Source organism: Gallibacterium melopsittaci, from assembly GCF_042433085.1.
Classification (GTDB): Bacteria; Pseudomonadota; Gammaproteobacteria; order Enterobacterales; family Pasteurellaceae; genus Gallibacterium; species Gallibacterium melopsittaci.
Map to the genome: position 1 here is coordinate 1 of NZ_JBHLWA010000024.1, position 57671 is coordinate 57671.

Annotated in this window: 53 protein-coding genes; 27 read left to right on the forward strand and 26 right to left on the reverse strand. The window is 36.2% G+C overall.

Going from position 1 to position 57671, the window contains the following annotated elements; genetic code table 11:
- Positions 1–336: 336 nt before the first annotated feature.
- From ACFFHT_RS05195 to modF, 3 genes are all read right to left on the reverse strand, one after another.
- On the reverse strand, positions 337–1479 hold the full coding sequence (locus ACFFHT_RS05195; protein ID WP_382374114.1) for a 5-methyltetrahydropteroyltriglutamate--homocysteine S-methyltransferase: 1143 nt from the start codon (positions 1477–1479) through the stop codon (positions 337–339).
- 136 nt (positions 1480–1615) lie between these two features.
- On the reverse strand, positions 1616–4246 hold the full coding sequence (gyrA, locus tag ACFFHT_RS05200; protein ID WP_382374116.1) for a DNA topoisomerase (ATP-hydrolyzing) subunit A: 2631 nt from the start codon (positions 4244–4246) through the stop codon (positions 1616–1618).
- An 86-nt stretch (positions 4247–4332) separates the two neighbouring features.
- Entirely contained in the window at positions 4333–5799 is a 1467-nt protein-coding gene (gene modF / locus ACFFHT_RS05205) for a molybdate ABC transporter ATP-binding protein ModF (protein WP_382374118.1), read from the reverse strand.
- Positions 5800–5980: 181 nt separating this feature from the next.
- Between modF and ACFFHT_RS05210 the strand changes: the two genes are divergently transcribed.
- Entirely contained in the window at positions 5981–6436 is a 456-nt protein-coding gene (locus tag ACFFHT_RS05210; RefSeq protein ID WP_382374120.1) for a LexA family protein, read from the forward strand.
- A gap of 154 nt (positions 6437–6590) precedes the next feature.
- On the opposite strand, the gene ACFFHT_RS05215 is transcribed toward ACFFHT_RS05210, so the two are convergent.
- The 4 genes from ACFFHT_RS05215 to ACFFHT_RS05230 all read right to left on the reverse strand — a co-directional run bounded on the left by ACFFHT_RS05215 (position 6591) and on the right by ACFFHT_RS05230 (position 10616).
- On the reverse strand, positions 6591–8108 hold the full coding sequence (locus ACFFHT_RS05215; RefSeq protein WP_382374122.1) for a DHA2 family efflux MFS transporter permease subunit: 1518 nt from the start codon (positions 8106–8108) through the stop codon (positions 6591–6593).
- A gap of 15 nt (positions 8109–8123) precedes the next feature.
- A complete protein-coding gene (locus ACFFHT_RS05220) occupies positions 8124–9290 on the reverse strand; it encodes an EmrA/EmrK family multidrug efflux transporter periplasmic adaptor subunit (RefSeq protein WP_382374124.1) in 1167 nt (388 codons plus the stop codon).
- Between the two features lie 23 nt (positions 9291–9313).
- A complete protein-coding gene (gene mprA, locus ACFFHT_RS05225; protein WP_382374126.1) occupies positions 9314–9829 on the reverse strand; it encodes a transcriptional repressor MprA in 516 nt (171 codons plus the stop codon).
- Between the two features lie 205 nt (positions 9830–10034).
- Positions 10035–10616, reverse strand: a complete 582-nt coding sequence (locus ACFFHT_RS05230) for an NAD(P)H-dependent oxidoreductase (protein ID WP_382374128.1) — start codon at positions 10614–10616, stop codon at positions 10035–10037.
- A 164-nt stretch (positions 10617–10780) separates the two neighbouring features.
- Between ACFFHT_RS05230 and hpt the strand changes: the two genes are divergently transcribed.
- Positions 10781–11320 (forward strand): hypoxanthine phosphoribosyltransferase, encoded by a 540-nt coding sequence (hpt, locus tag ACFFHT_RS05235; protein WP_382374130.1) that lies wholly within the window; start codon positions 10781–10783, stop codon positions 11318–11320.
- A gap of 23 nt (positions 11321–11343) precedes the next feature.
- Here the strand turns inward: hpt and metX are convergent, their stop codons facing one another.
- Positions 11344–12429 (reverse strand): homoserine O-acetyltransferase MetX, encoded by a 1086-nt coding sequence (gene metX / locus ACFFHT_RS05240; protein WP_382374132.1) that lies wholly within the window; start codon positions 12427–12429, stop codon positions 11344–11346.
- A gap of 308 nt (positions 12430–12737) precedes the next feature.
- Here metX and fumC point away from each other — a divergent pair, with 308 nt between their 5' ends.
- Together fumC and der are read left to right on the forward strand one after the other, a co-directional pair.
- Positions 12738–14132 (forward strand): class II fumarate hydratase, encoded by a 1395-nt coding sequence (gene fumC / locus ACFFHT_RS05245; protein ID WP_382374134.1) that lies wholly within the window; start codon positions 12738–12740, stop codon positions 14130–14132.
- Between the two features lie 155 nt (positions 14133–14287).
- A complete protein-coding gene (gene der, locus ACFFHT_RS05250; protein ID WP_382374136.1) occupies positions 14288–15787 on the forward strand; it encodes a ribosome biogenesis GTPase Der in 1500 nt (499 codons plus the stop codon).
- A gap of 38 nt (positions 15788–15825) precedes the next feature.
- On the opposite strand, the gene ACFFHT_RS05255 is transcribed toward der, so the two are convergent.
- Entirely contained in the window at positions 15826–16695 is an 870-nt protein-coding gene (locus ACFFHT_RS05255; protein WP_382374138.1) for an EamA/RhaT family transporter, read from the reverse strand.
- A 98-nt stretch (positions 16696–16793) separates the two neighbouring features.
- Here ACFFHT_RS05255 and folC point away from each other — a divergent pair, with 98 nt between their 5' ends.
- Entirely contained in the window at positions 16794–18116 is a 1323-nt protein-coding gene (gene folC / locus ACFFHT_RS05260; RefSeq protein WP_382374140.1) for a bifunctional tetrahydrofolate synthase/dihydrofolate synthase, read from the forward strand.
- A 47-nt stretch (positions 18117–18163) separates the two neighbouring features.
- Here folC and ACFFHT_RS05265 read toward each other — a convergent pair whose 3' ends face one another.
- The 4 genes from ACFFHT_RS05265 to grpE form a co-directional block, all read right to left on the reverse strand.
- On the reverse strand, positions 18164–19111 hold the full coding sequence (locus ACFFHT_RS05265; protein ID WP_382374142.1) for a ribose-phosphate pyrophosphokinase: 948 nt from the start codon (positions 19109–19111) through the stop codon (positions 18164–18166).
- Between the two features lie 49 nt (positions 19112–19160).
- Positions 19161–20039, reverse strand: coding sequence for a 4-(cytidine 5'-diphospho)-2-C-methyl-D-erythritol kinase (gene ispE, locus ACFFHT_RS05270; protein ID WP_382374144.1), 879 nt, complete (start codon positions 20037–20039; stop codon positions 19161–19163).
- Entirely contained in the window at positions 20039–20668 is a 630-nt protein-coding gene (lolB, locus tag ACFFHT_RS05275; protein ID WP_382374146.1) for a lipoprotein insertase outer membrane protein LolB, read from the reverse strand. Before lolB ends, ispE begins: the two co-directional genes overlap by 1 nt.
- A 120-nt stretch (positions 20669–20788) precedes the next feature.
- Positions 20789–21379, reverse strand: a complete 591-nt coding sequence (grpE, locus tag ACFFHT_RS05280) for a nucleotide exchange factor GrpE (RefSeq protein WP_382374148.1) — start codon at positions 21377–21379, stop codon at positions 20789–20791.
- 180 nt (positions 21380–21559) lie between these two features.
- Here grpE and ACFFHT_RS05285 point away from each other — a divergent pair, with 180 nt between their 5' ends.
- Positions 21560–22480 carry an NAD(+) kinase gene (locus ACFFHT_RS05285; protein WP_382374150.1) on the forward strand — a complete coding sequence of 307 codons (921 nt, stop codon included), beginning with the start codon at positions 21560–21562 and terminating at the stop codon, positions 22478–22480.
- Between the two features lie 73 nt (positions 22481–22553).
- Positions 22554–24230: a DNA repair protein RecN gene (gene recN, locus ACFFHT_RS05290; protein ID WP_382374152.1), complete on the forward strand. Its 1677-nt coding sequence runs from the start codon at positions 22554–22556 to the stop codon at positions 24228–24230.
- A 112-nt stretch (positions 24231–24342) separates the two neighbouring features.
- Here the strand turns inward: recN and ACFFHT_RS05295 are convergent, their stop codons facing one another.
- Positions 24343–25554 carry an aromatic amino acid transport family protein gene (locus tag ACFFHT_RS05295; protein ID WP_382374154.1) on the reverse strand — a complete coding sequence of 404 codons (1212 nt, stop codon included), beginning with the start codon at positions 25552–25554 and terminating at the stop codon, positions 24343–24345.
- 366 nt (positions 25555–25920) lie between these two features.
- On the opposite strand from ACFFHT_RS05295, the gene prfA reads away from it, so the two are divergent.
- From prfA to hslU, 11 genes are all read left to right on the forward strand, one after another.
- Positions 25921–27003, forward strand: a complete 1083-nt coding sequence (gene prfA, locus ACFFHT_RS05300; RefSeq protein WP_382374300.1) for a peptide chain release factor 1 — start codon at positions 25921–25923, stop codon at positions 27001–27003.
- Positions 26996–27883 (forward strand): peptide chain release factor N(5)-glutamine methyltransferase, encoded by an 888-nt coding sequence (prmC, locus tag ACFFHT_RS05305; protein ID WP_382374156.1) that lies wholly within the window; start codon positions 26996–26998, stop codon positions 27881–27883. The genes prfA and prmC overlap by 8 nt, the downstream gene beginning before the upstream one ends.
- An 8-nt stretch (positions 27884–27891) precedes the next feature.
- Entirely contained in the window at positions 27892–28743 is an 852-nt protein-coding gene (locus ACFFHT_RS05310; RefSeq protein ID WP_382374158.1) for a SirB1 family protein, read from the forward strand.
- Between the two features lie 15 nt (positions 28744–28758).
- Positions 28759–29613: a 3-deoxy-8-phosphooctulonate synthase gene (gene kdsA / locus ACFFHT_RS05315; protein ID WP_382374160.1), complete on the forward strand. Its 855-nt coding sequence runs from the start codon at positions 28759–28761 to the stop codon at positions 29611–29613.
- Positions 29614–29750: 137 nt separating this feature from the next.
- Complete coding sequence (locus ACFFHT_RS05320; RefSeq protein ID WP_382374162.1) at positions 29751–30692, forward strand: 2-hydroxyacid dehydrogenase; 942 nt, start codon at positions 29751–29753, stop codon at positions 30690–30692.
- Positions 30693–30786: 94 nt separating this feature from the next.
- Positions 30787–31971, forward strand: a complete 1185-nt coding sequence (locus ACFFHT_RS05325; protein ID WP_382374164.1) for a lipoprotein-releasing ABC transporter permease subunit — start codon at positions 30787–30789, stop codon at positions 31969–31971.
- Positions 31964–32677: a lipoprotein-releasing ABC transporter ATP-binding protein LolD gene (gene lolD, locus ACFFHT_RS05330; protein WP_382374166.1), complete on the forward strand. Its 714-nt coding sequence runs from the start codon at positions 31964–31966 to the stop codon at positions 32675–32677. The genes ACFFHT_RS05325 and lolD overlap by 8 nt, the downstream gene beginning before the upstream one ends.
- Positions 32674–33924 (forward strand): lipoprotein-releasing ABC transporter permease subunit LolE, encoded by a 1251-nt coding sequence (gene lolE, locus ACFFHT_RS05335; RefSeq protein WP_382374168.1) that lies wholly within the window; start codon positions 32674–32676, stop codon positions 33922–33924. The genes lolD and lolE overlap by 4 nt, the downstream gene beginning before the upstream one ends.
- Before the next feature lie 126 nt (positions 33925–34050).
- Positions 34051–35136, forward strand: a complete 1086-nt coding sequence (gene aroG, locus ACFFHT_RS05340; RefSeq protein ID WP_382374170.1) for a 3-deoxy-7-phosphoheptulonate synthase AroG — start codon at positions 34051–34053, stop codon at positions 35134–35136.
- 130 nt (positions 35137–35266) lie between these two features.
- Positions 35267–35791, forward strand: a complete 525-nt coding sequence (gene hslV / locus ACFFHT_RS05345; RefSeq protein ID WP_065233529.1) for an ATP-dependent protease subunit HslV — start codon at positions 35267–35269, stop codon at positions 35789–35791.
- 87 nt (positions 35792–35878) lie between these two features.
- Positions 35879–37213 carry an ATP-dependent protease ATPase subunit HslU gene (gene hslU / locus ACFFHT_RS05350; RefSeq protein ID WP_382374172.1) on the forward strand — a complete coding sequence of 445 codons (1335 nt, stop codon included), beginning with the start codon at positions 35879–35881 and terminating at the stop codon, positions 37211–37213.
- 69 nt (positions 37214–37282) lie between these two features.
- Here hslU and ACFFHT_RS05355 read toward each other — a convergent pair whose 3' ends face one another.
- The 4 genes from ACFFHT_RS05355 to ACFFHT_RS05370 all read right to left on the reverse strand — a co-directional run bounded on the left by ACFFHT_RS05355 (position 37283) and on the right by ACFFHT_RS05370 (position 40071).
- The gene (locus tag ACFFHT_RS05355; protein WP_382374174.1) at positions 37283–37675 is read right to left on the reverse strand and encodes a cytochrome b562; all 393 of its coding nucleotides are present in this window, start codon (positions 37673–37675) and stop codon (positions 37283–37285) included.
- Between the two features lie 90 nt (positions 37676–37765).
- Positions 37766–38167, reverse strand: coding sequence for a SufE family protein (locus tag ACFFHT_RS05360; protein ID WP_382374176.1), 402 nt, complete (start codon positions 38165–38167; stop codon positions 37766–37768).
- Entirely contained in the window at positions 38168–39373 is a 1206-nt protein-coding gene (locus tag ACFFHT_RS05365; protein ID WP_382374178.1) for an aminotransferase class V-fold PLP-dependent enzyme, read from the reverse strand. It abuts the gene before it with no gap.
- Positions 39374–39381: 8 nt separating this feature from the next.
- The gene (locus ACFFHT_RS05370; RefSeq protein ID WP_382374180.1) at positions 39382–40071 is read right to left on the reverse strand and encodes a thermonuclease family protein; all 690 of its coding nucleotides are present in this window, start codon (positions 40069–40071) and stop codon (positions 39382–39384) included.
- 87 nt (positions 40072–40158) lie between these two features.
- Between ACFFHT_RS05370 and ACFFHT_RS05375 the strand changes: the two genes are divergently transcribed.
- Positions 40159–40572, forward strand: a complete 414-nt coding sequence (locus tag ACFFHT_RS05375) for a CidA/LrgA family protein (RefSeq protein ID WP_382374302.1) — start codon at positions 40159–40161, stop codon at positions 40570–40572.
- Positions 40569–41264: a CidB/LrgB family autolysis modulator gene (locus ACFFHT_RS05380; RefSeq protein ID WP_382374182.1), complete on the forward strand. Its 696-nt coding sequence runs from the start codon at positions 40569–40571 to the stop codon at positions 41262–41264. Before ACFFHT_RS05375 ends, ACFFHT_RS05380 begins: the two co-directional genes overlap by 4 nt.
- On the opposite strand, the gene ACFFHT_RS05385 is transcribed toward ACFFHT_RS05380, so the two are convergent.
- The 4 genes from ACFFHT_RS05385 to ACFFHT_RS05400 form a co-directional block, all read right to left on the reverse strand.
- A complete protein-coding gene (locus ACFFHT_RS05385; RefSeq protein ID WP_382374184.1) occupies positions 41257–41691 on the reverse strand; it encodes a GNAT family N-acetyltransferase in 435 nt (144 codons plus the stop codon). The two genes, ACFFHT_RS05380 and ACFFHT_RS05385, sit on opposite strands and share 8 nt — an antisense overlap.
- Before the next feature lie 15 nt (positions 41692–41706).
- On the reverse strand, positions 41707–43173 hold the full coding sequence (gene cls / locus ACFFHT_RS05390) for a cardiolipin synthase (protein ID WP_382374186.1): 1467 nt from the start codon (positions 43171–43173) through the stop codon (positions 41707–41709).
- 64 nt (positions 43174–43237) lie between these two features.
- The gene (locus tag ACFFHT_RS05395) at positions 43238–44407 is read right to left on the reverse strand and encodes an MFS transporter (RefSeq protein WP_382374188.1); all 1170 of its coding nucleotides are present in this window, start codon (positions 44405–44407) and stop codon (positions 43238–43240) included.
- Between the two features lie 107 nt (positions 44408–44514).
- Positions 44515–45534 (reverse strand): extracellular solute-binding protein, encoded by a 1020-nt coding sequence (locus ACFFHT_RS05400; protein WP_382374304.1) that lies wholly within the window; start codon positions 45532–45534, stop codon positions 44515–44517.
- A 364-nt stretch (positions 45535–45898) separates the two neighbouring features.
- Here ACFFHT_RS05400 and ppk1 point away from each other — a divergent pair, with 364 nt between their 5' ends.
- Both ppk1 and ppx read left to right on the forward strand, forming a co-directional pair.
- On the forward strand, positions 45899–47983 hold the full coding sequence (gene ppk1, locus ACFFHT_RS05405) for a polyphosphate kinase 1 (RefSeq protein WP_382374190.1): 2085 nt from the start codon (positions 45899–45901) through the stop codon (positions 47981–47983).
- A 9-nt stretch (positions 47984–47992) separates the two neighbouring features.
- Positions 47993–49516, forward strand: a complete 1524-nt coding sequence (ppx, locus tag ACFFHT_RS05410; protein ID WP_382374192.1) for an exopolyphosphatase — start codon at positions 47993–47995, stop codon at positions 49514–49516.
- Between the two features lie 455 nt (positions 49517–49971).
- Here the strand turns inward: ppx and potC are convergent, their stop codons facing one another.
- Genes potC through potA form a run of 3 tightly spaced genes read right to left on the reverse strand, consistent with a single transcriptional unit; the run spans position 49972 to position 52704 of the window.
- Entirely contained in the window at positions 49972–50742 is a 771-nt protein-coding gene (potC, locus tag ACFFHT_RS05415; RefSeq protein ID WP_382374194.1) for a spermidine/putrescine ABC transporter permease PotC, read from the reverse strand.
- The gene (gene potB, locus ACFFHT_RS05420) at positions 50742–51602 is read right to left on the reverse strand and encodes a spermidine/putrescine ABC transporter permease PotB (protein WP_382374306.1); all 861 of its coding nucleotides are present in this window, start codon (positions 51600–51602) and stop codon (positions 50742–50744) included. Before potB ends, potC begins: the two co-directional genes overlap by 1 nt.
- Complete coding sequence (gene potA, locus ACFFHT_RS05425; RefSeq protein ID WP_382374196.1) at positions 51583–52704, reverse strand: spermidine/putrescine ABC transporter ATP-binding protein PotA; 1122 nt, start codon at positions 52702–52704, stop codon at positions 51583–51585. Before potA ends, potB begins: the two co-directional genes overlap by 20 nt.
- Before the next feature lie 272 nt (positions 52705–52976).
- On the opposite strand from potA, the gene pepT reads away from it, so the two are divergent.
- The 5 genes from pepT to matP all read left to right on the forward strand — a co-directional run bounded on the left by pepT (position 52977) and on the right by matP (position 57053).
- A complete protein-coding gene (gene pepT / locus ACFFHT_RS05430; RefSeq protein WP_382374198.1) occupies positions 52977–54218 on the forward strand; it encodes a peptidase T in 1242 nt (413 codons plus the stop codon).
- A gap of 244 nt (positions 54219–54462) precedes the next feature.
- Positions 54463–55551, forward strand: coding sequence for a protease SohB (gene sohB / locus ACFFHT_RS05435; RefSeq protein ID WP_382374200.1), 1089 nt, complete (start codon positions 54463–54465; stop codon positions 55549–55551).
- Positions 55552–55572: 21 nt separating this feature from the next.
- A complete protein-coding gene (locus ACFFHT_RS05440; protein ID WP_382374201.1) occupies positions 55573–55746 on the forward strand; it encodes a YoaH family protein in 174 nt (57 codons plus the stop codon).
- Positions 55728–56480 carry a YdcF family protein gene (locus ACFFHT_RS05445; RefSeq protein ID WP_382374203.1) on the forward strand — a complete coding sequence of 251 codons (753 nt, stop codon included), beginning with the start codon at positions 55728–55730 and terminating at the stop codon, positions 56478–56480. The genes ACFFHT_RS05440 and ACFFHT_RS05445 overlap by 19 nt, the downstream gene beginning before the upstream one ends.
- Before the next feature lie 126 nt (positions 56481–56606).
- Positions 56607–57053, forward strand: a complete 447-nt coding sequence (gene matP, locus ACFFHT_RS05450; RefSeq protein ID WP_382374205.1) for a macrodomain Ter protein MatP — start codon at positions 56607–56609, stop codon at positions 57051–57053.
- On the opposite strand, the gene ACFFHT_RS05455 is transcribed toward matP, so the two are convergent.
- Positions 57045–57671 carry a homoserine/threonine efflux transporter gene (locus ACFFHT_RS05455; RefSeq protein WP_382374308.1) on the reverse strand — a complete coding sequence of 209 codons (627 nt, stop codon included), beginning with the start codon at positions 57669–57671 and terminating at the stop codon, positions 57045–57047. The two genes, matP and ACFFHT_RS05455, sit on opposite strands and share 9 nt — an antisense overlap.

Below are 57671 nucleotides of genomic sequence, written 5' to 3' on the forward strand. Positions count from 1 at the left end.
GCTTAAAGCCTTGTACTATAAGGCTTTAAGCCTACTTTTAGCAACAAATTTGTCTATTACACCTTTCTTATTTCTAAGCTGCCTATGCGGCAGGGAACTACATTATTAAAGACCATAATTATAGAATTAGCAAGGGATGATTGAATTAATGACTTGATTAACCTAAATTTTTTAAGCTTATATATTTCCTTATAAATCATTGCATTACAAGATCGTTTAAAAAAAGGGAGAATTAATTATTTTGTTAATAGTAAAGTTGAATAAAAAAGCTACATCTTATAAAAAGATGTAGCCTTAGATTTAATAGAAATTAAAAATTTATTTGCTTAAATAGGGTTATTTTCCCCACACTTCTTCACTGATTTCACGAATAAATTCAAGTTTTTTCCATTGTTGTTCTTCGGTAAGAACATTGCCTTCTTCGGTTGAAGCAAACCCACATTGAGGGCTTAAGCAGAGTTGGTTAATGTCCACATATTGTGTAGCTTCTTTAATCCGTTCAATAATCGCATTTTTATCTTCTAATTCACCACTTTTCGAGGTAATTAGTCCTAATACGACTTGTTGATCTTTAATAAAACGAAGTGGTTTGAAATCACCTGCACGATCACTGTCATATTCCAAGAAGAAACCATCTACTTTACAGTGTCCGAATAATGTTTCAGCGACAGGTTCATAACCACCAGAAGAGAACCAAGTAGAGCGGAAGTTACCACGACAGATATGCATAGTAATTGTCATATCTTCAGGTTTATCTTTGATTGCTTCATTAATTAGGTTGACATAATCTTTGGCTAATTGGTCTAGATCAATACCGCGTTCAGCATATGCAGCTCGTTTTTCTTCTGAACATAACTCTCCCCAACTAGTATCATCTAATTGTAAATTACGACAACCAAGTTCATAGAATTTAGTAATTGCATCACGATAGGCTTGAGCGAGGTCGGCTAAAAGTTGTTGCGGATTATCTTTATAGAGATCAATTGGTTGATATTCTGTTTCACGTACAATGCAGATTAAATGTAACATTGTTGGTGATGGAATCGTAAATTTAACGGGAAAATCACCTGCAATTTGTTGTAATGAACGATAATGTTCTAAGAATGGGTGGTTGCCGAACTGTACTTTACCTGTAATTTTTAATGTTCTTGGACGAACATTATGGTGTTTAAATTGCACTGAGAATTTTTTTGCATCGACTTCTTCTACACCTTCTAATGCTGCTAAGAAATCCATATGCCAGAATGTACGGCGGAATTCACCATCGGTTACTGCGTGTAAACCAACTTGTTTTTGATGTTCAACTAATTTACTAATTTCTTGATCTTCAACTTTTCTTAAATCTGTACAGCTAATATCACCACATTGACATTGGCTACGAGCAAGTTTTAATGTTTCTGGACGAAGAAAACTACCAACAATATCAAAACGGTATGGTGCTTTAGTACGTTGTGTTGCATTTGGGAATAATTTACTCATTTTTATACCTCATAATAAATAATCAATTAGACGTTTAGATGTCTAGACATAAAATACTTCACTTCCAATAAGTAATCAAGGGTAAACACTAGAAAAAAGGCGACTTTCGTCGCCTTATATAAAAATTGTAGATTGTTTATTCAGTTATATCTTCGCTACTGTCATCGTCATCATCACAGATACGTTCCATACTCACAACTTGTTCTGTTTCAGATGTACGAATCAAACGAACACCTTGCGTATTACGTCCAACCAAACTAATTTCTGCAACTCGTGTACGAACTAATGTACCTGCATCCGTAATCAACATAATTTGATCATTTTCTTCAACTTGAGTAGCTGCAACAACTTTACCGTTACGTTCACTCACTTTGATTGAAATTACCCCTTTCGTATTACGTGATTTGGTTGGATATTCTGTTAAATCAGTACGTTTACCATAACCATTTTGTGTTGCAGTAAGGATTGCACCATTTGTTTTTGGTACAACAAGTGAAACAACTTTATCAATTGTGAGATCAAGTGTTTGTTCGTTTTCATCACTGCTGTCTTCCGCATCATTTTCTTCATCAGAAATATCATTGGTTAAAGCAAGTTTAATTCCTCTCACGCCTGCTGCGGTTCTACCCATTGCACGGACTGCATTTTCGTCAAAGCGAACAACACGACCTTGCGCCGAGAAGAGCATAATTTCATTATTTCCTTCGGTAATATCTACGCCGATTAATTCATCATCTTCACGCAAATTCACCGCAATAATACCGCTAGCACGAGGACGGCTAAATTCAGTAAGCGTGGTTTTCTTCACTAATCCACCAGCTGTTGCCATCACAATAAATTTATCTTCTGCGTATTCTTTCACAGGTAAGATAGCAGTAATGCGTTCATTCTCTTCAAGTGGTAATAGATTAACGATTGGGCGACCTCTTGCACCACGGCTTGCTTGCGGTAATTGGTAAACTTTCAACCAATATAAACGACCACGGCTTGAGAAACAGAGGATAGTATCATGTGTATTGGCAACTAACAGCTTCTCAATGAAATCTTCTTCTTTCATCTTGGTAGCTGATTTACCTTTACCACCACGGCGTTGGGCTTCATAGTCGGAAAGTGGTTGATATTTCACATAACCTTCGTGTGATAAAGTGACGACAACATCTTCAGGATTAATTAAATCTTCTAGATTAATATCACCGCTGCTTGCAGTAATTTCTGTTAGACGATCATCATTATATTGAGCTTTGATTTTTTCTAGCTCTTCACGAATGACTTCCATTAAACGTTCTGGACTATGTAAGATGTGCAATAATTCTGCAATCACATCAAGTAAAGATTTATATTCATCTAAGATTTTTTCATGTTCTAAGCCAGTAAGTTTTTGTAGGCGTAAATCTAAAATTGCCTGTGCCTGAGCTTCACTTAGATGATAAACACCATCACGAATACCTAAATGCTCTTCGAGATCTTCAGGACGAGCTGCATCAACGCCTGTAGCTGCTAACATCGCTTCCACATTCCCTAATTGCCAAGGTTGAGCCAATAAAGCTTCTTTTGCTGCTGCTGGAGTTGGTGCAGTGCGGATTAATTCAATGATTGGATCAATATTGGTTAAGGCAATAGCTAAGCCTTCTAAAATATGAGCACGTTCACGTGCTTTACGGAGTTCGAATACGGTACGGCGAGTCACGACTTCACGACGATGAAGAACAAAGGCTTCGATTAATTCTTTAAGATTTAATAATTTAGGTTGCCCGTGATCTAAAGCGACAATATTAATCCCAAATGTTACTTGTAATTGGGTTAAAGCATATAAGTTATTCAGAACAATTTCACCGACTGCATCACGCTTAATTTCAATCACGATACGCATACCGTCTTTATCAGACTCATCACGTAATCCACTGATGCCTTCAACTTTTTTCTCTTTGACTAATTCGGCAATTTTCTCAATTAAACGTGCTTTATTTACTTGATAAGGAATTTCATGAACGATAATGGTTTCACGTCCTTTGTCATCTGTTTCTATTTCTGCTTTAGCACGAATATAAATCTTACCACGTCCTGTTTTATAGGCTTCTTCAATCCCTTTTTTACCATTAATGATTGCTGCAGTTGGAAAGTCAGGACCAGGAATATAGGTCATTAACTCATCAATCGAAATTTGATCATTTTCGATATATGCTAAACAGCCATCAATCACTTCACCTAAATTGTGTGGTGGAATATTGGTTGCCATCCCAACTGCAATTCCGCTTGAACCATTCACCAATAAAGCAGGAATTTTTGTTGGTAAGACTTCAGGAATCATTTCCGAACCATCATAGTTCGGTTGATAATCTACGGTTTCTTTGTCTAAATCAGCAAGTAATTCATGAGCGATTTGAGTCATCCGAGCTTCGGTATAACGCATTGCAGCAGGGGAGTCGCCATCGATTGAGCCAAAATTTCCTTGACCATCGACTAATGGATAGCGTAATGAAAACGGTTGAGCCATACGCACTAACGTATCATAGACCGCAGAATCACCATGTGGGTGATATTTACCGATAACGTCCCCAACAATACGGGCTGATTTACGGTAAGGTTTATTGTAGTCATTACCCCCTACAGCCATGGCAAAAAGCACACGACGATGTACAGGTTTTAAGCCATCTCTTACATCTGGCAACGCACGACCAACAATGACAGACATTGCGTAGTCAAGATAAGAGGACTTCATTTCCTCTTCGATATTAACGGGAATAATATCTTTTGCTAAATCGCTCATTTAGACATTTCCTATAGTTTGAATTTCGTCAAAAACAGTCGCGGATTATAGCACGAAAAGCGTGTTATCCATAGGAAAAACCTGTATTAATTATGATTTGTTACTTCTTGGCAAAAATAATGATAGCCTTCTGCTGCAGGACGAAATTCGAAAATACGATTAATACAATTTGGCTGATCTTCTAAATGATGTGAAACAAAAAATAGTTGAGTGTCACTATTACTGATCAGTTGATCGATAAAGGTCAATACAAGATGACGATTCAACGCATCAAGTCCCATTAAAGGCTCATCGAGAATTAGAATTGGAGGATGTTTCACTAATGCACGAGCAATTAATAATAAACGTTGTTGTCCCCAAGAAAGTGAGCGAAAAGGCGTATTCGCAAATTTTTCCATATTGATGCGCTGTAACCATTGGAGTGCATTGAGGCGAGTGTTTTCATCAATATGTTGATACACGCCAATAGAATCAAAATAACCCGAAATAATCACCATCAAGGCTGAACAATTTACCCGATAATCAAGATGAAAATGATTACTTAAAAAGCCAATATATTGTTTGATTTCCCAAACCGTTTCACCGCTGCCACGTTGTTTGCCAAATAATTTTACTTTGTTATTGAATGCTTGGGGATGATCACCATTGATTAATGATAAAAGCGTTGATTTGCCACATCCATTCGGTCCTTTAATCCACCAATGTTCACCAATTTTTACTTGCCAATTTAATTTATTTAAGATGATTTTATCGCCATATTTTACGGTGACATCAGATAAATCAAAAATTGTTTCTAGATTTTGGGGCAACGTCACAACTGGATTAGCCGCACATGGAATAGGAATATGGATAGATTTTTCGGCATAACATAATTGATTAAAAATATCGCTTTCTAACATTTGCTGAGCTGACTGCTGTGTGATTAATTGGCATTGATGTAGTAAGACAATAGAATCTGCCCAAGCAGGGACATCAGTTAAACGATTAATGACTAAGACAATGGTAAGATGTTGTTTAAGTTGAGCTAATAAAGTTAGCCATTGTTGTTGCGAATTAAAATCTAAACCTTCAAAAGGCTCATCAAGGATTAATAGATCAGGTTCTTCAATTAATGCTTTAACCAGTAAAACTTTGCGTGCTTCGCCTGTTGATAATAATTTGAATGGGCTATTCAATAAATGCTCAATGCCAACACGTTTCGCAGTCGCATATAATAACGCATCGGATCTTGGTGAATCGCTTAAGATAATTTGTTGTGTTGTCTTACCTTGATCATCAGGACTTACACTATCATTATTTAAATCACGATAAATTTGTTCTAATAATAGTTGTTGCTGTGCGAGGGAAACCAAAGAAATTTTTTGGAAATTATTAGTATATTGACCTGAATAAGGAGGTTGATATTGGCTAATAAATTTGCTTAAGGTGCTTTTACCACTACCATTATGTCCAACAATAACAGTAAAACTTTTTTCTTGTAGTTTGAATTGGTCAACATATAACCATTGTTGCGAGGTAATTTTAATTTTTGCTTGTTGTAGTTGAATTTGCATTTTACATCACTCTTCTATTTGATAATCCTTAGTAGTTTAATCAACTTTTATTGCTAAGCAAATAACGCTATAAATTTGATCGCTATTTCAACAAAAAAAGAGTAAAAAATAGTTGAATACTGTATTAATATACAGTAAATTATACTGTATAAATTAACAGTATTAATGGTGGAGATGATTTATGCAAATGCAAGTTAATTCAATGTTGAATACAGAACAACAAAAATACTCTTATCTTCCTTTGCCGTTATATGACGATCACCCGCAAAAGGAGTACTTTAATAAAAAAAGTAATGTTCATTATCGTATGGATCTCAATTTATATTGTATTAAAAAACCGCAAGAAACTTTTTTCTTACGGGTAAAAAATGAGAATTTAGCAGCTTGGGGGATTGATGTAGGAGATATGTTGATTATTGAAAAGACAACCAATTTACATCTTGGTGATTTAGTTGTGATTGAACAGCAGCAAGGTTTACAGTTATATGAATTTTTTGCAGAACAAGATGGTAAATTTGTCTTTTTTTCATTAGATGATCGTTATCCTAATATCTCAGTTAAGCAAATAACAGAATTAAATCTACAAGGTGTTGTGGTAAGTACAATTCATCGTTTGCAAAAACGGCGTGTAGCTTAATAAAAATCATCTCCGCCGTAGTAAACAACAAGAATCTACAAATTATAAATAAAAACCTCTTTTATCAATATAGTAAGATAAAAGAGGTTTTTCATAACTAAGTCATCTCATCGAAAGAAATGACTTAACTTGTCTGGTGAAGTAACGAGTAGTACTAATGCCGTGAACCAAACGGTGGTTTCGCTAACCAAATCACGACAAACAACAACATAAAAGCAATGGCAGAAATATAGAATATTTCGTTAGCGCCAATGATTAAACCTTGCTGTGTAATCTGATTGGCTAAATAGGCGGCTGCTTGAGTATCATTTAATCCCTTATCTGCCATAGATTGAAAATATTGTTGTGCCATTGGATTATAAGGCGTAATACTTTCAACCATCTGCCCATGATGTAACGCTTCACGGTTATACCACATAAATGTAGTAAGGGAAGTTCCCACTGAACCTGCTAAGGTACGCAAAAAGTTAAATAAACTTGATGCTGATGCAGTTTGTTCAGGTTTTAATCCTGACAAGGTAATAGTGGTTAATGGCATAAAGAAACAAGCCACAGCAATCCCTTGAATAAATTGCGGTAATGCTACCACAGTAAAATTCATTTCAGGTTCAAATGTTACCGCACGCCAATGGAAAGTAAATGCATAGACAAAGAAACTAATTGTCACTAATAAACGCATATCTACTTTATAACCAAAACGCCCAATAATTGGTGACAACAATAATGGGAATAAACCTATTGGTGCAGTTGCTAGACCAGCCCAAGTAGCGGTATAACCATAGACCTGTTGTAATAATAATGGAATTAATACGACTGATCCTAGATAGATTAAGAAAGCGAGGGAAGTACATAAACAGCCTACAGTAAAATTACGCTTTTTAAATAATGAAATATCGACAATTGGATGTTCTTCACCTAATTCCCAGATAATTAACGTAATCAAACCAATAACAGCTACAATGGCTAAAACAACAATTTCTGTTGAATTAAACCAGTCTTCTTCGCGACCTCTATCAAGCATTAATTGTAATGCTCCTACCCCAAGAACCAATAAAATTAAGCCAATACTATCAATTGGTTGTTGATAAGTTTTTGTTTCCTTATCGCCTAAGGTGACTTTAGTGAAGATCATCACTAAAATTCCCACTGGAATATTAATAAAGAAAATCCAACCCCAATGAAAATCATCACTTAACCAACCACCTAAAATAGGTCCACAAATTGGGGCAACAACAACAGTCATTGACCAGAATGCTAATGCCATAGCACGCCGTTGTGGCGGATAATTATTTAACAGTAGGCTTTGTGATAATGGAACAATTGGACCAGCAGCTAATCCTTGTACGATACGGCATGCAATTAACATATTTAATGAATGTGAAATACCACATAACCAAGAAGCGATAACAAAGATTAGAACTGAGGTGAGGAACAATTTTACTTCGCCAAAACGACGGGCTAACCAACCTGTAATAGGAATTGCAATAGCATTTGCAACCCCAAAAGAAGTAATCACCCAAGTTCCTTGCGTACTTGATGCACCTAAATCACCAGCGATAGTCGGAATGGCAACGTTCGCAATAGTTGAATCAAGGACTTGCATAAAGGTTGCTAAAGCAAGTCCTAATGTCATCATGACTAATGCGCCGCCTTTAATCGGCGTTGAATTCATTTTGCGCCTCCTTAATCAGTGACTATTTTGTTGAATAATTTCAATAATCTCTTGATTAATTGGAGCTAGATCATAGTGCAACGTATCAGTTTCATAACGTGTTTCATTACGAGCTTCATTATGCAATACGCCACCATCTTTATTAGAAGTATTTACTTCAACAGTAGCGGAAAGACCAATACGTAAAGGATGTTCTTTGACCTGTTCAGGATCTAATGCAATACGCACAGGTAAACGTTGTACAACTTTAATCCAGTTACCAGTAGCATTTTGTGCAGGTAATAATGAGAAAGCACTACCTGTTCCTGCATCAATACCCACGACTTTTCCGTCAAACTCTACATTATCACCATAAAGGTCAAATACTACACTCACAGGCTGACCTAAACGGATATTAGCCAGTTGTGTTTCTTTAAAGTTTGCATCTAACCAAATTTGGTCGAGTGGTACGACAGACAATAATGGAGAACCTGCTTTGATACTTTCGCCTACTTGTACACTACGTTTAGCAACATAACCTGTGACAGGACTAACTACTTTAGTACGTTGTAGATTCAACCAGGCTTGACGAACATTATCGGCAGCTTGTACTACGTTCGGTTGTTGTTCAATCGGTGTATTTAACAATAACGCTTTTGTTGCATTGAGCTGTTCTTGAGTAGCATCTAAATCGCTTTGTGCCATCGTCACAGCATCAACCGCATGTTGATAATCTTCTTTTGATACAGCACCAGTCTTATTTAAAGATTGACGGCGAGCAAGATCTTCTTCTGCTTGTTTTAAAGCAATCTTTTTAGCTGCTAAAAGAGAACTTAGTTGTTTTTCAGTGAAAACAAGCTGGCTTGTTTTACGAACAACATCGGCTAATGTATGTTTAGCTTGAGAAAGTGCAAGTTTTGCATCTGTATCATCAAGTTGTACTAAAACATCACCTTTTTTCACTAAATCGGTACTTTCGGTGTTAAGTTTAGAAACACTACCTGATACTTGAGATGAAACTTGAATAATATTGCCTGCTACATAAGCATCGTCAGTTTCTGTGAAATTTTTCACGAAAAAAAGCCAATAAACGAAACTAACTATTGAAATAAGAAGCAATAAAACAACGAAGGAAACAAGATGTTTCCTTCTGGTTTTATTACGAACAGCATTTTTTTTGTCTTGTTCGGAAATCTCTGACATATTACGACCTTAAATTTGAAGAATCATACTCTATGAAGATTATACTCTTCCAAACGTCTAGAAAGTTTGAGTAATAAACGACGTAGAGTCTGAATTTCTTTATCAGTTAAAACACTAAAAATAGAACCCATTAATTCCCATTGATGTGGAAAAATTTCTTTTAAAAATTGATGACCCTTTTCATTAATGCGTAAACTAAAACAACGACGATCTTCAGGGACACTAATACGATCAATCCATCCCTTACTAACCAATTCATCTGAAATACGAGTTGCATTAGTACGTGATGAACCTAGGATCTCGCTAAGACGAGAAGGTTGAATCTCGTGATTAGGTTGAAGATAGGTCACAATTAATGCTTCAAATAGGGTGTGATTAAGACCAACTTCTTTGAGAAGATGGTTGCGATGTTCAAGATAATTGCTATTTACATTAAACAACAAACGTACCAAGATGATCTGATCTAATGGCATATTAGGAAAGTCTTCAGAATACATCTTGATGACGTTATCGGTGTCTGATAACAATTGATTAACCATAAATTACCTCAGCTAATAGTATTAAGTAGAACAATAAACCGTGCAATAATAACTTGTAAAATTATATTTGGTCAAGTATATAGTAGGGTTGTCAGAGAATTACTGCTAATAATAATGAATGTCAGAAAATAAAACAAATACCTATAAATAAGTATTTGCTTGTATGAATGTTATTCAGTTTATAATGTTAAGAAAGAGGGGAAAATTAAGTATATTTTGAGATAACTTGTTGAATTTTTGTCAAAATTTCTTTTCTGGCTTGATTATCAATGATATGTATATCTCCAAAGAAGAAATGTTCTATGTCAGTAATACCACAATAATTAAATAATCCGTTAATCAGAGTCGCATCTAAAGCAGATAAAAAACCTCTTTTTTGGTATTCTTTTTCATTATTGCCTAGTGTAATAAACTGCACCATTTTTTTATTATGTAATAAACCACGACTACCTGCTTCATCTGTTTCATAAGCAAAACCATGACTTAAAACACGATCTAAATAACCTTTCAAAATGGCTGGAAATCCCATCCACCATAATGGATAAACTAATGTGATTAAATCAGCTTGTGTGATGAGATGCTGCTCTTGCTGAATATCTTTTGGAATATTACCTTGATTTATTTGACAAAATTCTGACCAAGTTAAGATAGGATTAAATCCCATCTGATATAGATTACGCACGGTAACATCCATATTTTGTGCTTTAGCAGTTTCAACAATCGTATCTAAAATTGCATGATTAAAACTTTGTTCATTAGGATGAGCATAAATGATGAGATTTTGCACAATATTTCCATCTTGATTAAAAATAAGGGCAAGAATCTTATTGCAATGTGTGATGAAGTGCAAGTTTTGATTTCTTGGAAAGAATAGTGTGAAGCTATTTTTTATTGTGCCGATTTTCGGTATAGTAGCGCAGCTTATTACCGTAATGAGATGAGGAGAGCGCAATGAAAAAACATCATATTGAAACGTTAATTTCTGAAGAAGAAGTCTGTTCTAGAATCAAAGAATTAGGACAAGAAATTACCCAATATTATCAACATAATCAAAGTAAAGGATTATATGTAGTTGGTTTATTGCGTGGTTCATTTATGTTTATGGCTGATTTAGTCAGAGAAATTAAGTTGCCATTAGAAATTGATTTTATGACAACATCGAGTTATGGCAGTGGTATGACCACTAATCACGATGTAAAAATTGCTAAAGATTTGGAAGGCGATATTAAGGGAAAGGACGTTTTAATCGTTGAGGATATTATAGATACTGGTTATACCTTAGATAAAGTTCATCAGATCCTATCATTGCGTGAACCTAATTCATTAACTATTTGTACTTTATTAGACAAACCTTCACGTCGTGAAGTAGAAGTGAATGTTGATTGGGTAGGTTTTACTATTCCAGATGAGTTTGTGGTTGGTTATGGAATTGATTACGCACAACAATATCGTCAACTTGGTTATATTGCAAAAGTCGTATTAGAAGAATAAACATTGTTATGGGAGAGATGGCACTATACGACCATTTCTCCTAAACCACGACGGATTTTAGGGGCAAAAAATTCATAATCGACTAAAAAGGCATCATGACCAAAATCAGAAGTAATTTCATCATAGTGCAGATTGATTTCTGCTTTTTCTAATAGTTGCCGACTCTTTTCTAAATCGACTAATTTAAATAATTGATCATTCGTTACCGCAATTAATGTGTATTTGGCTTTAATCCGTTTTAGTGCGTCTAGTGCATTTTGATAACCAATAGCCGGATCATAGAGATCCAACGCACGCATCAGTTGCAAATAACTATTTGCATCAAAACGTTCTAAAAACTTTTTGCCTTGATAACTTAAATAGGATTCCACCTGAAAATAGTCACCTAAAAAATTGCCTTCCTGTTTAATAGCACGTCCAAAGGCCTTAGTTAATTGCGTGTGTGTACGATAGGTCAACATCCCCAACATTCTCGCTGTAGCTAAACCTTGATCAGGAGGATTACCTTGATAGTAGTGGCCTTGATTAAAATTAGGATCTTGTACAATGGCTTGACGCATAACATGGTTAAAGCCAATCGCTTCTGCACTCATATAGAGCGAAGAACATAAATTAACCACATAATCCATAAAATCAGGATAACTAATTGCCCATTGTGTTGCTTGCATACCACCAAATGATCCACCAATCACGGCGTGCAAATGCGTGATACCTAATTGATCCAGTAGTGCTTTTTGTACTTTAACAATATCTTGAATGGTAATTTGTGGAAAATCACCACCATAAGGTAAGCCTGTTGCAGGATTAATACTCGTTGGGCCAGTTGTTCCTTTACAGCCACCTAAAACATTAGAGCAGATAAAAAAATATTTATCGGTATCTAAAGCCATCCCTGGCCCCATAAAATTTTGCCACCAACCTTTTTGTTGATTGTCGGCAAAATAGGGTTCAGCATCACCAGTTAAGGCATGACAAATCAAAATAATATTATTTTTCGCAGAATTTAATTTGCCATAAGTCTGATAGCACACCGTAATATCTTTTAGTGAACCACCAAGGGTAAGAGTAAGCGCGGAATCAGTGAATAGTGTAAGTTGTTGCGCAGACATATTACTTCCTAAAACAGCATTATTATTATTGTTGACAGGGTGATAAATTAGCGAGCGAAGGAAACAATGTCAAGAAATTTTAGATGTCTAAACATCTAGAAAGTTAAACATCTAAACGTCTAAGAGAAAATGGTAGCAAAGCAGAGAGAAAAGCTGTACATAAAATACTCATTAATATTATTGGCAGGTTTTATTTTTATGATCTGCGTCATAAAAGAAAAAATTTCATTATGTTGGAAATTTAATTTGTACCTCTTGAGTGTTACAATTTTTCCCACTTTTTACATTTGCAATTAGAGGTCAAACTTATGGAATTTAGAATTGAACATGACACTATGGGTGAAGTGAAAGTGCCTGCGGATAAATATTGGGCAGCGCAAACTGAACGTTCACGCAATAACTTTAAAATTGGGCCAGCAGCTTCTATGCCACATGAAATTATTGAAGCATTTGGTTACTTAAAAAAAGCAGCGGCATATGCCAACTATGATTTAGGCGTACTTCCAGTTGAAAAAAGAGATTTAATTGCTCAAGCTTGTGATGAAATCTTAGCAAACAAATTGGATGATCAATTCCCACTTGTTATTTGGCAAACTGGTTCAGGTACCCAATCAAATATGAATGTGAATGAAGTGGTAGCGAATCGTGCACATGTATTAAACGGCGGGAAATTAGGTGAAAAGAGTGTGATTCACCCAAATGATGACGTGAATAAATCCCAATCTTCTAATGATACTTACCCAACCGCAATGCACATTGCAGCCTATAAAAAAGTGGTTGAAACCACCATTCCAGCAGTAGAACGTTTACAAAAAACCTTTGCCGAAAAATCAGCGAAGTTTGCCGATGTGGTAAAAATTGGTCGCACACACTTAATGGATGCAACACCATTAACATTAGGGCAAGAGTTTTCTGCTTATGCGGCACAACTTGATTTTGGCTTGAAAGCATTAAAACATACATTACCGCATTTAAGACAACTTGCTTTAGGGGGTACCGCAGTAGGTACAGGATTAAATACACCAAAAGGTTATGATGTTAAAGTGGCAGAGTATATTGCGAAATTTACAGGTCTGCCATTTGTTACTGCAGAAAATAAATTTGAAGCATTAGCAACCCATGATGCTGTTGTTGAAACTCACGGTGCATTAAAACAATTAGCCGTTTCACTTTATAAAATTGCTAATGACATTCGTTTATTGGCTTCTGGCCCACGTTCAGGTATTGGCGAAATCTTAATTCCTGAAAATGAACCAGGTTCATCTATTATGCCAGGAAAAGTAAACCCAACCCAATGTGAAGCGATGACTATGGTATGTGCGCAAGTATTAGGAAATGACACCACAATTTCTTTTGCTGGCTCGCAAGGTCATTTCCAATTAAATGTATTTAAACCAGTAATGGCTTATAACTTCTTACAATCTGCACAATTATTAGCAGATGCGTGCATTTCATTTGATGAACACTGTGCAGTTGGTATTGAGCCAAACTATCCACGCATTAAGATGCAATTAGAAAATTCATTAATGTTGGTTACTGCATTAAATACTCATATCGGTTATGAAAAAGCAGCAAAAATTGCGAAAACTGCACATAAAAATGGTACAACCTTACGCGAAGAAGCGATTAATTTAGGATTTGTAACCGCAGAGCAATTTGATGAATGGGTTCGTCCTGAAGATATGGTAGGTAGTTTGAAATAAAATTGCTTTATCAATTTATATTAATTAAATATGAGGGTACTTAGAAATAAGTACCCTTTTTTGATCAGAGAAATCTTGATAAAAGGTTAGGATTCATCAAGAAATCGGCTATAATGTGCGACATTTTTTGAAAATCGAAAAGGTTTGAGGTGATTATGACTCCTGTCATTGCGCTTGTAGGGCGTCCAAATGTTGGTAAATCGACATTATTTAACCGTTTAACTCGTAGTCGTGATGCACTTGTCGCAAATTTCCCTGGATTGACTCGTGATCGCAAGTATGGTCAAGGTCAGATGAATGGAATGGAATTTATTGTGATCGATACTGGTGGGATTGACGGTTCAGAAGAGGGAATTGAAGAAAAAATGGCAGAACAATCGCTATTAGCGATTGATGAAGCTGATATTGTGTTGTTTTTAGTTGATGCTCGTGCAGGCTTAACACCAGCAGATGTTGGCATTGCACAATATTTACGCCGTCGTGAGAAACCAACCATTGTCGTTGCAAATAAGATTGATGGCATTGATGCAGATTCACACGTTGCTGAATTCTATCAACTAGGGTTAGGAGAAATTGCACAAATTGCAGCATCACAAGGGCGTGGTGTAACGCAATTAATTCAAGACGTATTAGCACCTTATCAAACAGAAGAAGATTTAGCTGAAGATGGTGTTGATGAAGATTGGCAGGATGATTTTGCATTTGAGCAAGATGAAGATATGTCGTTATCTTTAGCAGAAGCTGAAGAGAATATAGAGGAAGAAGATGAACAACAAGATAAGCCAATTAAAATTGCGATTGTTGGTCGTCCGAATGTCGGAAAATCAACGCTGACGAATCGTATTTTAGGGGAAGATCGGGTCGTGGTATATGATATGCCAGGTACGACGCGGGATAGCATCTATATTCCTATGGAGCGAGATGGGCAGCAATATACGATCATCGATACCGCAGGCGTGCGTAAGCGTGGCAAGGTAACGTTAACCGTTGAAAAGTTTTCGGTGATTAAGACGTTACAAGCGATTCAAGATGCAAATGTGGTGTTATTGACGATTGATGCACGAGAAGGTATTTCTGATCAGGATCTTTCATTATTAGGCTTTATCTTAAATGCAGGACGTGCGTTAGTGATTGTCGTCAATAAGTGGGACGGTCTAAGCCAAGAGATCAAAGATAATATTAAATCTGAATTAGATCGCCGTTTAGATTTTATTGATTTTGCACGAGTGCATTTTATTTCTGCGTTGCATGGTAGTGGTGTGGGGAATTTATTTGAGTCTGTTACTGAGGCATACCAATCGGCAACCAAACGCTATTCTACTTCATTGTTAACTCGAATTTTGCAAATGGCGACAGATGAGCATCAACCGCCAATGATTTCGGGGAGAAGAATTAAATTAAAATATGCACACCCAGGTGGGCATAATCCGCCAATTATTGTGATCCATGGTAATCAAGTTGATAAATTGCCCGATTCTTACAAACGCTATTTATCAAATTATTATCGCCGTAGTTTGCAAATTATTGGTTCGCCAATTCGTCTGTTGTTCCAAGATGGGGAAAATCCTTATGCTGGGAAACGGAATACATTAACGCCGAATCAGTTGCGTAAACGGAGAAGATTGATGAAATTTATTAAGAAATCGAAGAAATAATTAGAAATGGCTTCTCGTGTTGAGAAGCCATTTTTTCTTTATAAAACAGGCACTAACAACAAAATAATCGCCACAATCCCTAAGGCAATACCGAAAAAGTTCACTTTGTTTAATTTTTCTTTAAAGCCAACTAGACCAATTATTGCCCCCAAGATCATTACCCCAATATTCATACCTGCAAACACCAAGGATGGATTTTCGCTTAATTGTTGATGTGCTTTAATATAGAACAAAATATTGAGGAAGTTTAATGCCCCTAAGACTAACCCAGCCAGCATACTTTTCCCTTGCCAGCGTGTTTTGGTAAAAATTAAATAGGCAAAAATAAAACAGCCAGCAATCACAAAAGAAGTAAATAGTGCAAATGGAAAGGCAACACCAAATTTTGCAATTTGTTTAAAGAGAATATCAATCACACCATAACCAAACCAAACGAGAACCAATAATAAGAAACTTTTGATTCCATTGCCGTTATGTTGTTGTTGGTTTGATTTAAATACTAAGGCAAATAAGGCAAGGAAAGCACAAAAAATTGCTAAGCCTTTTTGTGTTGTTAAGGTTTCGTGGAAAAACAAAAATGCAGCCAGAATGGGTAAGAAGAGTGATAAGCGTTGTGCCGCATCTGCACGAGCAATACCACTAATTTCTACCGCTTTTGCCATCACTAAAAAGATAGTTGGTAATAGAAAGCCAAGTAAGAGAAAAATTGCACTATGTTCATTTTGACGAATCGCATCGCTAAATGATAACCCCATAAAATCAGGTTGTAGCACAAAATAGGTTAGGGTACTTGCCATAAGATAATTGCAGGCAATCGCTTGTGAAATCACAATTTGTTGGCTGCGCGCTATTTTTAAAAATACACTCACGGCGACACTGCACAGAATAGCAATCAGTAAAGATGACATAATGGTTTTATCCTTATTCTTCAAGAAATCATAAATGACAGCTGGCGATTTTAGGCAATATTCACTATGATACGCAAGCACAAACTAAGGATAACGGTATGATACAGAAAGATTTAAACATAAATTCGCCATTAGGGGAGTGGTTAAGCTATTTAGAACATTTACATAGCAAAAATATTGATATGGGGTTAACACGCATTAAGCAAGTTGCCCAACAATTAGACTTATTACATCCTAGTGCGTTTGTGATTACGGTAGCAGGAACAAATGGTAAAGGGACAACCTGCCGATTATTAGAAACTATCCTACTTAATGCAGGCTATCGTGTTGGCGTGTATTCCTCACCGCATATTTTACGTTATAACGAACGTGTGCGAATTCAAGGACAAGAACTTGATGATCAGCAACATACTTTGGCATTTGCCACGATTGAGCAACAACGTACCCAATCATTAACTTATTTTGAATTTAGTACCTTAGCGGCACTTTGGCTATTTCAACAGGCACAATTAGATGTGATTATTCTTGAAGTTGGCTTAGGTGGACGCCTTGATGCAACAAATATTATTGATACTGATTTAGCGATTATTACTTCGATTGATATTGATCATGTAGCATTCCTTGGTGATACCCGAGAAAAGATTGGTTTCGAGAAAGCAGGTATTTGTCGCAAAAATACACCGCTGGTGGTGGGCGAACCGGATTGTCCAGAATCGATCAAACAACACGCACAGGGATTAGGTTGTCCAACATTGTACCGAGGGAAAGATTTTAACTATCAGCTAAATCAAGATCGTTGGCATTGGCAATCTCACCAGCAAAGTTGGCAGGATTTACCGCTTTGTCATATTCCACTACAAAATGCCGCTACTGCATTAGCTGCATTGCAATTTTTACCCTTTAATATTGAAGAACAGATAATTCGACAAAGTTTGGCAACAGTAGAATTAGCAGGACGTTTTCAATTTTTGAATACTGTACAACGTGAGCAGTTAGCTAAACGTTTTGGTTTGGATAAACAACAAATGCCACAAATTGTGCTAGATGTTGGACATAATCCACACGCAACACGTTATTTAGCTTCTCAGTTACAACAGCAAAAAGAGAATTACAGCAAAATTTATGCGGTATGTGGTGTATTACAAGATAAAGATGCAGAAGGGGTCTTATTTCCACTGCTACCTCTTATTGCAGATTGGATTTGTATTCCATTAGCGGGAGAACGAGGCCAATCAGCAGAACAACTACAAAGTAAGCTAAATGTGATAGCCGAGAAAAATAACCAAGTTGTGAGTTCTATTGCAGCAGCATCAATGTTACAAGGTGTGGAATATGCGTTAAGTCAGACTGGAAAAACAGACTTAATTTTGTTATTTGGTTCATTCCATACCGTAGCAGATTTTTTGCTGTTGTTGGAATAAGCTAGTAAGAAAAGAACCCTGCTATATAGCAGGGTTTTTACAAGGTATTAATTAAACATTGCAGAAATAGATTCTTCATTACTGATACGACGGATGGCTTCTGCCAACATACCAGATAATGTTAAGACTCTTACTTTGTTTAAGGCAATGATTTCTGGACGAAGAGGGATCGTATCTGTTACTACAATTTCATCTAATGCTGGACTTGCAATATTTTTCGCAGCAGAACCAGAGAATACCGCATGAGTTGCATAAGCAAATACACGTTTTGCACCACGTTCTTTTAAGGCTTCTGCAGCTTTGCATAATGTACCGCCAGTATCGATCATATCATCAACTAAGATACAATCACGACCAGCTACATCACCAATAATATGCATTACTTGAGCAACATTTGCACGAGGACGGCGTTTATCAATAATCGCCATATCGGTATCATTTAATAATTTAGCAACCGCTCTCGCACGCACCACACCGCCAATATCTGGAGAAACAACGATAGGATTTTCTAAATCTTGTTTTTTCAAAATGTCATCAATTAAAACTGGTGAACCGAAAACGTTATCTACTGGAACATCAAAGAACCCTTGAATTTGTTCAGCGTGTAAATCACAGGTTAATACGCGGTCAACACCAACATTAGAGAGAATATCTGCAACAACTTTTGCTGTAATTGGCACACGAGCAGAACGTACACGACGATCTTGGCGAGCATAACCAAAATAAGGAACTACCGCAGTAATACGACCAGCAGAAGCACGACGTAAAGCATCGATCATTACGACTAATTCCATAAGATTGTCGTTGGTTGGGGCACAAGTGGATTGCACGATAAAGACATCGGAACCACGTACATTTTCATTGATTTGAACTTGAATTTCGCCATCGCTAAAACGACCAACGATTGCATCACTAAGAGAAGTATAAAGACGTTCAGAAATTTTCTTTGCTAGTTCTGGTGTTGCGTTACCAGCAAACAGCTTAATGTCAGGCATTGTAAACCTCGGTATTGGTGATTAAATATTCAGATTGTAAAACAATCCACTAAAGTGTTTTCTGTATTTCTTTAAGGGCAAGATATAAAGGCGATTCATTTACCCCTTTAGCAACAAACCCTGTTAAGTTAGCTGGGCGTTGTTGAAATACGGTTAAGGCACGATCTTGCGAATCAAACTCGGCAAAAATGCACGCACCTGTCCCTGTTAAACGGGTCGGTGCATATTGTACCAACCACTGAATAGCTTGTTCAACCTCAGGATAGTGATCTCGCACAACTTTTTCGCAATCGTTTGTATAAACAGAAGAAAGTAAAACCTCCAAAGATCGTTTTGGCGTTGTTCTAGGTAGGTTTGGATCTCGAAAGATTTTCGCAGTAGAGATGGAAACATCTGGTTTTAAAACCACAAAATATTTTTCTGTTGGATGACAATAGCTAATTTTTTCACCAACGCCCTCAGCAAAAGCGGCTTTACCATGGATAAAAATTGGTACATCTGCACCTAACTGTAAGCCAAGAGTAGCTAATTGCTCAATAGAAAGATTGGTTTGCCATAAAAAATTTAAGGCGACTAATGTGGTTGCGGCATCGGATGATCCACCACCAACACCTCCGCCCATAGGTAAATGCTTTTCTAAACGGAGAGTAGCACCTAATTTACATTGTGTGGTTTGTTGTAATAATTTAGCCGCCCGATAGATAAGATTATCTTTCAGTGCAACGCCAGCTAATTGATCTAGCAAGACAATTTCACCAGTTGGATTAATGCTAACAGTTAACCAATCGCCATAATCTAGAAATTGAAATAAGGTTTGTAATTCGTGATAGCCATCAGGACGACGTTGATTAATATATAAGAAAAGATTTAATTTTGCAGGGCAAGGAAAACTAAATTCCTTGCCAAATCGAGAAGTGATATCTGTCATTAAAATTTCCACGTTTTAATTTGAATTTTTAATTTTTTATCAGGCCCACTAATTAACAAATTTTCAGGCAATTTGGGTGATAGACTTTGATTATAATTCATATATTGTGCTTGCCAATTCTCACCTTGCCATTGGTAAGTAAAATGACTAAGTAAGCCTTGTTGATTGATCACATAGTTTTGTGTTCCACCAGGTAAGCCTTTAATCCAATTTGGAAATTCTTCCACAGGGAAATCAAAACCAATTACATCTTGTAATAATTGGTGAATATCTTTGTCAGCGTAGTAATTCCCTTTGTTATCAAAAATCACCGTATTATTTGCTGTTTTTTCAATCGCTAATGTACTGCGACTAAGTAAGGAAGAGAAAAATAGACGGTAATGTTGTTCACCAAGATATTGCCAATTAAATGAGGATGAAAAACGTTTATTGTTGCCAATATAGCCTAATTGACCGTCTGCCGCATAGTGATTGATAGCATTTACTGCTTGTTGATGTTGCTGCCAGACAGGACTGGAATGCGGTAGTGTAACTTCTGGTGCAGTAAATTGCTCATTTGTTGCACAACCAACAAATAATAACGTTAACCCTGAAATTAGTGCAAGGCGTAAAGTTGTTTGATTAATCACGATAGGTTCCCAACTGAGTAAGAAAGAGGTTCTATTCTAAAGGATATTGCATTGCTTGCAAGATAGAAAAAAGCCTCTATGGATTGTTGTAGAGGCTTGAATAACGAGAACAAATTTATATTATGCCGCAATCATCACCATTGCAGGGCGAATAACACGACCATTTAATAAATAGCCTTTTTGTAATACTGTGGTGATTTGATTGGTGGTAAAACCTTCTGCTGGTTGCATTGAAATAGCTTGATGTAAGTCTGGGTTAAAAGTTTCACCAACCACGCCAACAGGTTCAATACCAAATTTAGCAACGGTAGAAAGTAGGTCTTTTAAGGTAAGTTCTACGCCATCAAATAGTGCTTTCACACTTTCATCTTCAGAGGTATTTGGTGTAGAGGCTGCACGTTCTAAGTTGTCGATAACATTTAAAATCTCTTTAGCAAATTTTTCTAAACCAAATTTATGTGCTTTTTCAACATCCACTTCGGTACGACGGCGAATATTATCAATTTCTGCACGCGTTCTTAATAAAATATCTTGTTCTTTTTTAGCAGCTTCTTCTAATTGGCTTTCTAAGTCTTGGATTTTTGCGAGTGCTTCAGTTAATGGATCAATTTCTTCAGCAGTATTTTCTGGTTGAGGATTTTCAGTCGTTGTATCTTGTAATTCTTCGTTTGCCATTACTTTTTCTTCATTTGCTGTTTGTTGTTCAGACATAGTTTTCTCCAAAATCAAATAGATGCTTTAACATCGGCTAGTTTAACAAAAAAACACTATTGCCGCTAATTATTCACGTTCAGATAGTGATTAAGTCAAATTTATCGACAAAAGTTGTGCTAATATATGCCTCATTTGACGCAATTCAAGGATTGAAACGGTATCAACTGGGTAATTGTTATGCAAGAATTTAATACAAAGGAACATCGTCATTTATTGCACCGTTCATTTAGAACAATTGGGGTGGTTGGACAACCACGCCATGACGATCGTTTGCAAATGCATCAAGATTTATTTATCTGGCTTCGTCATCGAGGTTATCACGTTTTAGTTGAGCCAGAAGTGGGACAAGCACTCAAGTTAGATGCGCAACATATTGCAACGTTAGATGAAATCGGTGCCGCGGCGGAGCTTGTGATTGTGATTGGTGGTGATGGCAATATGCTAGGGAAAGCGAGAGTATTATCACGTTATAACACGGCATTGATTGGCATTAATCGAGGTAATCTAGGTTTTCTTACGGATATTGATCCAGACCAAGTCTGTTCACAACTTTCAGCTTGTTTAGATCGAGGAGAATTTTTTGTTGAAGAGCGTTTTTTGTTAGATGTGAATGTGGTACGTAATGGAGAAGTAATTGCAGCAAATCAGGCGATTAATGAAGTTGTTATCCACCCAGCAAAAATTGCACATATGATTGATTTCCAAGTTTATATCAATGATAAATTCTGTTTTTCACAACGTTCAGATGGTCTAATTATTGCTACGCCAACAGGTTCAACAGCCTATTCTCTCTCTGCTGGGGGGCCCATTTTAACGCCATTATTAAATGCAATTACCTTAGTGCCAATGTTTCCTCATACGCTTTCTTCACGTCCATTAGTCGTAGATGGCGATAGTAAGTTACATTTCCGCTTTGCACAATATAATGTGCGACAACTCGAGGTGAGTTGTGATAGCCAAGTCAATATCCCGTTCTGTATTGATGATGTGATTGTGGTAAAGAAAAGTGATCTACGTATGAAGTTATTGCATTTAGAAGATTACAATTATTACAACATCTTAAGTTCTAAATTAGGTTGGCTAAAAAAATTATTCTAAATTAGCAAAGAAATTCTTTACTGTATAAAAAAACAGTATATACTGATATTTATACAGTATTGGAGGGTTTCTTATGCTTACTCAATTACAAATCAATAATTTTGCAATTGTTAATCGGCTTACGCTTGATTTTGCTTGTGGTCTGTCAGTGATTACTGGTGAAACGGGGGCTGGAAAATCTATTGCTTTAGATGCGTTAGAGGTCTGCTTAGGGCAACGAGCTGAGAGTAGTATGCTGCGTTCAGGTGAATCGAGAGCGGATGTTAGTGCTGTTTTTTCCCTCCAAGATAATCCAGCAGCACAGCAATGGTTAAAAGTCCACGAGTTGGATGATGAAGATAATCCAGAGGAGTGCATTTTACGCCGTACTATTAATGCTGATGGACGTTCAAAAGGCTTTATTAATAATCAACCAGTTCCTGTAGCCCAATTACGAGAATTAGGGGATTTATTAGTACAAATTAGTGGGCAACATGCGTCACAGCGATTATTGAAACCAGAATATCAATTACAAATGCTTGATGCGTTTTGTCATAATCGGAATTTGTTACAACAACTATCGGAACAATATCACTACTGGAAAAAACAACAGCGTAATTTAGCGGAGTTTCGGCAACAATGTGCGGAGAATGAGGCAAAGAAACAGTTGTTGCATTATCAAATTGAAGAGTTAAATGAGTTTGGTTTAAAACAAGGTGAGTTTGAAGAACTAGATAATACACAAAAACGTTTAGCAAATAGTGATTTATTGAATCGAGGATCACAAGCTGTATTACAACTACTTTCGGAAAATGAAACAGCCAATATTGAGAATTTATTAAATAAAGCAACTCACTATTTGGAAGAGTTGGTTGAAGCTGATGAGCAGTTTAATAATGCACAACAGTTGCTACAACAAGCACAAATTTATATCCAAGAAGCATTTTCAGAAGTGCAACATTTATCCTATCGCATTGAAGATGATCCTGAGTTATTGGTGCATACTGAAATTCGTATTAAACAAGCATTACAATTAGCTCAAAAACATCGGGTAGTTGTGACTGAATTAGCAACTCACCATCAACAATTAAAACAAGAATATGCTGAATTAACAGATTATATTGAGGGTGAAGATCATTTAATTGAATTAGAACAACAAGCGTATCAAGAAGTATTACAGATTGCACAACAATTATCAGAACGTCGTCAACAAGGTGCAATTTTATTAGCGAAATCAGTTACTCAACAGATTAAGCAGTTAGCAATGGAAAATGCTGAATTTGATATCCAATGTGTAGTAGATAGGGAAAAATTTACGGCAAATGGGTTTGACCAAGTGAATTTTATGCTGATGAGTAATTTAGGTGAAACCGCACAACCATTACATAAAAATGCGTCTGGTGGAGAATTATCTCGTATTGCATTAGTGTTACAAACATTAACTTCGGATAAGAGTGCTGTCCCTACTATTATTTTTGATGAAATTGATGTGGGGATTAGTGGAGCCACTGCAAGTGTTGTTGGTAAGCTATTACGTAATTTAGGAAATTCAGTACAAATTTTATGTATTACACATTTACCACAAGTAGCTTCACATGGACATCAACATTATAAAGTAGAGAAATTCTGCAAAGAGGGTAAGACAGAAACCAAAGTAATATTATTAAATAATGATGAACGAATTAAAGAAATTGGACGTTTATTAGGTGGAAGTCAAGTGACACAAACTTCATTAGCCAATGCAGAAGAATTGCTAGCTTTAGCAAGTTAACAAAAAATAAACCACTTTTTGTCTTAATCCTTAGTTAGGTGAGTAATAGCAAAAAGTGGTTTCTTATTCTCGTTATTTATGACTAAATGCGAAAAATATCGATAGTAATAAATTAAGAGCCTACAACAGGAGGTAAATAACCAGCTGAAATTAGGAATGGTGCATTCATAATGAGTAATCCTAATAATAAGGCAATAAATAGACCAAGGTTACCGCCCATGACACGATAAGGTAAATCAGGATATTTTCTACGTAATACCCAAGCCATACCAACTGGTAACACTAAACCGTAAAAAGTGAACATTTGTCCAGCATAAGTGAGTACAGCTAAAAAATCACGATAGAAAATAGCAAATAACAAGGTTGGTACAAAAGTAAGCAAACTTAGGCTAATACGAGAAGCATTAATATTAATACGTTTTAAAAGATCATCTAAGCAATCAACTAATGCTAAAGAAACCCCTAAGAATGAAGTAATTAAGGCCAATACGGAAAAAGTACGTACAAATGCACTAATAAAGTAGCTGCCGGTTGCTTGGTAAGTTGCATGAACAAGTCCATTTAATGTTGGATCGTTGCGGATAATCTGAATAAATTGAGATTGTTCAAATACACCGTGTGTTGCCATTTGCCATAGGATATATGCCACTAGAGGAATAGCAGTACCGCCAATAATCGCAATGCGTAAACGGCGAATATCACCATCTAAATAGTTATTAATACTTGGGATGACGACATGAAAACCGAAAGAAGTAAAAAATACGGGGCTAGCAGAGATAATCAAAAAATGATGTAACGGCATCGCACCAAGGTTTGCTAAGGTCACTTTAGGTAACATTAAGAAGAGTACAGAGCCAAAAGCAATTAATTTGGCAATAAATAATAGACGGGTAAAACCATCAACAGCCCCCGTTCCAATGGTAACGATAATGGCAAATAAGATCACAAATATAAGAATAGCTAAGGTGTTAGCGTGTTCTCCTGCGAAAGTTAAATAAGGTGTGAATAAATCACCACCACCAAGTGAATACACAGTTAAGATGGCATACATAAAGATGACCAAAGAGAGCGTAGCCAAGACCCGACCGATCATCCCAAAATGCTGTTCTGCTAAAGAGGCAATGCCTGCATCTCGGCGTTCTGCTTTTTGGTAAACCTCAACAAAAAGTAAAGCACTATACGAGAGTAGTACCCATAAAAGAAAAAGTAATAATAAGGTGGTAGTAAATCCCATTTCGGCAGAGGTTAATGGCATCGCTAACATACCCGCTCCAATTGTAGTTCCTGCGACAATTAAAGAACTACCTAAAGTTTTGTTTTTCATTATAAATATCTCGCTGATTGTGAATGACGGGCAGATTCTATAGAAAAAGGTTTACAATGTAATCTATTTTTTACAGTTTATTAGTTCATTAGCGTTAATAGCTTATTTTTTAGACGTTACAATGAGAGTTACATCACAAAATAGAAAAAATAGTTGTGCAATAAAGGACTTAATAACAAGTAGCCAATGAGATATTGGTAATAATTTTAGAGAAAATAAAACTTTTTGATTTACGCTATGAATAGAAAACCTTACCTCAATCAGAAAATAAATGTTGGTAGTGGCTTTTTCCTTGAAGTGATTTTCGCTAGAATAAGCGGATTTTTGACTAAAGCATAATATTGGCAATAACAACAAAGGTGAATGATGAAAGCCTCAATTATTAGTAAATTAGAAACCTTAGATGAACGTTATGAAGAATTGCAAGCATTGCTTGGCGATCCTTCAGTAATCAATGACCAAGAAAAGTTTCGTGCGTATTCAAAAGAGTATGCTCAATTAGAAGATGTCGTGAAATGTTTTTCCCGTTGGAAACAGTTAAATAACGATTTAGAAGAGGCGAAAATTTTACTTGACGATCCGAGTATGAAAGAGATGGCGGAAGAAGAAATCGCTACTTGTACTGCGGGAATTGAGGAAAGTGAACAACAATTACAAATTTTATTGCTACCTAAAGATCCTAATGATGAATATAACTGCTATTTAGAAATTCGTGCTGGGACAGGTGGTGATGAGGCAGGTATTTTTGCGGGTGATTTATTTAGAATGTATAGCCGTTATGCAGAAAGCAAACGCTGGCGGACAGAAGTGCTAAGTGCGAATGAGAGCGAGCAAGGCGGTTATAAAGAAATCATTGTAAAAATCAGTGGTGAGAATGTTTATGGGCAGTTGAAATTTGAATCAGGTGGACACCGTGTACAACGTGTACCAAAAACAGAATCACAAGGGCGTATCCATACCTCTGCCTGTACGGTTGCGGTGATGTCTGAATTACCAGAATCTGCTTTACCAGAAATTAATCCTGCTGATTTACGGATTGATACTTATCGTTCATCTGGTGCGGGTGGACAGCATGTTAATACCACGGATTCTGCGGTACGTATTACCCATATTCCAACAGGGATTGTGGTGGAGTGCCAAGATGAACGTTCACAACATAAAAATAAAGCAAAAGCGATGTCTGTGTTAGCTTCTCGTTTAGTACAAGCAGAAGAAGAGCGTAAAGCAGCTGAACAAGCAGATACCCGCCGTAGTTTATTAGGTTCAGGCGATCGTTCTGATAAAATCCGTACTTATAACTACCCACAAGGCCGAGTAACAGATCATCGTATTAACTTAACGTTATATCGCTTAGATGAAGTGATGAATGGTAAAATTGATGATTTAATTCAACCAATTATTACGGAATACCAAGCAGAACAACTGGCTGCTTTGTCAGAAAATGAGTAATTCTGCCTTAAGTTATCAAAATTGGCTGCAGCAGACGACACAACAACTTAGTGTGATTGAAGCAATCTCGGATGCCAAGATTGATGCACAAATGTTATTACAATATGTTACACAGAAGTCATCGGCTCAACTGATGGCTTTTGCGGAAACATTATTATCTGTTGAGCAATTACAAACATTAAATCAATTTGTCCAACGGCGTTTACAGGGAGAGCCTATTGCTTATATCGTTGGTGAAAAAGGCTTTTGGACATTAGATTTAGCGGTATCAGATAAGACACTCATTCCTCGTCCAGATACAGAGTGTTTAGTTGAAACCGCATTAGCGTTGATTGCTAAGCAGTTTGCTTCAGAAGAAAAGTTAGCAATATTAGATTTAGGTACAGGAACAGGTGCAATAGCGTTAGCTTTAGCCTATGAATTGCAACAGCAAAAAAGGGTATATCAAGTACTTGGTGTAGATAGAATTGTGGAGGCGGTGGAATTAGCAAAACAAAATGCAGTGAGAAATCAGTTATCACAAGTCGAATTTATCCAAAGTAATTGGTTTTCTGCTTTAGCTAAGAATGAAAAGTTTGATCTTATTGTGAGTAATCCACCTTATATTGCAAAAGATGATCCTCATTTACAACAAGGCGATGTTCGTTTTGAGCCATTATCGGCATTAGTGGCAGAAAATAACGGTTTAGCGGATATTGAGCATATTATTCAAACAGCAAAAGAATTTATTCAACAACAAGGTTGGTTGTTGATTGAACATGGTTGGCAGCAAGCCGAGATAGTACAAACATTATTTCAACAATATCATTGGCAAAATGTGCAAACTGTTAAAGACTATGGTGGTAATCAACGTGTTACCTTTGCACAGTGGAATGGATAATAAAAAGAATGAATAAAAAAACGCCAGAAGAGATTGCATTAGAAGAAATTGCATTAAAAGAATATGAGCGACGAGTCGCAAGCAAAAAATATCTTTTTCAACAAATTGTACGTTTAAATGAAGTCGTTGATCCAAACTTTAAAAAAAGCAGTATTTATGGACGCATGGGACATTTAACGAGAGAGTTAACACTATTTTTTAATGGTGAAACTGATGTGAAAATGCGGATTCATTTGTTATTGCAGTTTTTTTATGGAGAAAAGGGCTTTTTTTGTGATCGAGAAACCTACTTCTATTCATCTAATTTGATGTTATCAAATGTACTTAAATCAAAAGAAGGAACACCTGCAGTATTAGGTTCAATGGTGTTATTTTTAGCAGGACAGTATGATTTACCGATTACAGGTGTCAATTTTCCAACACAACTATTATTAAGAGCAGATGTTGATGATGAAGTGGCATTTATTAATCCGTGGGATGGTAAGTATGTGTCGCATGATTTATTAAAAACGTGGTTAGAAGGTTATTTAGGTTTTGGAACACAATTAACAACGGAATATGTAGGTAGTGCTGATGTTGTAGAGTTAGAAGATCGTGTTTATCAAGTGTTGAAAAATGCGTTAATTCGTGAAGGAAAAAATGAGCAAGCATTAGCGTTAATTGAGCAGCGTTTATCTGATGATCCAGAAGACCCGTATGAAATTCGTGATCGTGGTGTGGTGTATGGCAATATGGAATGTTTCCATTTAGCTGTACCTGACTTGCAATATTTTGTTGAGCAATGTCCAGAAGATCCAATAACACCGTTAGTAAAATTACAGCTTCAAGATTTACAAGCGATTCCTTATTCATTCCAATAAATTAAAGGAAAAATTATGCAGAATAAAACCATTAAGTTAGGCAATATTGATATTGCAAATGATAAACCATTTGTCCTATTTGGCGGGATGAATGTATTAGAAAGTCGAGATATGGCGATGCAAGTTTGTGAGCAGTATGTCAAAGTGACAGAAAAACTCAACGTCCCTTATGTGTTTAAGGCATCGTTTGATAAAGCGAACCGTTCTTCAATTTATTCTTATCGTGGGCCTGGCATGGAAGAAGGGCTAAAGATTTTTGAAGAATTAAAAACAACATTTGGGGTAAAAATTATTACGGATGTGCATGAAACTTATCAATGCCAACCTGTAGCGGATGTAGTCGATATTATTCAGTTACCAGCATTCTTGGCAAGGCAAACTGATTTAGTCGAAGCAATGGCACGGACTGGTGCAGTAATTAATGTTAAGAAACCACAATTTCTAAGCCCAGGACAAATGGGAAACATCGTAGAAAAAATTCATGAATGTGGCAATGATAAGGTGATTCTGTGCGATCGTGGGACTAACTTTGGTTATGATAATTTAGTGGTGGATATGCTAGGGTTTAGCATTATGAAACAGGTGTCTAAAGGTTGCCCTGTCATTTTTGATGTGACCCACTCATTACAATGCCGTGATCCATTTGGTGCAGCCTCTGGTGGTCGCCGTGCTCAGGTGACAGAATTGGCAAGATCTGGTTTAGCCATTGGTTTAGCGGGTTTATTCCTAGAAGCACACCCAAATCCAGATAAAGCGAAGTGTGATGGCCCATCAGCATTACCGTTGGATAAATTAGAACCATTTATTGCACAAATGAAAGCGGTAGATGATTTAGTAAAAAGTTTTGCCGAATTAGATACTGCAAATTAGTGTTTATACACACAATAGAGGGAAGTGAATAGAAATTGGGCAGCAGTAATTGATTTAATAATTTCTACTTTGCAACCCTCTGTTTTATTGTTATCTTGAAAGCGTTTTTGTTACCAAATTGATACAAGGAGACTGTAATGAAAATTGTCTTTTTAGATAGTACTGCCATTCCAAAACACATTCCGATTCCTCGTCCTAAGTTTGCACATGAATGGGTTGAATATGAACACACTTCAGTTGCACAGGTCATTGAGCGTATGCAAGATGCGGAAATTGCGGTAACCAGTAAAGTCATTTTTAGCCGTGAAGTCATGGCACAGCTCCCAAAATTAAAATTAATCGCTATTACTGCAACAGGAACAAATAATGTTGATTTAGTGGCAGCGAAAGAACTCGGTATTGTAGTAAAAAATGTAACGGGTTATTCATCAGTTACTGTACCTGAACATGTATTAGGAATGATTTATGCGTTACGTCATAGTTTAATGGGATGGTATCGAGATCAATTAACTGATCGATGGGTAGAAAATCTGCAATTCTGTTATTTTGATTATCCAATTAAAGATGTGAAAGGTTCTGTGTTAGGGATCTTTGGTCGTGGCAATCTAGGGCGTGAAATTGGGCGTTTAGCAGAATTATTAGGAATGCAAGTATTGTATGCAGAACATCGTGGTGCAGCCACAGTGCGTGAAGGCTACACAAAATTTGAGGATGTCTTAGCACAAGCCGATATTTTGACATTACATTGCCCATTAACAGAAACAACGCAAAATTTAATTAATCGTGATACTTTGGCACTGTGTAAGCGAGGTGCGATTTTAATTAATACTGGACGAGGCCCATTAGTGGATGAACAAGCGTTATTAGAGGCGTTAACATCAGGACAACTTTCTGGTGCAGCGATTGATGTGATGCGTCAAGAACCGCCAGAAAAAGGTAATGTATTAATGGAAGCCGCAAAACGTTTACCAAATTTATTAATCACTCCACATATTGCTTGGGCATCTGATTCGGCAGTAACCACATTAGTCAATAAAGTTACGCAAAATATTGAAGAGTTTGTGGCGACAGGCAAATAATTTGGTTACTGATTATTAGATAATGATAGAAAATCCGTTCACGGTGTATGAACGGATTTATTATGTTATTTGATTGCAAATTATAAGGAAAATTATGTCGGTAAATGTTCCACTGATGGTGGCATTACGTTATTGGCGTTCTAAAAGTGGCGATCGCTTCGGTCGCCTTGTTACACGCCTCGCTAGTATTGGCATTATGTTGGGAGTAATGGCATTGATTATTGTGTTATCTGTGATGAACGGATTAGAAAGTTATCAAAAGCAGAATGTGTTATCTCATATTCCACAAGCCGTAATTACACCACAAGCTCAACCTTTTTCGTTACAAGATAATGGCTTGCCAAATTTACCCTCTTTTGTGAATAAAGCTGTACCAATTAATCTAGCTCAAGTGATTTTGCAAGGTGCAAACGGCTTAAGTGCTGCACAGTTAATTGGCGTGCGACAACAACAAGATGATCCATTGTTAGCCTCTTTAGTCGAACCAATAGATCAATTATTACCAGCTAATCAATTCAATTTAATTATTGGGCAACGTTTAGCACAACAAAATCAATTAACTGTCGGTGATAAAGTTCGTTTGCTCATTCCTGAAAATAGTGTTTATACCCCATTGGGTAGAATTCCTGTACAGCGTCTCTTTACCATTAGTGCGATTTATCCAGAATGGAGTATGGATGATCAGATTTTTGCTAATTTACAAGATGTAGGGCGTTTATTGCGATTAAAATCAGAACAAGTACAAGGAGTACGATTATTTTTACAAGATCCTTTTTTAATTACCGAATTACCGAAGTATTTTTCAAATGAGGAATGGAAAATCAGTGATTGGCGAGCTCAGAAAGGGGAATTTTTCCAATCAGTCAAAATGGAAAAAAATATGATGTCTTTACTGGTTGGGCTGATCATTTTAGTGGCGATTGCCAATATTGTTACTTCATTGAGTTTAATGGTCCTAGATAAGCAAGGCGAAATTGCAATTTTACAGACGCAAGGTTTAGCTCGTCAGCAAATTATGCGTATTTTTATTTATCAAGGTATGGTGATTAGTGTCTTAAGTACATTGATTGGGGCAGCATTGGGCATTGTCGCTACCCATTATTTAACGCTATTATTACTCTGGCTAAATCCACAAGGATTTGCTTTGCCAAGTGAAATTGATTGGTTACAGATTATTTTTATTATTGTATTTTCATTAACTTTATCTTTTATTTCTACGCTTTATCCTGCTTATCGAGCAGCGAAGATCGAGCCAGCGGAGGCGTTGCGTTATGAGTAATTCTATGTCTAATTTACATTCATCTGCTTTATTGGCTTGTGAACAATTATCTAAAGTTTATCAAGAGGGTGATAAAGCGACTTCGGTGTTAAATGCGATCTCTTTTGCGGTACAACGTGGTGATTTAACCGCGATTGTAGGGAGCTCTGGTTCAGGGAAAAGTACCTTATTACATCTCTTAGGCGGTTTAGATAAGCCAACCAGTGGAGAAGTTTGGTTGAATGGTGAGCAATTATCACAGTTATCCGATAAGCAAGTGGCTAAATTACGCAATCGACATTTAGGGTTTGTTTATCAATTTCACCATTTAATGGCAGATTTTTCTGCACTAGAAAATGTCGCTATGCCAATGTTAATTGCGGGTGAGAAAAAAGAGTATGCGTATGCACAAGCAACCGAGATGTTACAAGCGGTGGGATTAGCACACCGAATTCAACATCGCCCATCAGCCTTATCAGGTGGCGAACGACAACGAGTGGCGATTGCGAGAGCGTTAGTGAATAACCCAGATCTTGTGCTAGCCGATGAACCAACAGGCAATTTAGATCAAAAAACCACTGAACATATTTTTGAATTAATTCAACAATTAAATGCAGAGAAACAGATTGCGTTTCTATTGGTAACACATGACCTGAATTTAGCGGCAAAACTACAAAAACGTTATCAGATGCGTGATGGTGTATTAACTGCGGAGGCAAGTGTATGAATACGCCATTTTTAATCAGTTGGCGTTATCAGAGAGGTAAACAAAAAAATCGATTGGTATCGCTCATTGCGTGGTTTTCTACGTTAGGGATTGCACTTGGTGTAGCGGTGTTAATTATTGGCTTAAGTGCAATGAATGGTTTTCAGCGTGAACTTAACCAACGAATTTTAGCAGTTGTACCTCATATTAGTATTACAGGATATGAGCGTCAGCCTATTGAAGATTGGTACCAATTACAACAAGCATTACACAATAATCCTGAAGTGAAAGGTTTTTCGCCCTATGTCTCTTTTACCACCCTAGCGGAATCAGGATCTAAGCTTAAAGTTATTCAAGTAAAAGGGGTTGAACCTGTGTTGTTGGAACAGGTTAGTGCGGTAGGGCAGTTTGTGTTGAATCAGGGCTGGCAAACCTTTTCACAACAAAAAGAGGGGATTATTCTTGGCTATGGAATTGCGAAAGATCTGGGGGTTGATGTGGGGGATTGGGTATCGTTATTGGTGTCCGATCAAGCGGAACACGATGTAAGTAAAGTGGCACAACCAGAACGTCATCGATTACAAGTGAAAGGTATTTTACGTTTAGATGGACAACTCGATCATAGCTATGCATTTATTCCATTAGCAGTCGCACAACAATACCTCAATTATACAGCGAATCAAGCGACCGGTATTGAGCTAGCAATTAAATCGCCATTTTTGGTTAATCAGTTTGACTATTCAGCGTTATCAACCTATCCGCAAGGTTTGATTGCGAATACTTGGATAGACAGTTTTGGTTATATGTATCGTGATATTTCATTAATTAAAACAGTGATGTATTTAGCGATGGTTTTAGTGATTGGGATTGCTTGCTTTAATATTATTTCTACATTAGTAATGGCGGTGAAAGATAAACAAGGCGATATTGCAATTTTACGCACATTAGGTGCAGATAGCCGCTTTATTCGTCATATTTTTTTATGGTATGGACTTTTTTCTGGTATGAAAGGGTGTGTCTGGGGAATTATATTAGGGATTTTAGTGGCATTAAACCTAACAAATATTATTTATCTAATCGAAAAAATTTTTCATACTAAGATTTTATCTGATGGTGTTTATTTTATTGACTTTATGCCAAGTGAGTTACATTTTAGCGATGTTGGTTTAGTTTTTGTGGCAACATTGATTTTAAGTTTGTTAGCTTCACTGTATCCAGCAATTCGTGCAGCTCGCTTGCAACCAGCAAAAGTTTTGAATAATCACTAATATATTAACGTTTGTAGTTATCTGTGTTATAGGTGAAAATATCGATAGATGCTAGTTGAAATTAAAATTTTATATGCTAACATTTGAACTAGTTTAGTAGTACATAAATACAAAGAGAGTGAATCAATGGCAGTAATTAAAAAAGATATTCGAATTGAGAATGATGATGTTCGTATTGCAAAAGTAGAACAACTATTACCTCCAATCGCCTTATTAGAAAAATATCCTGCAAGTAAAACTGCAGCTAAAACTGTAAAACAAACCCGTCAAGCAGTCCATAATATTTTGCATCAAGAAGATGATCGTCTTTTAGTGGTGATTGGACCTTGTTCTATTCATGATCCAGAAGCGGCGATTGATTATGCAAAACGATTAAAAGTATTACGAGAAGCATTGAAAGATGAGTTAGAAATTGTGATGCGGGTTTATTTTGAGAAACCACGTACTACGGTTGGTTGGAAAGGATTAATTAATGATCCTCATCTAGATCATAGCTATGCACTAAATGATGGTTTACGAATGGCTCGCAAATTGTTATCAGATATTAATGATTTGGGCGTGCCATCTGCAGGTGAATTTTTAGATATGATTACGCCACAATATATTGCTGACTTTATGAGTTGGGGTGCGATTGGTGCGAGAACAACGGAATCTCAAGTGCATCGTGAACTAGCATCAGGGCTTTCTTGTGCGGTAGGTTTTAAAAATGGGACAAATGGCGGTGTAAAAATTGCTTTAGATGCGATTGGTGCAGCCGAAGCCTCACACTATTTCTTATCTGTGACCAAATTTGGCCATTCAGCGATTGTAGCGACAAAAGGAAATCCTGATTGCCATATTATTTTACGTGGTGGAGATAAAGGCCCTAACTATTCAGAAGAAGATGTTTTGAAAACGGTTAAAGATATTGAAAAGAGTGGGCGTATTCCTCATGTAATGGTTGACTTTAGCCATGCAAATAGTTCAAAACAATTCAAGAAACAATTAGATGTTTGTGATGAAGTCTGTCGTCAAGTTAGTCAAGGTTCAAAACATATCTTTGGGGTTATGGTTGAAAGCAATTTAGTTGAAGGTCGCCAAGATATCATTGATGGAAAAGCATTAACATATGGACAAAGTGTTACCGATGCATGTATTGGTTGGGAAGATACCGAAAAAGTCCTTTATGATTTAGCCGCAGCAGTAAAAGCAAGAAGAGCTAAATTTGCTTAAATCGTTGTTTAGGAAATATCGCCTGTCAATTTGCAGGCGATATTTTTATTTGTTTTTTACTTGAAACCTTTTTGAATGCACCCATATTGGGAAGCGTTGTGTCAATTGTAGAGTAAGAAGGAAATAAATTATGACTACAATCGTAAGTGTTCGCCGTAATGGGCATGTTGTTGTTGGTGGAGATGGACAAGTTTCATTAGGCAATACCGTAATGAAAGGTAATGCACGTAAAGTACGCCGTTTATATGGAGATAAAGTATTAGCAGGTTTTGCAGGTGGTACAGCTGATGCTTTTACGCTATTTGAATTATTTGAACGTAAATTAGAAATGCATCAAGGCCATTTATTAAAGAGTGCTGTTGAATTAGCAAAAGAGTGGCGAACAGATCGTGCATTACGCAAATTAGAAGCAATGTTAATTGTTGCTGATGCGAAAGAATCATTAATTATTACGGGATTGGGCGATGTGGTTCAACCTGAAGCAGATCAAATTCTAGCAATTGGATCAGGTGGAAATTATGCGATGGCAGCTGCACGAGCTTTAGTTGCCAATACTGATCTTTCTGCCAGAGAAATTGTTGAAAAATCACTCAAAATTGCTGGTGATATTTGTGTATTCACGAATACCAATTTTACTATTGAAGAGTTGCCATAATCTCAAATAATAAACGCAACAGATTGTAAATTCATTCCATATAGCCTGAATGATGTTGGCTATACATAAAAGAAAAGGATAAAGCATATGTCTGAAATGACTCCTCGTGAAATAGTTTCTGAATTAGATAAACATATTATTGGACAAGCAGATGCGAAACGTGCAGTGGCGATTGCTTTGCGTAATCGTTGGCGTCGTATGCAGTTACAAGAACCTCTCCGTCATGAAGTTACGCCAAAAAATATTTTAATGATTGGACCAACTGGGGTAGGGAAAACAGAAATTGCGCGCCGTTTAGCAAAATTGGCGAATGCACCATTTATTAAAGTTGAAGCGACTAAATTTACTGAAGTCGGTTATGTTGGTAAAGAAGTAGATTCTATTATTCGTGATCTCGCTGATGTGGCGATGAAACTGGTACGCCAAACCGAAATCAATAAGAACCGTTATCGTGCAGAAGAAGCCGCAGAAGAACGTATTTTAGATGTGTTATTACCACCAGCAAAAGATCAATGGGGGAATACTGAAAATACAGATTCAAATGGTCATACTCGACAAATTTTCCGTAAAAAACTACGTGAAGGTCAGTTAGATGATAAAGAAATTGAAATTGATGTAGCAGCAGGGAGTTCCGTTGGGGTGGAAATTATGGCACCTCCAGGAATGGAAGAGATGACCAGCCAATTACAATCAATGTTCCAAAATTTATCGAGTGGTCAAACGAAAAAACGCAAAATGAAAATTAAAGATGCGTTAAAAGTGTTAATTGAAGATGAAGCGGCAAAATTAATTAATCCAGAAGAGTTAAAACAAAAAGCGATCGAAGCGGTAGAACAACACGGAATCGTGTTTATCGATGAGATTGATAAAATCTGTAAGCGAGGTGAAACAAGTGGACCAGATGTTTCTCGTGAAGGCGTGCAGCGTGATTTATTGCCATTAGTAGAGGGTTCAACCATTAATACTAAACATGGTATGGTGAAGACAGATCATATTCTATTTATTGCTTCAGGTGCATTCCAAGTCGCTCGTCCATCTGATTTAATCCCAGAGTTACAAGGTCGTTTACCGATTCGTGTAGAATTAGGTGCATTAAGTGCGAAAGATTTTGAGCGTATCTTAACTGAACCAAATGCCTCGTTAACTGAACAATATAAAGCGTTAATGCAAACAGAGGGTGTTACAGTAGAATTTACTGATGATGCGATTGCAACGATTGCTGAAGCTGCATTTCGTGTGAATGAGAAAACTGAAAATATTGGTGCAAGACGTTTACATACTGTTTTAGAACGTCTAATGGATAAGATCTCATTTGAAGCCTCTGATATGAGCGGTGAAAAAGTCGTGATTGATCAGGAGTATGTGAAAGCTGCATTAGGCGATGTAGTAGAAAATGAAGATTTGAGTCGCTTTATTTTATAATCTTACATTATTGATGAATCAAAATTAAGGCTAAGTAGTTGATACTTAGCCTTTTTTTCTTAAGATAAATTATTTATATTTTTTGTGATATTCGTTACGAATAGAAAGAAGATCTTTCGCTTTTTCTTTTGCTTGCTCAAGTTCGCCTTTTGCAGCAAGGGCAGAAGATTCATCAATTACAGCGATAAATTGCTGCATACCTTGTTGATAATCTTTAAATTCCGCACTATCTTTGCCTTTTTTCGCTAAACTACCTGGAACAAGTTCTAAAGAGCGTTGCGCAGCTGCTTTTAATTCGCTTAGATTTTTTTGCATCGCTTCTGCATTTTCCGCTTTTAAGACAGGGCCAATATTCTCTTTAAAATGCTGCATTTCTTGTGCAACACTATCAGCGAAACTCATTGAACTAAAAGCAAGTAGGCTACTGAATAGTGCAGTTTTGATTAAAGATTTTGTATTCATCATCACTCCTTTTTCCATAAAAAAGAATAGCAATGTGCTATTCTAAATAAAAAATAATTGCAAATTTTGATTTAAACTTTGCGTGAATAACTATAACAATTCAGTAACAGTATTGCTAATAATTTTTTCAATATTCTTTAGTCCGTTTAATCGTGTTTTACTTAATCGCTGGTCAATTTTTAACTGTTGTAATAACGCTGTAATATTAAAATTTTTCAATTTTTCAGAACTGGCTTCATTAATAGCTGTTTGTAGAATAAAAAGAATGCCATTTAAAATTCGAGCATTACTATACGCAATGCAATGCCATTGTTGTTCTTGACGAAATAATTTAAACCATAATTGGCTCTCACATCCTTCAATTAAAGGTAATTGCGTTAGAACTTGATCTTCTGGTTTAGGTAATTGTTTTGCAAGTAAAATCAGTTGGCGATAACGTTGTTCCCAACTCTGACATTGAGCAAAAAGTGCTTCAATCTCTGCGAAAGTCATTTAATCCTCCAACAAAGCTAGTGCATTATCCAATGCTTTAAAAAATAAATTGAGATCCTGTTGATTATTATAAGGTGCTAATGATAAGCGTAAGGTACCACGTTGTTGTAAAAATTGGAGATAAGGTTGGGCACAATGCTGTCCAGTGCGTAAAGCGATCTGTTGTTCACTTAACAGTGTTGCTAAATCACTATTATCAATATCAGCAAATATAAAACTAATTATATGGCTGTCAGGAGAACTAAATAATTTACAACTTCTGTATTGAGATAACCTCTGGCGGAATTGTTGAGCTAACTGTTGAGTATGTTGCATTAGTTGATGGAAATCATACTGTTGTAACCAGTGTAAGACTGCACCAAAACCAATAACCGCCGCAATATTCGGTGTACCAGCTTCTAAACGATAAGGCAATTGTTGAAAAGAAGCGTGTTGATGAGTTACCTGTTGAACCATCTTGCCACCAAAAAACAGTGGTGAGAGTTGTTGTAAAGCAGATTTTTTCCCCGCTAATACGCCCAATCCAGTCGGTCCTAATAATTTATGTGCAGAAAATGCTAAAAAATCCACATCAAGTTGCTGCAATGAGATGGCTTGGTGCAATACGGCTTGTGCAGCATCGACAACAATTAATGCTTGAGGTGCTAATTGGCGGATTAAAGTAGAACATTGTTCTATCGGTTGGCGATAACCTGTTACATTGGAAACAAAGTTTAAAGCAACAATTTTTGTTTTACTTGATAGAGCTGCTGTTAAGGCAGCTAAATCAATTTGGTAATCTGTTTGTAATGGCAAAACAATCAATTTTAGATGGTGTTGTAAGGCAAGTTGTTGCCATATAACAAAATTTGCATGATGTTCTGCTTCAGAGAGAATAATGTGATCACCAGCATGTAACAGATGGGTTAATCCATAGGCAATACTGTTAATACTATGAGTTGTACCTGATGTCCAAATAATACAACTTTCATCTTCTGCTTGAATAAATTGTGCAACTTGTTGACGAGCTTGCTCAAATAATTGTGTTTGCTGCCAATCATATTGGCTGCGATGTACTGAACCAGCAGAACAATAAAACTGTGTAGTAGCATCAATTAGCACTTGTGGACGTAATGTTGTGGCTGCAGAATCCAGATAAACAGCAGTAGGATACTGCTGTAAAAAAGGGAATTCTGCACGAAATTGAGTAATATCAAAATGTGACATAAACGGGGTTATCGGCATAGTGAATTACAAGGAATGCCGTCATGATTACCATCTAAATAATCGGCAGAACATTGCTTGAAAAAACGGGTTGCCTCTTCGCAAGAAGCAAAACTTTTACATGAACGTTTAGTACTGCAACTTGTACTATTTGTACTGATAGATGTTGTTCCAGGCTTTGGCAAGGCTAATAATGGCTTTGGATTTTGGGCAAGAGGTGCAGATGGATTTTTGGCATGTTTACGCCAATTACTCGGATAAATTGGATCACTATCCTGCCATAAACCACGACGTTGTTGACGAGCATCATTTTCAGCCTGTAGATATTGATTATCGTGCATATATTCACGATATGCCCAAGCTAACCCTTGTTGTACCATAGTTAAGTTAATATTTTTACCAGCAGTATCAAAGACTTGCCCAACAACTCGACCATATTGATCGTGTTCACTAGATTGAATATTAACATTTTTTTTAAAGATTAATTGGGAGAGTAGTTGACGAGAACGATCACCATAAGGTTGCTTTTTTTCAGGTGCATCGACTTGAGCTAAACGAACTCTAATTTGTTTATTATTTTGCAATAAACAAGTGAAGGTATCACCATCACTAACACTGACAACACGACAAGAAATAGTACGTTCAGCAAAGCTATTTAATGTAATGAAAGTAAATAAACAAGCAATAAAAATCTTTTTCATAGGTAACTAAATTAATTTTAAAAAAGTGACATTGATCACAAAATGAGAGTAGAATAGGTTCAATATTATTACATATTTCTGTTGATGATGTTTTATAAAATTGTAGCTTTCGTTCGTTCACTCGCCATTTTATATGCAATGTTGTATCTCGGTGAGGGAATTAATTATATTTTCCCAATTGGTATTCCAGCAAGTATTTGGGGCTTGTTACTGTTATTTGTTTGTTTAGTATTCAAGCTGATCAAAGAAGAGTGGGTGATGCCTAGCGGTGCATTGTTAATCCGTTATATGTCAGTTTTATTTATACCACTTAGCGTAGGTATTATTGATTATTTTGATTTGTTGACTAAACAAGCGGTTTCACTGTTGATTCCGACTATTATTAGTACTTGCTTGGTGCTTGTATTTACTGCGTTGTTAGCAGATTACTTCTTTTCCTATAATTCATTTAGCAAATTACGTAAAAGAGTCAAAAAGCGTAGTTTAAGAGGTGCAAAATGATTTATTTGTATTGTTTGATGACGATTATTGCCTTTTTTCTTGCGGTAGCAATTAATAAAAGAATTAAATCACTCGTTTTTAACTCGTTTGTGATTACAGTTTGTTTATTAATTGCTATTTTATTGATTTTCCACATTCCTTATCACGATTATATTGAGGGGAATAAACCATTAAGTTCGTTATTAGGACCATCAATTGTTGCATTAGCATTACCATTATATGAGCAGCTAAAACAGATTAAACAATATTGGCGTAGTATTCTGTTTATTACTACGATCTCCTCTGCATTTGCGATGTTAAGTGGTTCCTTTATTGCCTACTTGTTTGGCGCTAATCAGCAAATTATGGCAACTATTTTTGCTAAATCAATTACTACACCTTTGGCGATGGCTGTATCTGGAACAATTGGCGGTGTGCCAACCGTAACGGTTGTGTTAGTCATTATTGCTGGATTAATAGGATCTGTGTTGGGTTATACCATTATGAAATTACTAAGAATTAAAAATAGTGAAGCTGCTGGGTTAGCTATTGGTACAGCTTCACACGCACTTGGTACAGCCGCTTGTATGGAAATTGATAAGAAAGCAGGAACATATAGTTCTATCGCACTGGTTCTATGTGGTGTGATTACCTCATTAATAGCACCTTTGCTATTCGATCTTTTATTAATCGTCAGTAAGATTTTTAGTTAGTTTTACACATATCTATGTGTGGAATATTATCTTCAAGATAAACTTCTGATGTTGCGACAAAGCCAAATTGCGCATAAAAGGCTTGTAGATAATGTTGTGCTTGAATTGTGATGGGTTGATTAGGAAAAGTGTGCTGAATAAAGTCAAGAAGATGAACTAATAATTGTCTGGCAATACCATAACCACGATGTGATGTAATAACTAACACTCGACCAAAATGCACAATATTTTGGTCGAGATAGATTCTCGCATAAGCGACTAATTTTTGTTGATCTGTTAGCCATAAATGCATAGCACTAAGATCAATTTCATCTACTTCTTGATAAGGGCATTGTTGTTCTACGACAAATACTGCTGTTCTTGCTTGGTAAATTTGAAAGAGTTCGTGTGTAGTGAGCTGATCAAATTTTTTACAATGTAACTGCATAAATTTTCCTTTCAATTAAAGCAATGGACTAAAGAAAAAGAATAAACGCTCGATAATCCGTTGCCATAATGGACGCTGTTGCCATTTTGGATAATCTAAAGGGAGCGTTTGTTGATAATAATTGGTGTGCAATGTGGCAATTTCTTTAGCAAAATCCCTATCTTCAACAATAATCATCACTTCAAAATTGAGCATAAAACTGCGTATATCCATATTAACGCTGCCAACAAGTGCTAAACGTTGGTCGATCAGAATGCTTTTGGTATGTAGTAATCCACCAGTAAAAAGATGAATTTTGACACCCGCAGCCAACAAATTATCAAATAAGGCACGACTTGCCCATTGCACCATAGTTGAATCATTCTTTTGCGGTAAAATAAGATTGACTTCGACACCACGTTGTGCGGCAATTTTTAACGCATCTTCAATACTCTGACTAGGAACGAAATAAGGTGAAGTAATAGTGATCGATTTACGGGCAGAGAAAATAGCTGTCAGTAAGGTTTGTGACATTAGATCATCTGGAAAACCTGGTCCTGTTGCTAAAATTTGTACTGCATGAGAGTTATCATTTTCAATCGGTAAAAGAGGACAAAGGGCAAATGCCAACGATTGTTGTTGTTCAGTTTCGATTTCCCAGTCCCAAGCATGTAAATGGTTAAGAATAGAAGAAACAGGCCCATCCATTCTCACCATAATATCTACCCATTGACCAACATTCGCATTTTGTTTGAATTGGCTCGGATCAGCCATATTCATACTACCGGTATAAGAAATTTGATTATCGATCACCACTATTTTTCTGTGTTGACGAAGATCGATTCGTTCCAAAAACATCCGAAATGGATTAGCGTGTAATGCTTCTAAAAATTCGATACCTTGATGACGAAGCTGTTGGCATAGTTTACTTTGTAAGAATTCTCGGCTGCCAACAGAATCAAGCAAGATATGGATTTGGACTCCACGTTGTTGAGCAGCAAGTAGCGCTTGTTCGACTCGTTCAATTAATCCACCACTTTGCCAAATATAGAAAGTCATATTGATAGAGAATTTCGCTGTTTCAATATCTTGAATAATGCTTTGAATAATACTTTCTGGTGTCGTTAAAATGTGTAAATCGTTACCGAGAATACAAGGAATTTTTTGACGTTGTTGGCATAAATCGAAAATAGGTTTATAGCGTAGTGTTTCGTTACTTTCGACAATATCTTTGTTTTGTTGGTACTGTTCAAACCAAGCAATATATTTAGGGCGTAATTGATGGAACAGTTTTGCACGTCGAGAACCTAACTTAATTTCACCGAAAATAAAGTAAGCGATAATCCCGATGACGGGAACAACATAAACAATCATTAACCACGAGAGTGTCACTGAAATGGCTTGCTGTTTCGTTAATAAACGTAGGGTAATAGAAACCATACAGATCCAGATTAAAGCTGGAATCGTATATTGTAAAATTGTAGCAATATCAACACTAACCATTGTTTTAATTTTCGTGCCTTTGTAACAAGAAAATCGGCATAATGCCGACTTTCGTTATATTCCTTTAAATAATTTTATCGGTTTTTTCTACAAACCAAGCAGCAATTGCCATAATAACCACGAGGGCTAATAATATCCAAGTTTGTGGAGTCCAACTATGCCAGAAACCATAACCATAACCAAATAAGATCGGACCACAAGCAGCCAATAAATAGCCACCAGATTGAACAATACCAGATAATCTTGCTGCGTTTGTTGGTGAGGTTGTTTTCACAGATAACATCGTTAATAGATAAGGGAATAAAGCTCCACCAGCTAATCCAGTAAAAATATTAACCAACAGCCAATAGCTAAAACTGTTGTAGTCAAGTAGCATCATTGCAATTCCGATAAATGAAATTCCCATAAAACCAGCAATCACTAATTGACGTTTTTCTTTAGACCAACGAATAAACGCAGAAGGTAGGAACATCATTAATGGAATAGTAACTAACATATAAATTCCTAACAGATATCCTGTGGTACTAGCGGATAAACCTGCTTGCTGTCCCATTGTTGGTAGCCATGCCAATGTTGTATAGAAATAGAGTGATTGAATCCCACCAAAGATCACTAAACACCAAGTATATTTATTTTTGAACAATGAAGTTTGTGTTGATTGATTTCGATGTTTTTCTAAATAGTGGTTATGTTTAACATTCGGTAACCAAATCAATAGTGCAATCAGAAGAATTGCTGATAATACCAAGATCATTGTTTGCCAATTACTCATTTCCGTAATAGGAATTGCAAGCGATGAACCGATTATGGTCGCAAAGGTCATTGCTAAAGAATATAAAGAGGTTAATTTCCCTATCCGACTTGGATAGTTGGCCATAATGGCACTTGGGAGTAAGACATTTAATACTGCAATACCTATACCGATAATTAAAGTACCTGCAAATAGAAAAGGTAGCGAAAAAATACGCATTGTTGATCCAATGATCATTAAGACTAAAACGATAGCGAATAATTTTTCAATCCCGAATAATTGTCCTAAGCGTGCGGCAAAAGGCGAAACAAGGGCAAACATTAATAATGGTAATGTAGTCAAGATACCCAATGAACTTATTGGAATAGCAAACTCATTGGCGATTTCTTGGAGAATAGGTGGGATCGCAGTAAAAGGTACACGCAAAACAACACCAATCATAATGATGCCGAGAATTAAAAAAGTCGTATTTTGTTTTTTCATTTTTATTTTTATAGTTGATAACTTCAGTGAAAAATTAATTAGCTTACAAAGAATACACCCTCTAAAAAGAGGGTGTATCAAATTTAACGATAAGTGAATAAATAAAATTATTCAGCAGCTTTTAATTGTTGGTAATAGTTTTCGTAGTATTGAATTGCATCACCAACATCGTCTTGCCAGTAACTGTTTTTAAGCACATCCGCTGGCGGATAAATGCTTGGATCTTCAGTAATCTCTTTTGGCAACATTGCTTTTGCTTTTAAGTTGGTTGTTGGATAGCCAATTTCAGTTGCCAAACGAGCAGCTACTTTTTCACTTAATAAATAGTTAATTAATTTGTGAGCAGCTTCTGGGTTTTTAGATGTTTTTGGAATTGCCAATGTATCTACCCATAATACAGGTCCTTCTTTTGGATATACTGCATTAACTGGCGCACCTTCTTTTTTCGCAATACGAACAGAACCATTCCATAATTGACCTAATTCAACCTCACCAGAAATAAAAGAATTTGCTGGGTTATCAGAAGTGAATGCCAATACGTTTGGACGTAATTTTAGTAATTCTTCGTATGCTTTTTTGATGATTGCAGGATCTTTAGTATTTGGATCTTCGCCAAGTTTTAATAGTGCAATATTAAATACTTCACGCGCATCATCTAATAATTGTACTTTTCCTTTAAACTCAGGTTTCCAAAGATCAGCCCAAGAATTAAATTGATTTGCTTTATAAGTGTCAGTATTGAAAACAATTTCAGGTGCACCTAAAAGTTGTGGAAGAGAATATTTATTACCTGGATCATAAGGCTTGTTCAACATATTTGGGTCGAGATCTTTAATCACAGGCAATTTACTATGATCTAAAGGCATTAGCATTCCTTCTTTTGCCATTTTAGATACGAAGTAGTTAGATGGTGCAATTACATCGTAAGTCGCACTATCTCCTAAAGTTTTCAATTTAGCATACATAGTCTCATTAGATTCAAGACTAGACACGTTTACTTTAATGCCAGTTTCTTTGGTGAAATCATCCAATAAACCGTCAGGTACATATTCTGTCCAAGTATAAAGATAAACGGTGTCACCTTCTGCGTGAGCAGCCGCATGAATACCAAGAGCAAGCGTACTAATACCTAATAAAGTAGTGATTTTTTTCACAAAATTCTCCGTTATAGTTAATTAAAGCCATAGCTCGACCAAAGCCAAGCGGATATAAAAATCAAAATGATTTTTTGGGGTACTTGTTGATAAGAAACGTGTTAAGAAAACACATCAGACAAGAGAGGCCATTGTATAAACTGTTAACCAATAAGGCAACCATTAATCCGCTGTAAAATGAATTTATTAAATAAATTTATCATTAAATTTGTATTAAAATAAAACACACCTAATTGTCATTTAATTGCCACATTCTTCGATTAAGATCGCAAGTTATTATTTGTCAATGATCGTGATTAGCTAACAACAAAAATGGAAATAGATAAGGAGAATACGTGTGCTAGTGTCATCAGAACAAAAACAAGATAGTTATACTTTAAAAGAATTAAGTTGGCTTGCCTTTAATGAAAGGGTTTTACAAGAGGCGTATGATGAAAGTAACCCATTATTGGAACGGATTCGCTTTTTAGGTATTTTTGCAACTAACTTAGATGAGTTTTATCAAGTCCGAGTATCAAATTTAAAACATAAGCTATTAATTAGTAAGGAAAAAGACTCTTCCTTAGCCAAGCAGATACGCATTCAGTTAGAGCTTATCCAACAACGAACAGAAGCGTTAAATAATCAGTTTTATGAAATTTATAATCGTTTAATGCTTCGTTTAGCAAAACATAAAATTTTCGTATTGAATGAAACACAACTTTCTCCTTTTCATCAGGATTGGCTTAAAAAATATTTTAAGCAAGAAATTAAACCACATATTTTCCCTATTATTCTGAATGAAGAGATTGATTTATTACAATCATTAAGTGCTCACAACTCCAATTTGATTATTGAGTTAAAAAAGCATAAAAAAACACAGCGGTTAGCCATCTTACCTATTCCTTCCGATGTATTGCCTCGTTTTATTGTATTACCGAAAGAAAAGTATAAAAGACATCAAAGTATTGTGTTATTAGATAATGTATTACGCTTTTGCCTACCAGATATCTTTTCTGAAACTGTTTTTGATTATGATGAAATTAATGCCTATTCCATTCGGATGACACGAGATGCGGAATATGATTTGGTGACAGAGGTTGAATATAGTTTGTTGGAACAGATGTCTTCAAGTTTGAAACAGCGGCTAACTGCACAACCAGTCAGATTTTTATATGAAAAAGCGATGCCGAAAAATTTACTGAAAATGCTAAAAAAACGCTTGCATATTACTAATCTGGACTTAGTAGAAGCGGGTGGACGTTATTTGAGTTTTAATCACCTACTACAATTCCCTGATTTAGGGCATAAAACTTTAGTTAATTCTCCGTTACCTGTGATTAAACATCCGCAACTGAAAAAAGAACGGATTATTTTTAATGCAATTAGTAAGAAAGATATTCTGTTGTATTATCCATACCATAGCTTCGATATTATTTGTGAAACATTACGCCAAGCCTCATTTGATCCTAATGTTACGGCAATAAAAATTAATTTATATCGCGTGGCAAAAAATTCGTTGATTATTGAAGCATTATTAAATGCAGCGAATAATGGTAAACAAGTGACGGTGATTATTGAATTACAAGCAAGATTTGATGAAGAAGCGAATATCCATTGGGCAAAACGATTAACGGAAAGCAACATAAAAGTCATTTTCTCTTCACCAGGTTTTAAGATTCATTCTAAATTGTTCCTGATTACGCGTAATGAAAATGGCAAACTTGTTGATTATGCCCATATTGGAACGGGAAATTTCCACGAAAAAACAGCAAAAATTTATACTGATTTTGCTTTATTAACAAAAAATGAAATGATCACAGAAGAAGTAAAACGTGTTTTCCGTTTTATTGAGATGCCTTTTGGACCGACAAAATTTTCTTATCTTTTAGTATCACCAGTCAATGTACGCAAAAGATTAGACTTTTTAATTAATCGAGAAATCAAAAATGCAACGAAAGGGAAGAAGAGCGGTATTATTTTAAAAGTTAATAATCTGGTTGATGAAACGATGATTGATTTGTTGTATAAGGCGAGTCAAGCAGGAGTAACAATAAAAATGATCGTAAGAGGAATGTGTTCACTGAAGGCAGGAGTAAAAGGATTAAGTGACAATATTCAGATTATTAGTATTGTTGATCGTTTTTTAGAACATCCAAGGGTATATTATTTTGAAAATAATGGCGATCCAGATGTTTATATTTCTTCTGCAGATTGGATGACACGTAACCTTGATCGTAGAATCGAGGTTGGTACGCCATTGCTTGATCCAGAGATCAAACAATGTGTGATTGATATTCTAAATATACAACTTGCAGATAATGTTAAGGCACGCATTATTGATAGTGAAGAAAAGAATCAGTATGTGCGTAATGATGAACCACAATGTCGTTCACAACTAGCAATTTATGATTATTTATCTGCAAGGAGCAACGAAAAATAGGATGTAAAAATGGAAGAGTCGAGTACATTATCACGTTCAGGAACTAAAGAATTTGCAGCTATTGATTTAGGTTCAAATAGTTTTCATATGCTTATTGTGCGAGTTGTTAATGGCTCAATTCAAGTGCTATCTCGCTTAAAGCAAAGAGTACAACTTGGTAATGGACTAGATGAAAAACACAATTTAAGCCAAGAGGCAATCCAACGAGGTGTAGATTGTTTAGCATTGTTTGCAGAACGGTTACAAGGATTTTCACCAGAACAAGTCAAAGTTGTTGCGACTTATACGTTACGCCGAGCAGAGAATAGTGATGAGTTTTTAAATGCAGCACGACAGGTTTTTCCTTTTCCAATCCGAATTATTTCAGGTGCAGAAGAGGCAAAATTGATTTATCAAGGTGTGGCACATACTCAACCAGAAAATGGGCGAAAATTCGTTGTTGATATTGGGGGCGGTTCTACGGAAATGATTATTGGTGAGGGATTTACACCGATATTAGCAGAAAGCCGCCATATGGGATGTGTTAGCTTTACCAAAACATTTTTTGCGGATGGAAAAATCAGTGAAAAACAATTCCAATTAGCACAAAAAACAGCATTAAGTCGAATCGAAGACCTCTCTTGGGAATATCGTCATCTTGGTTGGGACGATGTGTTAGGTTCATCGGGAACGATTAAAGCTATTAGCCAAGTCATTCGTGAGAATTTTAATAAAGATGGCATTATCACAGCAAAAGCATTACAACAAGTGATTGATCTGATTCTAAAGTTTGACTCAATAGAGAAATTAAAAATTGCTGGATTAAGTGAAGATCGAGTTAATGTATTTGTTGCAGGTGTCGCTATTTTAAGTGCGGTATTTGAGAATTATCGAATTGAAAAAATGCGGTACTCTGATGGTGCATTACGAGAAGGTGTATTGTACGGTTTTGAAGAAGCGTTTCAAGTCGATAATATTCGTGAAAGAACCGTGGATAGCCTAATTGAGCATTATTGGATTGATAAAGAACAAGCATTGCGAGTTGCTGACACGGCAATTTTATTCGCAAAGCGTTATCAACGTTGGCAGAATAATGAACAAGTAGAAGAACTACAAAGTATTCTATTAGCGGCTGCACTTCTACATGAAACAGGTATTGTCGTTAATCATAGTGGAGCACATAAACACGCAGCGTATATTTTGCAAAATAGTGAACTACCTGGATTCGATCCAGTACAAAAGCAACTGTTAGTCACTTTAATTCGTTTTCAGATGAAATCATTAAAACAGCTAGATTTATCCAAACGACGCCGCTATCACAGCCAAGATATTTTGGCTCTTATCATTATGTTGCGTTTAGCGATTATTATTAATAAATCAAGACGAGCAACAGAAATTGTAGAGAAATTTGCACTGCATATTAATGCGAACCTGAATAAATGGGAACTAGAATTCGAAACAGGTTATTTAGACAGAAATCCACTGACGAAAAGTGATTTACTGGTAGAAAAAAGTATATTGCAAGCCGTGGCAATAGATTTAACGGTAAAGTAAATTATTTTAATGAATAGACAAAATGTTGGAACTTGTCTGCTTAAAACAATTATCAATAATATTAAAAGTATTGTCATTTTCAGTTATTGCTTAATTATTGACTTGCTTGCTATACTGCGACAGATCACACACCAAGGGGAATTTGTTTTATGTCAAAAAAAATTAAAGAGTTTTTGCTAAGCTGGATTATGACTTTTGTTATATTGGGTTTCTTTGCTCTTATTATGTATTTGTTATACATCACACATCTTATGGAGATACTCGCTTGGTTTGGATGGTTAATCATTCCAGTAATATGGCTAATAGTCAAAATATGCAAATTTGTTTGGAATGACATAAAAGGACAAAAATAGACAAAGTGTCTAAATATGGAGAGAGTAAAATAAGAAACACCTATTATCCGAGAAGATAATAGGTGTTTTTCTTTATATAGATAATAAATAAAGGATGATGGATTAGGCTTTATCTTTTCTAGCAATAAGTTGGCTTAAGATCACTAAAATTAACGAGAAGATAATCATAATGGTCGCCAACGCATTAACTTCTGGTGTTACCCCAGTTTTTACAAGCGAGAAGATTTTAAGTGGTAACACTTCATAACTTACTCCTGTAACGAATGAGGAAACGACCACATCATCTAATGAAATGGTGAAACTTAATAACCAACTTGAAATAATGGCTGGTAATGCTAATGGCACAATAATTTTACGCAAAATAGTGGTTTCGCTCGCTCCAAGATCACGAGCAGCTTCCAACATTTTTACATCAAAGCCTTTTAAGCGTGAGAACACTGCAACGACCACATAAGGCAAACAGAAAGTAACGTGGGCAAAAAGCAATGACCAAAAGCCTAATGAAATACCAACTAACATAAATAATGCTAAGAGCGAAACCGCCATTACGATATCAGGCGACATCATCACAATAAATAGCATTCCACCAACAAATTTCTTGCCTTTAAATTGGTAGCGATATAGGGCAATCGCCGTTAATAAACCAATTAATGTAGCAACAGTTGCCGCAAAAAAAGCAATAGTGACAGAATGAAATGCTGCTTGTAATAACGTATTGTTATTCGCTAAACGCTCATACCAGTTAAGACTAAATCCTTTCCAAGATAACCCATAACGGTCTAAGTTAAAGGAGTTAATCACCAAAATAACAATCGGAATATACAAATAGGCATAAACCAAAAATAAAAAGAGATTTCGTAGTGTCTTGCGCATTATTCCAACTCCGATTTCTTGTTAAACAATTTACCTGCACGGTAGTAAATGAATAATAAAAGAGCCATTAAAATGGTTAATGCAATACTGATAGACGAACCAAATGGCCAGTTACGAGCAATTAAGAATTCACTCTTAATGACGTTACCGACTAATAGCACTTTTGCGCCACCCAGTAAATCTGCCACATAGAACATACCCATTGCAGGTAAAAGCACTAATAAGCAGCCAGCAATAATACCTGGCATCGTTAATGGAATAATAATTTTCACAAAACGTTGGAACGCATTGGCACCAAGATCTTTTGCTGCTTCTAATAAACGTTGGTCTAACTTTTCAATAGAAGAATAAAGCGGAAGAATCATAAATGGTAATAGGATATAAACTAATCCGATGATAACCGCCACTTCGGTATTTAAGATTCGAATTGGTTCATTAATAATACCTAGCCATAACAACGTATTGTTTAATACACCTTTTACGCCCAAGAAAATCTTCATACCATAAATACGAATTAATGAGTTTGTCCAGAATGGCAAAATGACCAAAAACAACATAATTGGACGAAACGCAGGACGCATTTTGGCAATCATAAACGCAAATGGATAACCGATAATTAAACAAATAATGGTGGCAATCCCTGACATATAGAGAGAGTTCCACAATACTTGTGCATATAACGGTTCAATTAAACGTTTATAACTATCTAGTGAAAAAGTAAATTCCACTAAATTACTGCTGTCACGAGTTAAAAAACTTGTAATCAATACCAAAACATTTGGTACTAATACAAAAAAGATTAGCCATGCAAAGATGATGGCGACAGTAAAGTTTTGGAATTTACGCGTTGTTATCTTCATCATCGTCAAGTACCACTTCCCAGCTTTCAACCCAAGTTATTGCGACTTTTTGATTTAAAGAGTGATCAACATCTGGATCATCTTCATTGAAAAATTCGCTTACAAGTACCCGTTTACCACACTCTAATTGTACCGTTGACTCTAACGTCATACCTTTATAGTTACGTTCACAAACATAACCAATTAAACCTTCGTGTGTTTCTTTATCATGTACTTCTTCAATACGGATATCTTCAGGACGAAGTAATACTTTTAATTTTTGTCCTTCGCTAACAGGACGTGTTACATAGATGTCACAGATACGCCCTTCGACATTGGCTTGTACCCGTTTTTCATCAATACGTTGTAGAACAGTTGCGTCGAAAATATTGATTTCACCAATAAATTTCGCCACGAACAGACTCTTCGGATCTTCGTAAATTTCACGTGGTGTACCGTCTTGTTCGATTTTACCTTGACGTAACACAATAATGCGATCAGACATCGTTAATGCTTCTTCTTGATCGTGTGTTACAAAAATAAAGGTAATGCCGAGTTGACGTTGTAAAGCCTTTAATTCATTCTGCATTTGTTGACGAAGTTTGTAATCTAATGCAGAAAGGGATTCGTCCAGTAAGAGAACTTTTGGTTTATTAACCACAGCACGTGCAATCGCAACACGTTGTTGTTGCCCACCTGAAAGTTGAGCTGGTTTACGATCAGCATACTCTTCTAGTTGCACCATTCTTAACGCTTCAAGCACACGAGGTTTAATTTCCTCATTTGGTACTTTTTGCATACGCAAACCAAATGCCACATTTTCAAAAATGGTCATATGTGGAAATAGCGCATAGCTTTGGAAAACGGTGTTAATATTGCGTTGTTCGGCTGGAATAGAAGTAATATCTTGTCCATCTAGAATAATGCGTCCAGCATTAACTTCTTCAAAACCTGCAATTAAGCGTAAAATAGTGGTTTTACCACAGCCAGAAGGCCCCAAAATAGTTAAGAATTCACCATTATTGATGGTTAAATTAATATCTTTAATGATCGTTTTGCCGTCATAAGATTTAGTTACAGATTGCAACTCAATAATTGGCTTTTGTTGTACTGGATTTTCCACTAGCTTTGTTTTTCCTCCTAAGTCAATAGATTGATATACCCACGAGAATTACATCTACAAGAAATGCGCAATGATATAGTGATCTCCCCCTAATTGAAAGCCTAGATTCAAAATTTTTTCATTATTTAAAAAAATATCTCGCTATTAACGAAATTTTAACGATCAAATTTCACGAAAGGTGTTGATTTATATCATATTATTAAACGGCGGATATGATAGCATTTTATACCTAATTTTAATATGAACTTTTTAGCAAAATAATGGGAAATAGGATGTACTCAGAAGAAATCTTGCGTAATGGCTTATTAGATCGCTTTTTAAATTATGTCAGTTTCGATACTCAATCAAAAGAGGGCGTAAAACATTCACCAAGCAGTCGAGGACAATGGCTGTTAGCTGACTACTTAAAAGATGAATTAAAAGGGCTAGGATTAGCGCAAGTAGAGATGAATGCCCATGGCGTTGTGACAGCACTTCTACCTTCCAACATTCCCAATAATCGCACAACAATTGGTTTTATTGCACACCTAGACACCTATCCAGGTGTAAAAGGTAAAGATGTGAAACCCGAAGTGATTAGCCCTTATCGTGGTGGGGATATTGCTTTAGGAGTAGGTGAGGAGTTTTTAAGTCCTGTCACGTCACCATTTTTACAAAAATTAGTTGGGCATAGTTTAATTGTGACAGATGGTACAACATTACTAGGTGCGGATAACAAGGCGGGCATTGCTGAAATTATGACTGCACTGGCGATAATTGTCAGTTATCGCTTGCCTCGTGTGAACATCCGTGTTGCGTTTACGCCTGATGAAGAGATCGGTGCAGGAATGCAATATTTTCCATTACAGCAATTTACCTGTGATTGGGCTTATACTATTGATGGTGGTGGACTAGGTGAAATTGAATATGAAAATTTTAATGCTGCTACTGCTACCATTACTATCAAAGGCGAATCAATTCATTTAGGACAAGCAAAAGATAAATTAATTAACGCCTTAGCATTAGCTTGTGATTTTCAACAACTGTTACCACCTGATGAAGTGCCAGAAAAAACAGAAGGACGGCAAGGTTTTTTCCATTTAGATAGTATTTATGGTGATATTGAAAATTGCGAGATGAAATATCTTATTCGTGATTTTAGCGAAGAGGGATTTGCACAACGTAAAGCCTTGTTGTTACAAAAAGCCAAAGAATTTGCTCAAATTCGTCAATTAACAGACCGTATTAGCATTTCGATTGAAGATAGTTATCGCAATATGCGTAGTGCGGTAGAAAGAGTTCCACAAAGCGTGCAAATTGCAGAACAAGCAATGACAAATTGCGGTATTATACCAAAGCGTAAAATTATTCGAGGTGGTACAGATGGAGCGTGGTTATCGGCAAATGGTATTGCTTGTCCAAACTTATTTACAGGTGGCTATAACTTTCATAGTAAACATGAATTAGCTAGTTTAGAAGAGATGCAGAAAGCTACCGAAACAATTATTGAGATTGCTAAATTAGCGAGGCGGTAAGGGTATTTGTTTGTTTTTTTATTATATTTTTAATTAGATTTAGGTTTCATCCTTTAGGGTGAAACCTAAAATCTAAACCTAGTTAAGAATATGATAAAGAAAACTCATATCGCTTTATCAATCAAACCTTAATCCTCCCTTCAAAACAAATCTACAACGAAATAACCTCACCTAATGAACAAAAGCAAAAAATCAAGTATCATAAACCGCTTTGAAAAATTGGAATGAAAGTAAGGATTAAGCTATGTGGGCAGATATTTTACTCAACTATAGTGTGTTTATTTTAGAGGTGATCACTTTGCTGGTGATTATTGCGGTGATTTTTGGTGTGATTTTTACATTAAAACAAAAAAATCATAATAAAACAGGCGAATTACGTATTACTAATCTAAATGCACAATATGAAGATCAACAACAAGTATTAAAAGCGTTTCGTTTAGATGAACAACAAGCGAAACAACTTGCGAAAAGTCGTAAAAAACAAGAAAAAGCAGAAGCAAAAGCAGCGAAGAAAAAAGCGAAACAACTGGAAAAAGGTGCAGTAGAACAGAGCGAATCCGATCTTTTTTCCCAACAAAAGCCTTGTCTATTTGTATTGGATTTCCAAGGTGATATTCAAGCGAGTGCAACTAATGCGTTGCGTGAAGAATTAAATGCAATTTTGGCTGTTGCTCGTCCAGAAAAAGATGAAGTGTTATTACGTTTAGAAAGTCCTGGCGGTGTGGTACACGGTTATGGCTTTGCGGCTTCACAATTACAACGTTTACGTGAGCGAGGCATTCCATTAACGGTCGCCGTGGATAAAGTTGCGGCTAGTGGGGGCTATATGATGGCGTGTGTTGCCGATAAAATTGTGGCTGCACCTTTTGCGATTCTTGGTTCGATTGGGGTGGTTGCACAGGTACCAAATATTCACCGTTTATTAAAGAAACATGATGTCGATGTTGATGTGATGACAGCAGGTGAGTATAAACGCACTGTAACTATGCTGGGAGAAAATACCGAGAAAGGAAAACAAAAATTTCAACAAGAATTGGAAGAAACGCATCAACTCTTTAAGCAATTTGTTGCCGAACATCGTCCGCAAGTAGCGATTGAGCAAGTCGCAACAGGTGAACATTGGTTTGGTAAACAGGCGTTATCGCTCGCATTAGTCGATGAAATCAAAACCAGTGATGATGTGATTTTACAAGCATTAGCAGAGAAAGATGTGTTGCAAGTGAAATATTGTGTTAAAAAATCATTGGCACAAAAATTAGGCAAACAAGCAGAAGAGAGTGCGGCTAATGTTGTGGAAAAAGCATTCTATCAACAACGTAATTTATTTTTCTAAGTCATTAAACAAGAGAAAAAAATGCTAGATACATTAAATTTGACTCACGAACAACAGCAACAAGCGGTTGAAAAAATTCAACAGTTAATGCAGCAAGGCGTTAATAGTGGTGAAGCCATTCGTTTAGTAGCAGAAGAATTACGCCAACAAGCAAAATTACAACGAGGCAATAACGAATGTTCGCAGTCATCCTAAAAAAAGTCATCGAAGCGGCGATTCTGCCGCCATTTAATCTGATTTTATTAGGCTTATTGGCGTTTATTTTGCTATTTACACGTTGGCAAAAAACTGCAAAAACGCTATTAGCTTGTTCATTATTATTAGGTTATTTTATCAGTACCCCTTTCTTTTCTAATGTATTGATTCGTAGTATTTCGTTAGAACGACCAAATCCAGATATTTATACGCAAGGACAAGTGATTGTTGTATTAGGCGGTGGGTTGCGTTATAGCGATTATCCAGAGTCATACTCCACAACAGCGGCACTTCCATTAGAAAGAATGCGTTATGCTGTTTATTTACATCAAAAAACAGGTTTGCCGATAGCAATTAGTGGTGGGGTGGATAATGAAGCTAAAGTGATGGGCAGTGAATTACAACGCTTTTTCCAAATTGAGCCAGCGTGGTTGGATAATAAATCAAATACTACGGAACAAAATGCGATCTATTTGCGTAAATTATTTGATCAAACAGACGAAGGAAAACAGATTCAACGTGTGATTTTAGTCACGAATGAATGGCATATGCGGCGAGCAGTTGCAGCCTTCCAGCGTCAAGGTTTTGAGGTATTGCCTGCACCAACCTTGAGTCAACGTGCCTCAAGCAGTGGTTTGCTTAAATTTATTCCTCAACCAGTCAGTTTCTATCAATCAGGATTGGTATTGCGTGAATGGTTAGGGTTATTGCGAGATAAGCTGATTGGATTGTAAATTTAGTCTGAAGATTACATAGCTTAAGGCTAAAAAAAACTCTATAATCAGTGGGTTACCTTGTCACTGCAATAGAAAATGTGAATTTTTCACTCCTAAAATTTACGCTAATTTGTGAGGTTTATTATGCGCTATCAAAAACTAGATAACCAAGAAACGCATTGGAAATGGCTCTATTTAACACGCAAAGCACGAGAAGGCGTGAATGTAACACGTTATCTAGAACAGAGTATGGCAGAAGATAAAATCCAGCAACTCACAAAATTAGAACACCAAACAGAAGCAGTAAAACAATGGATTGAAACCCATATGTCGCCTGATTTAGTGATTAAATTAGATCAGGCGATTCGAGCCAAACGAAAACGTTTTTTTAATGCAGAAAAGCAAACCACTAAGAAAAAATCAATCGATCTTGATTATGCTGTTTGGCATCGTCTTTCTCGCTATTCTCGCAAAATGAAAATGACCTTGTCGCAAACCATTATGTATATGATTGATGAGCAAGAGAGCAAGGTCTTATATGAATCGCAAATTCAAGCAATGAAGAAAAATCTAAAAGATCTTCTAAAATAAATAGTGAAACGCAGAATAGACTAAGTATAAGCCAAACGCCATAAAGACAAGCCCAGCGGCATTATCTAACCAACGACTATATTGACTGTAAAAACGTTTTGCAGCTGGACGAGAAAACAACAATGCAATCACATAGAAATAGCAAAAGGTTTCCAACAGAATAATTGCTAATACCAATAAGATATGTTGAAAGCTTGTGACGTTAGCGAGATAGAGTGATAGCACACTACTAAAATAAATCACTACTTTTGCATTAGAAAGATTAATGAATAATCCTTTTAAAATTTCTTGCTTCATTGTTGTTTGTGTTTGCATTTCTTGCTGTTGTTCTTGTACAAAACTGATATTTGTATGCACATTTAACATTTTATAGCCAATATAAGTTAAATAACTCCCACCAAGTAATACCACAATACCGTGCAATAATTCACTGGTAGAAAAAATGATGGCTAACCCTAATAATGCTGCGGTTGCCCAAAAGGCAACGCCTAGGGTAATACCGATAACGCCACAAATAGCATCACGTCTGGATTGACTGGCAGCGGTGCGACTAACATAGAAAAAATCTGGGCCAGGACTCATTAAACCCAATAAATGCACGATCATAATATTCCACAA

What these genes read in the sequence shown, in the direction of transcription:
- ACFFHT_RS05195 (WP_382374114.1), bottom strand. Translation starts at nt 1,479, where the DNA reads ATGAGTAAATTATTCCCAAATGCAACACAACGTACTAAAGCACCATAC.
- gyrA (WP_382374116.1), bottom strand. Translation starts at nt 4,246, where the DNA reads ATGAGCGATTTAGCAAAAGATATTATTCCCGTTAATATCGAAGAGGAA.
- modF (WP_382374118.1), bottom strand. Translation starts at nt 5,799, where the DNA reads ATGCAAATTCAACTACAACAAGCAAAAATTAAAATTACCTCGCAACAA.
- ACFFHT_RS05210 (WP_382374120.1), top strand. Translation starts at nt 5,981, where the DNA reads ATGCAAATGCAAGTTAATTCAATGTTGAATACAGAACAACAAAAATAC.
- ACFFHT_RS05215 (WP_382374122.1), bottom strand. Translation starts at nt 8,108, where the DNA reads ATGAATTCAACGCCGATTAAAGGCGGCGCATTAGTCATGATGACATTA.
- ACFFHT_RS05220 (WP_382374124.1), bottom strand. Translation starts at nt 9,290, where the DNA reads ATGTCAGAGATTTCCGAACAAGACAAAAAAAATGCTGTTCGTAATAAA.
- mprA (WP_382374126.1), bottom strand. Translation starts at nt 9,829, where the DNA reads ATGGTTAATCAATTGTTATCAGACACCGATAACGTCATCAAGATGTAT.
- hpt (WP_382374130.1), top strand. Translation starts at nt 10,781, where the DNA reads ATGAAAAAACATCATATTGAAACGTTAATTTCTGAAGAAGAAGTCTGT.
- metX (WP_382374132.1), bottom strand. Translation starts at nt 12,429, where the DNA reads ATGTCTGCGCAACAACTTACACTATTCACTGATTCCGCGCTTACTCTT.
- fumC (WP_382374134.1), top strand. Translation starts at nt 12,738, where the DNA reads ATGGAATTTAGAATTGAACATGACACTATGGGTGAAGTGAAAGTGCCT.
- der (WP_382374136.1), top strand. Translation starts at nt 14,288, where the DNA reads ATGACTCCTGTCATTGCGCTTGTAGGGCGTCCAAATGTTGGTAAATCG.
- ACFFHT_RS05255 (WP_382374138.1), bottom strand. Translation starts at nt 16,695, where the DNA reads ATGTCATCTTTACTGATTGCTATTCTGTGCAGTGTCGCCGTGAGTGTA.
- folC (WP_382374140.1), top strand. Translation starts at nt 16,794, where the DNA reads ATGATACAGAAAGATTTAAACATAAATTCGCCATTAGGGGAGTGGTTA.
- ACFFHT_RS05265 (WP_382374142.1), bottom strand. Translation starts at nt 19,111, where the DNA reads ATGCCTGACATTAAGCTGTTTGCTGGTAACGCAACACCAGAACTAGCA.
- ispE (WP_382374144.1), bottom strand. Translation starts at nt 20,039, where the DNA reads ATGACAGATATCACTTCTCGATTTGGCAAGGAATTTAGTTTTCCTTGC.
- grpE (WP_382374148.1), bottom strand. Translation starts at nt 21,379, where the DNA reads ATGTCTGAACAACAAACAGCAAATGAAGAAAAAGTAATGGCAAACGAA.
- ACFFHT_RS05285 (WP_382374150.1), top strand. Translation starts at nt 21,560, where the DNA reads ATGCAAGAATTTAATACAAAGGAACATCGTCATTTATTGCACCGTTCA.
- recN (WP_382374152.1), top strand. Translation starts at nt 22,554, where the DNA reads ATGCTTACTCAATTACAAATCAATAATTTTGCAATTGTTAATCGGCTT.
- ACFFHT_RS05295 (WP_382374154.1), bottom strand. Translation starts at nt 25,554, where the DNA reads ATGAAAAACAAAACTTTAGGTAGTTCTTTAATTGTCGCAGGAACTACA.
- prfA (WP_382374300.1), top strand. Translation starts at nt 25,921, where the DNA reads ATGAAAGCCTCAATTATTAGTAAATTAGAAACCTTAGATGAACGTTAT.
- prmC (WP_382374156.1), top strand. Translation starts at nt 26,996, where the DNA reads ATGAGTAATTCTGCCTTAAGTTATCAAAATTGGCTGCAGCAGACGACA.
- ACFFHT_RS05310 (WP_382374158.1), top strand. Translation starts at nt 27,892, where the DNA reads ATGAATAAAAAAACGCCAGAAGAGATTGCATTAGAAGAAATTGCATTA.
- kdsA (WP_382374160.1), top strand. Translation starts at nt 28,759, where the DNA reads ATGCAGAATAAAACCATTAAGTTAGGCAATATTGATATTGCAAATGAT.
- ACFFHT_RS05320 (WP_382374162.1), top strand. Translation starts at nt 29,751, where the DNA reads ATGAAAATTGTCTTTTTAGATAGTACTGCCATTCCAAAACACATTCCG.
- ACFFHT_RS05325 (WP_382374164.1), top strand. Translation starts at nt 30,787, where the DNA reads ATGTCGGTAAATGTTCCACTGATGGTGGCATTACGTTATTGGCGTTCT.
- lolD (WP_382374166.1), top strand. Translation starts at nt 31,964, where the DNA reads ATGAGTAATTCTATGTCTAATTTACATTCATCTGCTTTATTGGCTTGT.
- lolE (WP_382374168.1), top strand. Translation starts at nt 32,674, where the DNA reads ATGAATACGCCATTTTTAATCAGTTGGCGTTATCAGAGAGGTAAACAA.
- aroG (WP_382374170.1), top strand. Translation starts at nt 34,051, where the DNA reads ATGGCAGTAATTAAAAAAGATATTCGAATTGAGAATGATGATGTTCGT.
- hslV (WP_065233529.1), top strand. Translation starts at nt 35,267, where the DNA reads ATGACTACAATCGTAAGTGTTCGCCGTAATGGGCATGTTGTTGTTGGT.
- hslU (WP_382374172.1), top strand. Translation starts at nt 35,879, where the DNA reads ATGTCTGAAATGACTCCTCGTGAAATAGTTTCTGAATTAGATAAACAT.
- ACFFHT_RS05355 (WP_382374174.1), bottom strand. Translation starts at nt 37,675, where the DNA reads ATGAATACAAAATCTTTAATCAAAACTGCACTATTCAGTAGCCTACTT.
- ACFFHT_RS05360 (WP_382374176.1), bottom strand. Translation starts at nt 38,167, where the DNA reads ATGACTTTCGCAGAGATTGAAGCACTTTTTGCTCAATGTCAGAGTTGG.
- ACFFHT_RS05365 (WP_382374178.1), bottom strand. Translation starts at nt 39,373, where the DNA reads ATGTCACATTTTGATATTACTCAATTTCGTGCAGAATTCCCTTTTTTA.
- ACFFHT_RS05370 (WP_382374180.1), bottom strand. Translation starts at nt 40,071, where the DNA reads ATGAAAAAGATTTTTATTGCTTGTTTATTTACTTTCATTACATTAAAT.
- ACFFHT_RS05375 (WP_382374302.1), top strand. Translation starts at nt 40,159, where the DNA reads ATGTTTTATAAAATTGTAGCTTTCGTTCGTTCACTCGCCATTTTATAT.
- ACFFHT_RS05380 (WP_382374182.1), top strand. Translation starts at nt 40,569, where the DNA reads ATGATTTATTTGTATTGTTTGATGACGATTATTGCCTTTTTTCTTGCG.
- ACFFHT_RS05385 (WP_382374184.1), bottom strand. Translation starts at nt 41,691, where the DNA reads ATGCAGTTACATTGTAAAAAATTTGATCAGCTCACTACACACGAACTC.
- cls (WP_382374186.1), bottom strand. Translation starts at nt 43,173, where the DNA reads ATGGTTAGTGTTGATATTGCTACAATTTTACAATATACGATTCCAGCT.
- ACFFHT_RS05395 (WP_382374188.1), bottom strand. Translation starts at nt 44,407, where the DNA reads ATGAAAAAACAAAATACGACTTTTTTAATTCTCGGCATCATTATGATT.
- ppx (WP_382374192.1), top strand. Translation starts at nt 47,993, where the DNA reads ATGGAAGAGTCGAGTACATTATCACGTTCAGGAACTAAAGAATTTGCA.
- potC (WP_382374194.1), bottom strand. Translation starts at nt 50,742, where the DNA reads ATGCGCAAGACACTACGAAATCTCTTTTTATTTTTGGTTTATGCCTAT.
- potB (WP_382374306.1), bottom strand. Translation starts at nt 51,602, where the DNA reads ATGAAGATAACAACGCGTAAATTCCAAAACTTTACTGTCGCCATCATC.
- pepT (WP_382374198.1), top strand. Translation starts at nt 52,977, where the DNA reads ATGTACTCAGAAGAAATCTTGCGTAATGGCTTATTAGATCGCTTTTTA.
- sohB (WP_382374200.1), top strand. Translation starts at nt 54,463, where the DNA reads ATGTGGGCAGATATTTTACTCAACTATAGTGTGTTTATTTTAGAGGTG.
- ACFFHT_RS05440 (WP_382374201.1), top strand. Translation starts at nt 55,573, where the DNA reads ATGCTAGATACATTAAATTTGACTCACGAACAACAGCAACAAGCGGTT.
- ACFFHT_RS05445 (WP_382374203.1), top strand. Translation starts at nt 55,728, where the DNA reads ATGTTCGCAGTCATCCTAAAAAAAGTCATCGAAGCGGCGATTCTGCCG.
- matP (WP_382374205.1), top strand. Translation starts at nt 56,607, where the DNA reads ATGCGCTATCAAAAACTAGATAACCAAGAAACGCATTGGAAATGGCTC.